This is a genomic window from Anaeromicrobium sp., from assembly GCF_025210435.1.
Lineage (GTDB): Bacteria > Bacillota > Clostridia > Peptostreptococcales > Thermotaleaceae > Anaeromicrobium.
In genome coordinates this window covers 1-44,150 of sequence record NZ_JAOART010000095.1, presented here as the reverse complement: position 1 = coordinate 44,150, position 44,150 = coordinate 1, and the positions used below count along the sequence as shown (strand labels likewise).

At 31.6% G+C, this 44,150-nt stretch carries 47 protein-coding genes and 2 tRNA genes; 1 reads left to right on the top strand and 48 read right to left on the bottom strand.

Going from position 1 to position 44,150, the window contains the following annotated elements:
* Nucleotides 1-196 precede the first annotated feature (196 nt).
* The 47 genes from N4A57_RS11940 to N4A57_RS11710 all read right to left on the bottom strand — a co-directional run bounded on the left by N4A57_RS11940 (nt 197) and on the right by N4A57_RS11710 (nt 43,652).
* Nucleotides 197-655: a DUF3189 family protein gene (locus N4A57_RS11940; RefSeq protein WP_293658221.1), complete on the bottom strand. Its 459-nt coding sequence runs from the start codon at nt 653-655 to the stop codon at nt 197-199.
* A 144-nt stretch (nt 656-799) separates the two neighbouring features.
* The gene (locus tag N4A57_RS11935) at nt 800-2,332 is read right to left on the bottom strand and encodes a YifB family Mg chelatase-like AAA ATPase (RefSeq protein WP_293658220.1); all 1,533 of its coding nucleotides are present in this window, start codon (nt 2,330-2,332) and stop codon (nt 800-802) included.
* A gap of 15 nt (nt 2,333-2,347) precedes the next feature.
* On the bottom strand, nt 2,348-2,695 hold the full coding sequence (locus N4A57_RS11930) for a YraN family protein (protein ID WP_293658219.1): 348 nt from the start codon (nt 2,693-2,695) through the stop codon (nt 2,348-2,350).
* Nucleotides 2,695-2,958 carry an EscU/YscU/HrcU family type III secretion system export apparatus switch protein gene (locus tag N4A57_RS11925; RefSeq protein ID WP_293658218.1) on the bottom strand — a complete coding sequence of 88 codons (264 nt, stop codon included), beginning with the start codon at nt 2,956-2,958 and terminating at the stop codon, nt 2,695-2,697. The genes N4A57_RS11930 and N4A57_RS11925 overlap by 1 nt, the downstream gene beginning before the upstream one ends.
* Nucleotides 2,959-2,963: 5 nt before the next feature.
* A complete protein-coding gene (locus tag N4A57_RS11920) occupies nt 2,964-4,373 on the bottom strand; it encodes a hypothetical protein (protein ID WP_293658217.1) in 1,410 nt (469 codons plus the stop codon).
* The gene (locus N4A57_RS11915) at nt 4,373-5,146 is read right to left on the bottom strand and encodes a ribonuclease HII (RefSeq protein WP_293658216.1); all 774 of its coding nucleotides are present in this window, start codon (nt 5,144-5,146) and stop codon (nt 4,373-4,375) included. The genes N4A57_RS11920 and N4A57_RS11915 overlap by 1 nt, the downstream gene beginning before the upstream one ends.
* 67 nt (nt 5,147-5,213) lie before the next feature.
* Nucleotides 5,214-6,098: a ribosome biogenesis GTPase YlqF gene (gene ylqF / locus N4A57_RS11910; RefSeq protein WP_293658215.1), complete on the bottom strand. Its 885-nt coding sequence runs from the start codon at nt 6,096-6,098 to the stop codon at nt 5,214-5,216.
* Nucleotides 6,099-6,167: 69 nt separating this feature from the next.
* On the bottom strand, nt 6,168-6,509 hold the full coding sequence (gene rplS / locus N4A57_RS11905) for a 50S ribosomal protein L19 (RefSeq protein ID WP_293658214.1): 342 nt from the start codon (nt 6,507-6,509) through the stop codon (nt 6,168-6,170).
* A gap of 113 nt (nt 6,510-6,622) precedes the next feature.
* Complete coding sequence (locus N4A57_RS11900; protein WP_293658213.1) at nt 6,623-8,095, bottom strand: Rne/Rng family ribonuclease; 1,473 nt, start codon at nt 8,093-8,095, stop codon at nt 6,623-6,625.
* 20 nt (nt 8,096-8,115) lie between these two features.
* Nucleotides 8,116-8,829 carry a TIGR03936 family radical SAM-associated protein gene (locus tag N4A57_RS11895; protein ID WP_293658212.1) on the bottom strand — a complete coding sequence of 238 codons (714 nt, stop codon included), beginning with the start codon at nt 8,827-8,829 and terminating at the stop codon, nt 8,116-8,118.
* On the bottom strand, nt 8,817-10,667 hold the full coding sequence (locus tag N4A57_RS11890) for a TIGR03960 family B12-binding radical SAM protein (protein WP_293658211.1): 1,851 nt from the start codon (nt 10,665-10,667) through the stop codon (nt 8,817-8,819). Before N4A57_RS11890 ends, N4A57_RS11895 begins: the two co-directional genes overlap by 13 nt.
* An 83-nt stretch (nt 10,668-10,750) precedes the next feature.
* Complete coding sequence (locus N4A57_RS11885) at nt 10,751-11,596, bottom strand: M50 family metallopeptidase (RefSeq protein ID WP_293658210.1); 846 nt, start codon at nt 11,594-11,596, stop codon at nt 10,751-10,753.
* A 17-nt stretch (nt 11,597-11,613) separates the two neighbouring features.
* Nucleotides 11,614-12,312 (bottom strand): M23 family metallopeptidase, encoded by a 699-nt coding sequence (locus tag N4A57_RS11880; protein WP_293658209.1) that lies wholly within the window; start codon nt 12,310-12,312, stop codon nt 11,614-11,616.
* A 126-nt stretch (nt 12,313-12,438) separates the two neighbouring features.
* On the bottom strand, nt 12,439-12,831 hold the full coding sequence (gene mgsA / locus N4A57_RS11875) for a methylglyoxal synthase (protein ID WP_293658208.1): 393 nt from the start codon (nt 12,829-12,831) through the stop codon (nt 12,439-12,441).
* A 15-nt stretch (nt 12,832-12,846) separates the two neighbouring features.
* Nucleotides 12,847-13,953: a rod shape-determining protein RodA gene (gene rodA / locus N4A57_RS11870; RefSeq protein ID WP_293658207.1), complete on the bottom strand. Its 1,107-nt coding sequence runs from the start codon at nt 13,951-13,953 to the stop codon at nt 12,847-12,849.
* Nucleotides 13,954-14,086: 133 nt separating this feature from the next.
* The gene (minE, locus tag N4A57_RS11865) at nt 14,087-14,362 is read right to left on the bottom strand and encodes a cell division topological specificity factor MinE (protein ID WP_095130719.1); all 276 of its coding nucleotides are present in this window, start codon (nt 14,360-14,362) and stop codon (nt 14,087-14,089) included.
* A gap of 14 nt (nt 14,363-14,376) precedes the next feature.
* Entirely contained in the window at nt 14,377-15,171 is a 795-nt protein-coding gene (minD, locus tag N4A57_RS11860; RefSeq protein ID WP_293658206.1) for a septum site-determining protein MinD, read from the bottom strand.
* Nucleotides 15,172-15,197: 26 nt separating this feature from the next.
* On the bottom strand, nt 15,198-15,800 hold the full coding sequence (gene minC / locus N4A57_RS11855) for a septum site-determining protein MinC (protein WP_293658205.1): 603 nt from the start codon (nt 15,798-15,800) through the stop codon (nt 15,198-15,200).
* A gap of 164 nt (nt 15,801-15,964) precedes the next feature.
* Nucleotides 15,965-18,721 (bottom strand): penicillin-binding transpeptidase domain-containing protein, encoded by a 2,757-nt coding sequence (locus tag N4A57_RS11850; protein WP_293658204.1) that lies wholly within the window; start codon nt 18,719-18,721, stop codon nt 15,965-15,967.
* Between the two features lie 2 nt (nt 18,722-18,723).
* On the bottom strand, nt 18,724-19,227 hold the full coding sequence (gene mreD, locus N4A57_RS11845; RefSeq protein ID WP_293658203.1) for a rod shape-determining protein MreD: 504 nt from the start codon (nt 19,225-19,227) through the stop codon (nt 18,724-18,726).
* A 6-nt stretch (nt 19,228-19,233) separates the two neighbouring features.
* On the bottom strand, nt 19,234-20,088 hold the full coding sequence (mreC, locus tag N4A57_RS11840) for a rod shape-determining protein MreC (RefSeq protein ID WP_293658202.1): 855 nt from the start codon (nt 20,086-20,088) through the stop codon (nt 19,234-19,236).
* 16 nt (nt 20,089-20,104) lie between these two features.
* Nucleotides 20,105-21,139: a rod shape-determining protein gene (locus tag N4A57_RS11835; protein ID WP_293658201.1), complete on the bottom strand. Its 1,035-nt coding sequence runs from the start codon at nt 21,137-21,139 to the stop codon at nt 20,105-20,107.
* A 30-nt stretch (nt 21,140-21,169) separates the two neighbouring features.
* Nucleotides 21,170-21,865 carry a RadC family protein gene (gene radC, locus N4A57_RS11830; RefSeq protein WP_293658200.1) on the bottom strand — a complete coding sequence of 232 codons (696 nt, stop codon included), beginning with the start codon at nt 21,863-21,865 and terminating at the stop codon, nt 21,170-21,172.
* Between the two features lie 9 nt (nt 21,866-21,874).
* On the bottom strand, nt 21,875-22,456 hold the full coding sequence (locus N4A57_RS11825) for a Maf family protein (protein ID WP_293658199.1): 582 nt from the start codon (nt 22,454-22,456) through the stop codon (nt 21,875-21,877).
* Nucleotides 22,457-22,465: 9 nt separating this feature from the next.
* Nucleotides 22,466-22,714, bottom strand: a complete 249-nt coding sequence (locus N4A57_RS11820; protein ID WP_293658198.1) for a DUF4321 domain-containing protein — start codon at nt 22,712-22,714, stop codon at nt 22,466-22,468.
* Nucleotides 22,715-23,132: 418 nt separating this feature from the next.
* Nucleotides 23,133-24,116, bottom strand: coding sequence for an RnfABCDGE type electron transport complex subunit B (locus N4A57_RS11815; RefSeq protein ID WP_293658197.1), 984 nt, complete (start codon nt 24,114-24,116; stop codon nt 23,133-23,135).
* 15 nt (nt 24,117-24,131) lie between these two features.
* A complete protein-coding gene (rsxA, locus tag N4A57_RS11810) occupies nt 24,132-24,713 on the bottom strand; it encodes an electron transport complex subunit RsxA (protein WP_095130743.1) in 582 nt (193 codons plus the stop codon).
* A gap of 3 nt (nt 24,714-24,716) precedes the next feature.
* A complete protein-coding gene (gene rsxE / locus N4A57_RS11805) occupies nt 24,717-25,319 on the bottom strand; it encodes an electron transport complex subunit RsxE (protein WP_095130745.1) in 603 nt (200 codons plus the stop codon).
* A gap of 14 nt (nt 25,320-25,333) precedes the next feature.
* Nucleotides 25,334-25,897, bottom strand: coding sequence for an RnfABCDGE type electron transport complex subunit G (locus tag N4A57_RS11800; protein ID WP_293658196.1), 564 nt, complete (start codon nt 25,895-25,897; stop codon nt 25,334-25,336).
* On the bottom strand, nt 25,898-26,836 hold the full coding sequence (locus N4A57_RS11795) for an RnfABCDGE type electron transport complex subunit D (protein WP_293658195.1): 939 nt from the start codon (nt 26,834-26,836) through the stop codon (nt 25,898-25,900).
* A 17-nt stretch (nt 26,837-26,853) separates the two neighbouring features.
* Complete coding sequence (gene rsxC, locus N4A57_RS11790; protein WP_293658194.1) at nt 26,854-28,176, bottom strand: electron transport complex subunit RsxC; 1,323 nt, start codon at nt 28,174-28,176, stop codon at nt 26,854-26,856.
* 310 nt (nt 28,177-28,486) lie between these two features.
* Nucleotides 28,487-29,029: an ATP-binding protein gene (locus N4A57_RS11785; RefSeq protein ID WP_293658193.1), complete on the bottom strand. Its 543-nt coding sequence runs from the start codon at nt 29,027-29,029 to the stop codon at nt 28,487-28,489.
* A gap of 174 nt (nt 29,030-29,203) precedes the next feature.
* Nucleotides 29,204-29,914 carry a PHP domain-containing protein gene (locus N4A57_RS11780; protein ID WP_293658192.1) on the bottom strand — a complete coding sequence of 237 codons (711 nt, stop codon included), beginning with the start codon at nt 29,912-29,914 and terminating at the stop codon, nt 29,204-29,206.
* Entirely contained in the window at nt 29,915-30,253 is a 339-nt protein-coding gene (locus N4A57_RS11775) for an AraC family transcriptional regulator (RefSeq protein WP_293658191.1), read from the bottom strand.
* A 36-nt stretch (nt 30,254-30,289) separates the two neighbouring features.
* On the bottom strand, nt 30,290-30,721 hold the full coding sequence (locus tag N4A57_RS11770) for an ATP-binding protein (RefSeq protein WP_293658190.1): 432 nt from the start codon (nt 30,719-30,721) through the stop codon (nt 30,290-30,292).
* On the bottom strand, nt 30,718-31,095 hold the full coding sequence (locus N4A57_RS11765) for a DRTGG domain-containing protein (RefSeq protein ID WP_330671510.1): 378 nt from the start codon (nt 31,093-31,095) through the stop codon (nt 30,718-30,720). Before N4A57_RS11765 ends, N4A57_RS11770 begins: the two co-directional genes overlap by 4 nt.
* Nucleotides 31,096-31,111: 16 nt before the next feature.
* Nucleotides 31,112-31,966 (bottom strand): SPOR domain-containing protein, encoded by an 855-nt coding sequence (locus N4A57_RS11760; RefSeq protein WP_293658189.1) that lies wholly within the window; start codon nt 31,964-31,966, stop codon nt 31,112-31,114.
* A gap of 163 nt (nt 31,967-32,129) precedes the next feature.
* Complete coding sequence (locus tag N4A57_RS11755; RefSeq protein WP_293658188.1) at nt 32,130-33,197, bottom strand: C40 family peptidase; 1,068 nt, start codon at nt 33,195-33,197, stop codon at nt 32,130-32,132.
* A 109-nt stretch (nt 33,198-33,306) separates the two neighbouring features.
* Nucleotides 33,307-33,392 (bottom strand) — tRNA-Leu (locus tag N4A57_RS11750).
* A gap of 151 nt (nt 33,393-33,543) precedes the next feature.
* Nucleotides 33,544-35,097 carry an ABC transporter substrate-binding protein gene (locus N4A57_RS11745; protein WP_293658187.1) on the bottom strand — a complete coding sequence of 518 codons (1,554 nt, stop codon included), beginning with the start codon at nt 35,095-35,097 and terminating at the stop codon, nt 33,544-33,546.
* A gap of 21 nt (nt 35,098-35,118) precedes the next feature.
* Nucleotides 35,119-36,150, bottom strand: coding sequence for a nicotinate phosphoribosyltransferase (locus N4A57_RS11740; protein ID WP_293658186.1), 1,032 nt, complete (start codon nt 36,148-36,150; stop codon nt 35,119-35,121).
* A gap of 506 nt (nt 36,151-36,656) precedes the next feature.
* Nucleotides 36,657-37,232 (bottom strand): lytic transglycosylase domain-containing protein, encoded by a 576-nt coding sequence (locus N4A57_RS11735; RefSeq protein ID WP_293658185.1) that lies wholly within the window; start codon nt 37,230-37,232, stop codon nt 36,657-36,659.
* Entirely contained in the window at nt 37,229-37,858 is a 630-nt protein-coding gene (gene coaE, locus N4A57_RS11730; protein WP_293658184.1) for a dephospho-CoA kinase, read from the bottom strand. The genes N4A57_RS11735 and coaE overlap by 4 nt, the downstream gene beginning before the upstream one ends.
* Nucleotides 37,845-40,499: a DNA polymerase I gene (gene polA / locus N4A57_RS11725; protein WP_293658183.1), complete on the bottom strand. Its 2,655-nt coding sequence runs from the start codon at nt 40,497-40,499 to the stop codon at nt 37,845-37,847. The genes coaE and polA overlap by 14 nt, the downstream gene beginning before the upstream one ends.
* Before the next feature lie 140 nt (nt 40,500-40,639).
* Nucleotides 40,640-41,881, bottom strand: a complete 1,242-nt coding sequence (locus N4A57_RS11720) for a DUF4349 domain-containing protein (RefSeq protein WP_293658182.1) — start codon at nt 41,879-41,881, stop codon at nt 40,640-40,642.
* Between the two features lie 22 nt (nt 41,882-41,903).
* A complete protein-coding gene (locus N4A57_RS11715) occupies nt 41,904-42,497 on the bottom strand; it encodes a sigma-70 family RNA polymerase sigma factor (protein WP_330671509.1) in 594 nt (197 codons plus the stop codon).
* Nucleotides 42,498-42,710: 213 nt separating this feature from the next.
* Entirely contained in the window at nt 42,711-43,652 is a 942-nt protein-coding gene (locus N4A57_RS11710) for a metal-dependent hydrolase (RefSeq protein WP_293658181.1), read from the bottom strand.
* A 134-nt stretch (nt 43,653-43,786) separates the two neighbouring features.
* Here N4A57_RS11710 and N4A57_RS11705 point away from each other — a divergent pair.
* A tRNA-Leu gene (locus N4A57_RS11705) sits at nt 43,787-43,873 on the top strand.
* A 179-nt stretch (nt 43,874-44,052) separates the two neighbouring features.
* Here the strand turns inward: N4A57_RS11705 and N4A57_RS11700 are convergent.
* The coding region (locus N4A57_RS11700; protein WP_293656181.1) for an IS3 family transposase at nt 44,053-44,150 on the bottom strand (98 nt) is incomplete at its 5' end.

Genomic DNA, 44,150 nt, shown 5'->3' with positions numbered 1-44,150 from the left:
TAACCTATCCACTCTCCTTTGTTTTGTATTTGGTCGGCAAACCTAAATACTATTCTAACAAAGGAGTCTTTTATTTTCTGCTCACCGCTGGAAGCTTTTTTGAACCACCCGCACAGCAGGTGGTTTTCACTTATACAAAAAGAAAAGTTATATGATTAACTCTTCTTTCCATGAAAAATTAAATTTTAATAAAAACCTAACTTGATATTTGCTTTTTAACATTTGATACAAGACTAGAGATATTATCATAGGCTTTTAATGTTCCATGAGTCACTATAGGACGTCCAAATGATACTAACCCTAGATATCTAGAAAAAAAACCACCGATTTTCATCCATATATTAACTGTATGCTTGGTATTAATGGTGTATAATCCATCTAGTGATCCATGTGTAATTTTATACATATCTTCTACTGCTTTAATTACTAATTTAGGTTTAAATTCGCAAGCTACCGTATATACTTTACATCCTAATTCATCCTCCCCTATGTAAATCAAATTACCATGTTGACTCTTATTCACCTTGTCAAACGTAGGAAGGGATAACAACTCTTCCCTATTGGGAATTCTATCTATTGGTAATTTGTTCACATGGATATGGGCAGCCGTTGCAGAGGAATGAGTACCGCCAAAATCATTATATATAACTATCATATATTAAACCCTCCTTTTCATGTCATCTACTACTATTATCTTTTAATAAGGTGTTACATATTCTTCATAAATATTAATTTTTTAATTTTTTTAGATTTTCTTCAATTCCACATAAAAAACTCCCTTATCATTAAGACAAAGGAGCTAATTCATATTCCAGTAATTCTTATCTAATTTTCTATATTGTATAGCTTCAGCAACATGACTTGATAATATAATCTCTTCATCATCTAAATCAGCTATAGTTCTGCCTAATTTAACCAACTTAGTATATGCCCTTGCACTAAATCCTAATTTATCAAAGGCATTTTTAAGCAAATATTTTGCATCATCTTCCATATTGCAATACTTATCCATAAGCTTTGTACTCAACTGAGAATTATATAGGATATTATGATTTTTATACCTCTTTAGTTGTATCTGTCTAGCCTTTTCTATATTTACTCTCATATCACTAGAGCTTTTATTCTTTGAATAGTCATTTAATTCATCATATTCAACAGGATATATTTGTATATGCATATCCACCCGATCTAATATGGGTCCTGATACTTTAGATAAATATTTTCTAACCTCATTAGGTGTACAACTACACTTTCCATTATCCACTCCAAAATACCCACATTTACAGGGATTTAGAGCCAATATTAAATTTACAGAAGCCGGATAGGTCACAGTGCCACTAGCTCTAGATATGGTTATTATCTCATCCTCTATAGGTTGCCTTAATACATCTATGGCACTTTTCTTAAATTCTGGGAATTCATCTAAAAATAGTACTCCATAATGGGCTAGAGATACTTCTCCTGGCCTTAAATTACTTCCTCCTCCAACAAGTCCCACATTGGATATGGTATGATGAGGTGCCCTAAAGGGGCGTTCCATCATTATGGGAGATTCATCTGACAAAAGGCCTGCCACACTGTATATTTTAGTAATTTCTAAGCATTCTTCATAGGTTGGTCTTGGTAAAATAGTTGAGAATCTTTTAGCCATCATGGATTTTCCAGCTCCAGGGGGTCCTATCATCATAATATTATGTCCACCAGCAGCTCCTATCTCCATGGCCCTTTTCACATATTCTTGTCCGCAAACCTCATTAAAGTCCACATCGTATATTCTTGGCTTATCCAAATCTATTAGAGGTCTTTCATCCTTATAGTCCAGTTCCCCGTTCAAAAATCTTATAACTTCATGTAAAGTATTAAAGGCATATACCTTCATATCCTTTACCATGGCCAACTCCATTAAATTACCCTTTGGAACTATTATTTCTTTTATATTATTTTTTCTAAGCTCTAAGGCTAAGGGTAATGCACCCCTTATGGGGTTTAGATTGCCATTTAAGGATAATTCACCTATAAAAGCCATATTGTCTAGGGGAATTTGATTTATGGCTCCCATGGCCTGTAATATGCCTACTGCTATGGGCATATCATAATGAGATCCTGCCTTTTTAATACTTGCAGGAGCTAAATTCACAGTTATTCTATCATCTGGAAATTCTATTCCTGAGTTTTTAATCGCAGACCTTATTCTGTCTTTTGATTCCTTAACAGACATATCTGCTAGGCCTACCACTGTAATACCTGGAATCCCATTATATAGATCTATCTCTACCTTTGTTAATTGTCCATTTAAACCTAGTAGTGTGCATGAATTTATTCTAGATAACATATACTTACCCCTTAATTAAGAAATACTTTTTATGTGATTTACTCTTATATCTTCCTCATAATAAATTTCTATAATATCAAATCTCATGGGAGGTGTTTTTATTTTTTTATTTTGTATATAGTGTTTAGATACTTTATATATCCGTTGTAATTTTTTGTAGTTTACAGCCTGTGCTGGAGTACCATAGGATTTATTTTTTCTAGTTTTTACTTCCACAAAAACATATCTATTTTTATCCATGGCTATTATATCTATCTCACCACATTTACAACGATAGTTAGTATCTAATATTTTGTATTTTTTATCCTTTAGATAATTTATAGCTATCTTCTCTCCCATTTTTCCAATTTGTACATTGTTCATCATTTTCCCTCATTCATATCAATTTCAATTATAAAGGACAATATTTGAGCAACCACGTTATATAGTTCCACAGGAATTTCTTCTCCTAAATCCAAGTCATTTAGTTTATAAGCTAGGGCTTCATTTTCATGTATTGGTATGCTAAGTTCCTTAGCTAATGCTTCTATCTTCTCAGCTAAATGACCTTGGCCCTTTCCTATTACCTTAGGAGCATTATCCTTTTCATGATCATATTTTATGGCTACAGCTACCTTCTTATCCATTCACATCACACCTTAATATCCACAAAGTTTATTTCCTTACTTTCTAAGTAAACTAACTCATCCTTTTTCTTTCCCACTAAATATTTTATTAAAATATTTTCAAAATCCATATCTTCTAAATAGGCTTTTAATTTGTCCTCTTTGTCCTTTATTTTATTCATAACTTTATCATTATTCACATGAAATTTTAAATTCATATCTTCGTCATATGCATTTATTTGACAAGTTATATCTCCTAAATTTTTAGTTTCTAAGGTAAATGAGATTCCCCTACTTTCCATGGATTTTTTCTTCCCATTTTTCTTTTCCATATACATTTCTAAGTTTTTTATATGATCATCTATTAGCATGGGCACTTGCATATAGTACATTTCCTTATTTACCTTGTCTAAAAACTTCATAGTATCTAGAAGTTTATCTATTTGTTGCCTTTGGACTGGATTTTTTTCTTCACTTAATTCATCCTTTATATTTTCAAGGAAAGAGTACATCTTTTTCGCATTATCCTTTATTTGTTGTCCTTCATCCACATTAGACCTATTTAGAATAAACTTTTTTATAATATTTTTTATCTTTGGGTCATCTATACTATCTATTAATTCCTTTATGTCATCAGAAATGTTTTCTTCCTTAAAAATGTATTTTGTTTTATCTAGATTCTCTAGATTTACCTTCATATTATTCTTAATCAAAAACAATATTTTATCTGTAGTCTTATCTAGAGATAGATTTTCTATAAGTTTTTTATTAAGTGTTTCTTTCTTAATACCATCTTTATTATTTGTTTTTTCATTAGTATTCTCTGTCTTTTTTTCTAAAGGCTTAATCTCATTATTTTTTTTATTTAAATCATTTTTAGGAATTTCCTTTCCTTCTAGAGAAACACTTCTTTTCTCCAGTTCGTCTTTATGAGTAGATTCTTTTATTGTTCCTTCTTTAAGAATATTCTCTTCTGCCTTCTCATTCATATTATTTTTTTCTAAAGTCTTATCTTTTCCTGATGATTCACTTAAGAGTTCCTTTATTTTTCTTAAAGGAATTTTATCTATTTCTTCTTCATATAATTCTTTAGGAACCTCTGTTCCTTCATTACTTCTTATATCCTTTATTAAGTTATATTTAGCCCTTATATTATTCACCCTCTTAAAAAGTTCCTTATTAAGGGGGATTTCATTCTTTATGATTTTTTTTAACGTATCCATGTTCTCTTTAGAATCATCCACATTCATATCCTTTAGATACTTCACAAGTTTTTCTTTAGTTTCCTTTGGTACCTCTTCACTTTCATTTTTTAGTAACTCCTCAATTAAGGCACTCTTAAGCTGCGCTATTTTTACTTTGCCATTTTGAGATGTGACTTCCCTTTTATTATTACCTTTATCTAGAATTTTATGAAAGTTTATGCCTATTTTCATTAATTAGCCTCCAAAATATTTTTCAAGAAACTCCTTCTATGAATTGGGGTAATTCCATGCTTTTTTATAGCCTCATAATGTTCTTTGGTCCCATATCCCTTATGATTTTTAAATCCATACTCAGGATATTCTTTATCATATCTATCTATGATTCTATCCCTAGTAACTTTAGCCACTATGGATGCTGCTGCTATGGAAGCACTTTTACTATCACCTTTAATTACAGCTTCTTGTCTTATATTTATATCGTCTAAAGTTACTGCATCTATTAACAAATAATCGGGACTTTTTTTCAAACTATTAATAGCCCTTAACATGGCAATTTTCGTAGCATTAAAAATATTCACATTATCTATCACTTCATTGTCTACTATGCCTATGCCTATGTCTAGTGCATTTTTACTTATTATTTCAAATAGTTCATCCCTTTTCTTTGGAGATATTTTTTTAGAATCATTAATTCCTTCTATGAAAATATTTTTTGGTAGCACTACACAAGCTGCCACAACAGGTCCTGCTAGTGGTCCTCGTCCAGCTTCATCTATTCCTCCTATAATATCCACGTTTAATAAATTTTCTATTTTCCAAAGATCCTTTACCCTCTTAATTTCCATTAAATATTTCTTATGTTCCTTTTCTATTTTTTCTAGTACTTTCTTTACTCCACTTCTTTCGTCTAACTTTAAAGAATCTACGTATTTTATCTTTTCCTCTACATGTAACCCTTTAAAAAAATCATTTATCTCTTTTATCTTCATAGATTTAAAATCCATTTAAAACCCTCCCCATGTTCTTCTATTTACATACTAAAAAAGGCACCACATAAAATGGTGCCCTCCATTATTCCTCTGTATCATTCATTGTAATATGTATTTCTTCATTAGGTCTTTCTAAAGATATTCTTCCTATTGTGCTGGCTCTAAACTCATCTAATATAATATTAGCCACCCTAGTGTAATCTATTCTTCCTTTACCTAAAATACAGCCTCTCTTTTTAGCTATATTCTCCATATTATCTAATGGCTCTTCTTCAATAGTATCCAACTTATATCTTTCCTTAATATTGTCAGGATAGTATCTGCATAAATATTCTATCAGTCTTAAAGCTACTGTTTCCACATCTAACACTTCATCCTTTATAGATCCTGTAAATGCTAATTTTAAACCCACGTTTAAGTCTTCAAATTTAGGCCATAAAACTCCTGGCGTATCTAATAATTCTATATTACCTTTTAACCTAACCCATTGCTTACCTTTAGTAACCCCTGGTCTGTCTCCTGTCTTAGCACTTTTTTTACCCGTTAATCTATTTATTATGGAAGATTTACCAACATTAGGAATTCCTACTATCATTGCCCTTATGGCACGTCTATTCATTCCCTTTTCTTCACGGGCCTTCATCTTGTCTTCTACAGCCTCATTAGACATCTTTGTAACCTTATCTAATCCTTTCCCACTTATGGTGTCCACCTCAACTACCTTGTAGCCTTCTTTCTTAAAATACTCTACCCATTCCTTTGATATGGCCGGATTGGCAAGATCACTTTTGTTAAGTACAATAACTTTGGGCTTGTTTTGTACAATTTCATTTATTTGAGGATTTCTACTACTAAGGGGATTTCTTGCGTCTACTAATTCTATTACTACGTCTACTAATTTAAGGTTTTTTTGTATTAATTCCTTAGTTTTTTTCATGTGACCTGGATACCAGTTTATATGTTCCATAGTTTTTCACCACTCATTTATAAAATTATTTTATATAGCAACAAAGGGACTGTATACAGTCCCTTTAGATTACTTCTTTTCTCTGATTTTAGCAGCTTTACCAACTCTATCACGAAGATAGAATAACTTGGCTCTTCTTACTCTACCTTTTCTCACTACTTCGATCTTTTCAATCTTTGGAGAATGAACTGGTAAAGTTCTTTCAACTCCTACTCCGTAAGAAATTCTTCTTACTGTAAAAGTTTCTCTGATTCCGCCATTTTGTCTCTTGATTACATATCCTTCGAACACCTGGACTCTTTCTCTATTTCCCTCTTTAATCTTTAAGTGTACCTTTACAGTATCACCAACGTTAAATGCAGGAATTTCCTTTTTAAGGTTTTCTTGTTCAATTAATCTGATCATATCCATGGTTGTCCCTCCTCTCATCCTAGACGTTCTTGTTAACCATATGGTTAGCAGAGGACCGCCCGTATTACCGTTATTTAGTATAGCATACTTTATTATGTATTACAAGGTACTTTTTAGCTTTTTATTATTTTTTCTACTTCTTCTATTTTTCCCATAGTTTTTACATTAAATTCTTCATCTCTAATAAGAGCTTTTGAAAAAAATATTTTAATACCATATTCATTTTCAATTTTTTCATACTTCTCCCTATGATGCTCATATAAGTGTTCATATACATTCATAGATACTTCAATCAAAACAGCTTGTGCATTTGTATGAATGGATAAACGTCTTATTTTATCCTCAATCTTTTGTAATATGGAATAATCAGATATGGTTCTTCCCGTTCCATTGCACCAATGACATTTTTTTTGTAATACAGAAGATATTCTTCCCCTAACCTTCTTCCTTGTCATTTCCAAAAGGCCTAGATTTGTCATACCAAGTACATTTGTCTTAGTTTTGTCTTTTCTAAGTTCATCCTCAAGTATATTAATTATTTCCCTTTGAGATTTTTCAGTGGCCATATCAATAAAATCAATTATGATGATACCTCCCACGTCTCTTAGTCTAAGTTGTTTTGCTATTTCCTTTGCAGCTTCCTTATTGGTTTTAATTATGGTATCTTCTAAATCTATTGTTCCTACATATTTCCCCGTATTCACGTCAATTACAGTTAAAGCTTCCGTTTGATCTATTATTAAATAACCTCCACTTTTTAACCATATCTTTTTGTTAACGGCGTTATTTATCATTTTTTCAATACCATAAAAATCAAATATATCTATTTCTTCCTTGTATAGTTCTATTTTATCCTTCATATTAAGATCTATTAATTTTACAAATTCTTTAGCTTCTTCATATTTTTGTTCCTTGTTTAATACAAGTCTACTAATTTTTTGTGTAAATCTATCTCTTATTATTTTATGGATACTGTCTAGTTCCTTATATGTTACTTTAGGTGCAAAACCTAAAAGATTTTCTTTTTCCACCTTATTCCAAAGCTTTAAAAGATAATTTAAATCATCCTTTATTTCCTTTGATGATTTGTCTTTTCCAGCAGTTCTTAAAATCACACCCATATTAGGGGGTCTTACTTCATCAATGAGACTTCTAAGTCTATCTCTTTCTTCCTCACTCTTTATTCTTCTAGAGATTCCCACATAATTATTATAGGGCATCAACACACAGTATCGACCTGGAAGACTAACATCTCCCGTAACTCTAGCTCCCTTAGTTCCCATAGGCTCTTTTATAACCTGTACCACAATTTCTTGTCCATTTTTAACTAGTTTTTTTATGGATACATTCACTTTTGGATTTTGTCCTACAATATCTTTCACATATAAAAATGCATTTTTTTCTAATCCTATATCCACAAAGGCAGCTTGCATCCCTGGTAATACATTAGTTATTCTACCCTTATATATGTTTCCTACTATTCGTCTTTTGTCGTCCCTGTCAATATACATTTCCACAAGTTCTTTATTTTCCATTATGGCCACTCTTGTCTGATTTAAACCACAATCTATAATAATTTCATTCATTTATTTGTCCCCCTAAGAAATTATGCAATACTATCATCTAGAGGTGTCACCATTTCGTCTCTTTTATTTGCAGCATATAACTCTAACCTATGTACTCTAACATATTCTTTATTGAAGAAATCCATTTTTTCAAACATTTTATCCATAACTATTTCTGGTTTTATATTTTGTTCACTGCCAGCTGCTAATAGAGCCTTTAACAATAGATTTTCCCTATCCATATTTATTACTTGGATAGATTTTATCATAGGTTTAATGTCAACTTTTCTAGTTTTATTTTTCTTTTTACTATACTTTTCTATTATTATTTCATCTTCTTTTAAAAATTCTTCTATATTTTGCCTTAATTCTTCTTCTGATATTTCCTTATCTAACTTTAAATTAATCACATATGATGAATATTTTATTATAGACATTAAGGATTTAGCTTTCTTATGAATGAACTTACACTGAATCACTTCAATTCCCTCTGGTAGTTCTTTGTTTATTCGCTTAACTAAATTATCTAAATCTACCTTTTCATCAAGTTCCATATCCATATATTCACCATCACTAGAAACACCTAATGCTAATGCTGTTGCAAAAGACATTTTTGCATGGGGATTAAATCCTTGAGAAAAGGAAATAGGCACCCTTGCACGTCTTAAAGTTCTTTCTATTATTCTCATCAAATCCAAATGAGAAGTAAATATCATATATCCATTTTTCTTAAATCTTATTCTTACTTTACACATTTGCAGTCACCACCTATAAAATCATCTGTTATACCACATGCAGCACAAGACATTCTACAATTTGGAGTTATCTTTTCACTTATTGCCCTTTCATTCTCCCTTTGTAGAAAATCCTTTGTAACTCCCACATTTACAAAGTCCCACGGTAGCACTTCTGTGTATTCTCTTTTCCTATTAGCATAAAAATGAGGATCCACATTAGTTGCCTCTAAAGCTTCTAACCACTTATCATATTCAAACATTTCTCCCCATCCATCAAATTTACATCCTAATTCCCAAGCTTTTATTATGGTTTCACAGACTCTCCTATCTCCTCTAGCTACTACAGCCTCTAGGAAACTAGTCTTAGACTCATGATAATTGTATTTAATATTTCTATGCTTTAATTTAGATTTTAAGTAATTTTGCTTTTCAATAAACTCATCCCTATAATCTTGATCATACCACTGAAATGGAGTAAAGGGCTTTGGAACAAAACAAGATGTACTCACAGTTACTTTTAGGCCCTTTCCCCTTTTTTCCTTTGGTATGGAATAATATATGTCAACAACCTTATTTGCTAAATCAACTATTCCATCTAAATCTTCATATGTCTCAGTAGGAAGACCTATCATAAAATAAAGTTTTACAGTAGTCCAACCTAATTGGAAGGCTTCCCTTACAGTTTTAGTTAGGTCCTCTTCTGTTATGCCCTTATTAATAACATCCCTAAGCCTTTGTGTTCCTGCCTCTGGTGCAAATGTTAGACCTGTTTTTCTGACCTTTTGAATTTCTTCAATTATTTCAATAGGAAACTCATCTAATCTAAGGGATGGTAATGATAATCCAATCCTCTCACCAGAATACTTACCCACAAGTATGTTTACTAAGTCCTCTATTTTAGAATAATCACTAGTACTTAAAGATGCTAAGGATAATTCCTCAAAACCAGATGATTTTAGCAGATCACTTGCAATCTTTTCTACTTTCTCTAAGGAACGTTCCCTTACAGGCCTATATATGATTCCAGCCTGACAAAATCTACATCCTCTTATGCAACCTCTAAATATTTCAACCATGGCACGATTATGTACTATATCTATATTAGGAACCATAACAGTATTAGGATAATTTACAGTATCTAGATCATCCACAATGGCCTTAGTAATCCTTTTAGGATATGAATCCTTCTTAGGTGCAAAAGTCTTTATAGTGTTGTCCTCATTATATTTCACATCATATAGAGATGGTACATATACACCCTTTATTTCACATACCATTTCTAAAAACTCACTACGACATTTTCCTTCTTTTTTCCACACCTTGTACAAGTCCATAACTTGAACAATTTGTTCTTCTCCTTCTCCTAGCATAAAAAAGTCTATTACTTCAGCTAGTGGTTCTGGATTGTATGCACAAGGGCCTCCTGCCACTACAAATGGATCTTCTTTTGTTCTATCTTTACTTCTTATTGGTATATTGCCAAGTTCTATCATATTTAATATATTTGTATAACTTAATTCATATTGAAGAGTAAAACTTAAAAAATCAAGTTCTTTAACTGGACTATGAGTTTCTAGGGTAAATAAGGGTATATTATTCTTTCTCATTTCCTCTTCCATATCAACCCAAGGGGCAAATATTCTCTCACAATATACATCCTTTTCTGAATTCAAAATATGATATAAAATATGCATACCTAAGTGAGACATACCTACTTCATATACATCAGGAAATGCGAAACCAAATCTAACATTTACTTCTTCTAAATTTTTTTTAGCAGAATTCACTTCATTCCCTATATATCTTGCGGGTTTTTCTACTTTATATAAGATATCTTTCAAATCTATACTTTTCATCTTTTGTCCTCCCGTTGTTATTTACATATCCTTAGTATTTCTTTTATTCCCGTGTAATATTATGCATTTACTATTCTATCATTTTACCCATACCTTAACAACTTTTCTAGGGAAACATTTATTCCGTATTTTATAGCTCCGTCTAAAATTTCATTTTCTGTTAAATTTCCTACCACATTATACTCTTCATCCACCACCATAATCATATGATACTTACCTACCAAAAATGAATCTATAATCTCTTTGAGACTCACATCTTTCTTTGCGATAATATTCTTTACTGTTAATATTTTCTTATTTCTAATGGATCTTTTTTTATGGGCAAACTCCTTTATAAACATATATCTTGACATGTTAATCTCCTTATTAACTGCCATATATAAAAATATAGATAACAAAAGAACAAATATATTAGAATAGTCTTCCTTTATCATAGATAAACCAAATGTAGCCATTATTATTATTATGCATTTAGATATTATACTTATTATCTTGGTTCCCTTTTTAATTCCATAATTTAAGGATAAATAAGCCCTTATAACTCGACCTCCATCTAAGGGTAATATGGGTATTAGGTTAAAAATTCCTATTCCTAAATTAGAATATATAAAGAATTCATTTATAATAATTTTATAATTTACACCAATAAAAACTATTATTAAATTAATTAAAGGACCTGATATGGCCACTAGTATTTCATCCCTTGGTTCTAATGCTAGAGTTTCCTTTAATTTTGTAACTCCTCCGAAGGGAAAAATTTCTATACTTTCTATACTATATCCTAATAATAAAGCTGTCATAGTATGGAATAATTCATGTACAAAAACGGCTATAAAAGACAATATAATTTCTTCAAAATACCCAAAAACAAAAAAAATTAATAGCATTAAAATAAAGGCCATATTTATTTTAACACCAAAAAACTTCATACGTATTATTTTCCTCTCTATATAATATTCTTAAATTTGATGTATTCTGTAGGATCTACCACATTTCCATTTACCCATAATTCAAAGTGAAAGTGTTCCTTATTAATATTTTTTCTAAATATACCGATCCTATCACCCTTTCGAATTTCATCTCCCTTTTTAATTTTCACTTCTGTACAATTACTATATATGGCAAAAACGTCTTTGCCATGACTTATTTTAATATACTTGCCAAGATTTTCACTTTCACCAACTTCTGCTATAATTCCGTCATCAATTCCTCTAATATATGTATCTTTGAAACTAATCATATCTATTCCTCGTTGGAAACTTTTAGTATTTAAAATAGGATCTATACTATCTCCATAGGAGGATACGATTTCTCCTTCCATAGGCGGAACATATTTTTTACTCAATCTATTATTAGATATATTTCCAAAAACCGCCATAGTCTTGTTGTGAAAATCAGGTACTTCATCAAAGGCCTTTTTTATATGATATGCAGTCTTTTTCACATCCATATCCCTATTTATATTCTCTTTTAATAGACCTAATCCATCATTTGTAACTGACATATTCATGGCCTTTATTATTATAACCATAACTACAATGACAATGGCCCACAGTATCTGTTTTATAAGCTTTCCCCTATAGCTAGTATTAATTTTTCTATCTGTAGGCTTTCTTACTCTTACTCTCTTGTATGGATAACTCATTTTTCTCCTCCTTTATTATTTTTTTATATTCTAAATATATTTTCACTAACATATTTTTATTCCAAATAAAATAGGATGATTGTGAATTCACAATCATCCTATTAGGGCATATTCAAAAAATATTCTTTACTTATATAATCTCCAATTAAAGGCCCCTCTTTCTAGTGCTTTTACAAGAAGTTCTCCCGTAGCAATATTTGTAGCTACTGGAATTTTGTAAACATCACACAACCTTATTAATGCTTGTATATCCGGCTCATGGGGTTGTGCAGTTAGTGGGTCTCTCAAAAATATTACTAAATCTAAATCATCTTGTGCAATTAAAGATCCTATTTGTTGGTCTCCACCAAGGGGCCCTGATTTTACCTTATTAATACTTAACTCTGTAGCTGCTTCTATTCTTTTACCTGTTGTTCCAGTAGAAAATAAAACGTGGTCTTTTAGTATGCCTTCATAGGCTATACAAAAATTTACCATAGTATCCTTTAACTCATCATGCGCTATTAATGCTATTTTCATATTTATTTCCCCTTATCAGAAATTTATTTTTTGCCTTCGCATGCCCACATTAAGAACAATGCCTATGGCAACCATATTCGTTAATATAGAACTTCCACCATAACTTATAAATGGTAAGGTAACTCCAGTAACGGGCATAACCCCCATAGTCATCCCTATATTTTCAAATATTTGAAATGCAAACATTGATGTGATTCCAACTACCACTAAGGAACCATATTTATCCTTGGCATCCTTAGTTATTTTTATCATTTTATACAAAAACATGAAATATAAGGCTATTACTATTATACCACCTATTAATCCAAATTCTTCACCAATCACAGCGAATATAAAATCTGATTCTTGAACTGGTAAAAAGTTATTATTATTTTGTGTTCCATTATAGAGACCTTTCCCTATTAATTGTCCAGACCCTATGGCTATTTTAGATTGCATTACTTGATAATTTCCAGGTAAGCTTAAATCAGAAGGATTTAAAAAAGCATCAATTCTAACCTTTTGATGAGGAGCCATGAGCTTATATGCTATTGGCGTACACACAGCACCTAGTAATGTACCCCTGGTTATAAACTTATAGTTTAATCCAGACGCAAAAGTCATTCCTATCATTATAACTACAAATACTAATGCATTTCCTAAGTCAGGCTCTTTTAATACTAGCAATATGGGAGGTGCCGCATATAAAAAAACAGGTATTAACTCTTTTAGAGTATCTAATTTATTTTCTCTTTTTTCTAAAAAACTAGCAAAGGATAAGATAAATCCTATTTTTACTATTTCAGAAGGTTGTATGTCTACTGGCCCCAAATTTATCCAACTTCTGGCTCCATATTGCGCCTTTCCCAATCCAGGTACATATACACACAAAAGAAGTATTATACTACCTATATAGATTGGCCTTGCAAAACTTGAAAAAGTATTATAGTCTATGATAAGTATAGTCATGACTACTATAACTCCAAGAAAAAAGGCTATAACTTGCATTTCAACTTTTCTAGTAATTCCATATTTAGTCACATGGGTAGCACTACTTATCATAACTACACTTATGACAAATAATAAAATTACTATTATTATTAGTCCCACATCTATATGCTTGACCAATTTTTTGTTTAGCATGTATTCACCTCTCTAAGTAAACCTATATGGATTATACCATATAATATTTAATTCTAACAAGATTAAAGATTATATATTCATGGATTATATTTTTATAAAAATAAAGGACTAGCCGATGCTAGCCTTTTATTTATCATTTTGATTTCACTTTCTTAATAGGTATATTAGCAACTAAAGCTGGTACCATTGCATCATCACTACTTCTTTTAGTCTTAGTAATTCTAATATCTAGACCCTTTTCATCTATTTCAATATAATCTGAAATTACATTAATTATATCTCCTCTAACCATTTCTAAAAAATTAGGCGAACAATTGGTTCTATCGTGAACTAAAACTAATTTTAATCTCTCTTTTGCCACACTTTTACTTGAGGAGTTATCTTTACCAAAAAAACGTGAAAAATCCATATCCTATCTCCCCCTTAGCTTAAACCAAATATTTTTTTAACCTTTGTCATGAAAGACTCTTCTCCATGTAAATCTATCAAAGGAACTTCTTCTCCTAATATTCTCCTAGATATGTTTCTATAGGCTTCTCCTGCCATAGATTTGTTGTCTACCACAGCCGGTTCTCCCTTATTAGTTGATACTACTATAGATTCATCATCAGGCACTACTCCTAGTAAATTTATAGCAAGAATATCTATCATATCTTCAATATTCATCATATCTCCTCTTTTTACCATATCTATTCTAATTCTATTTATTATAAGTTCTGGATCTCTTATGTCAGAAGCTTCAAGGAGACCTATTATTCTATCTGCATCCCTAACAGAAGAAATTTCAGGGGTACTTATTACGATTGCCCTATCTGCCCCTGCTACGGCATTTTTAAATCCTTGCTCAATCCCAGCAGGACAATCTACTATTACGTAATCATATTGTTCCTTCAACTGGTTACATAAATCTCTCATTTGCTCAGGATTAACGGCAGTTTTATCCTTAGTTTGAGCTGCCGGTAGTAAATATAATCCATCATATCTTTTGTCCTTTATAAGGGCTTGTCTTAATCTACATACTCCCTCTACCACATCTACAATATCATACACAATTCTGTTTTCAAGTCCCATAACCACGTCTAAATTTCTAAGACCTATATCAGCATCAATAACAACAACTTTTTTTCCTTGCAATGCTAAACCTGTTCCTATATTGGCTGTAGTTGTAGTCTTACCAACTCCACCTTTACCAGAAGTTATTACAATCACTTCACCCATAGTTCTTCCCTCCATCATAGCTTAATTTACTTTTTTGGTAAGTAAGGTTCAATTATAAGTTTTCCGTCCTTTATGGTAGCAATCTCCGGTATATTTGTCTTTACCTGTTTAGAATCTGGAGCCCTAGCAATCACATCACCTATTCGAAGTTGAGTAGGTTGTAAATTAAATGCAACCACAAAGGCTTGTCCATTCCCAAATGAACCTGCATGAGCTACACCTCTTAAAGAACCCATTATAACAATGTTTCCTCCGGCTATTATTTCAGCCCCTGGATTAACATCTCCTATAACAACAACATTTCCTTTTTCTTCTAGCCTTTGACCAGATCTTACAGTACTCCTAATAAATTTAGTATCATTGAAAAATTTTTTTTCATTTTCTATTTTATTTTCAATCATAGTCATTCCACACTTTGAATGTATAATTTTCTTTATTTCTTCCTGTTGCTCATACGTTAGTTTTTTACCTCTAAACCCCTTTACTTTTGCATCTTTAAAAAATACCATAGCTGAGTCTAACTTAGCTATCAATTCTTTTTTTAAAACATGAAATTCAAAATTTTTATTTAGATATATAAATAGTCCATCCTTACTTCCTTTAAATACTACATAATTTTTTTTATACATTCATTGACTACCTCCAAAATTTCTTAAAAGGTTTACCATTTTAATTATTCTTCACATGTTTTTTAATTCCTTCTTTATTAAGACAATTTCTTAATTTGAAGACTTTTTTCCTATTTATAAAGATATTTTATATTAAATTAAGACTTAGTAAAAAATGCACCTACCTATTTGGTAAATGCATTCTTAAATTGAAATTTGTCATTTTCCCTATCTAACCCAAAATACTCCGCATATATATCCCTAGCTATTGGAGATGCATATCCTCCATGTCCACCTTGAAACACTAAGGCAACTACAACTATTTCTGGCTTCTGTGCTGGAGCATATGATACAAACCATGCAAAGTTATCATAGTCCTCTTTGAACCTATCTATACTCTCACTAGTAACCCTACCACCAGATAAATCCATAAGAGCTCTTCTCATGGCTTGGCCTTCATTTGGATATTCATTTCTATACTCTTTTACTTTTTCTTTTAAAGTTTCAAAACTTATATATGGAGCAATTCTATTTAAATATTTCTTAATATAGTCAACCTCATCCTTAGGTTGTATTTTACCTGATTTTTGAGCTGTTCCTGTCTTTGCTCCTACTTTTATAGGAAAGTGCTTAAAAACTGTTCTTCCAGTTCCCTGCTCCCCTTGGGTAGCCTGTAACATTCCCTTCTTTATTTCATCTAAATTTTTCTTATTTTTAAGATCTATTTCTTGCTTTTCCTTTTCTTCAGTTTCTTCATCACCTAATCTTCTTATTAAGGTAACATTGTTTTTATACCCCCCATTTACTAATCCAGACATATATCTAGCCATTTGTATAGGAGTATAAGCATGTTGACCTTGTCCTATAGATAGGTTAAAGGTATCCCCTTTAGTCCATTTTCCTTGATTAAAATAACTATATTTTATAGTATCTACAAGTTTTTCTTCTTTTCCTTCTATTAAATTTAGTTCTCCAACCATTCTAAGTAACTTACCTCTAGATGGATTTTCCTCTATCCAATTTACGATAGTTTCTATTTGGCTTTTTAGAAGTTCTTGATTACCTAGTAGTTCATCAGAAAAGAAATCTTTCTTTCTTCTATTTAACATTCTTCTTAAACTATTCTTTGTAGTTTCCATCTTTTGTCTAGGATTAGGTACTCCATAAGCTAATTCTGATATTTCAATTCCCGTCTTTTCTCCTAAACCAAATAATTCAGCATATCTCAACACTTCATTTACATCTACTCCTATAGGCAAAGGTCTATTTTTATAATAGTCCCAAGAGGTTGAGATATCATAGAAATAATAGTTACAAGATACTTCTAAGGCCTTATATAAGTCTACCCAACCATGGCTTCTCTTATAGTCATTCCACAACCAACATCCATAACTTTTATTTCCTAATTTTATGAATCCTCCATCATAAAGCTTATAGGAAGGATCTAACCCATCTTCTATGGCAGCTAGCCCTGTAAGCATCTTAAAAATAGAACCAGGCTGTACAGCCGTTCTTGTGGCTATATTATATAAGGGCACTGGAGATAGGGGATCTCTAGGGTTTTGATCCTGTAATTTACTCCAGTCCTTTTGTAAAATTCCCGTAGTAAACAAATTAGGATTATAGGAAGGATAATTAGCTAGGGCTAATACTTCTCCCGTTTTAGCATCGAGGGCAACCACTGCTCCTGATGTGGCATTTCTAAAAGCATCTCTATACTTGTAATCTCCAAATTCACTTTTAAAAGTTCCTCCCACTTGGATTTGTTCTAATGCTTTTTTCAAAGATTTTTCCGCTACCATCTGAAGATCCTTATCAATGGTTAAATATACATCTTTTCCCTTTTGTGGACTCTGAACCCTTAGAGTATCTACAAGCCTTCCATAAACATCTACCTCTACATATTTGGCTCCATCTACACCCTTTAGCTCCTTTTCAAATTTTCTCTCAATACCACTTTTACCAATTAAATCTGTCGTCTTGTATCCCGTCTTTTTATTGTACTTTGCCCTATCTGCATCGGATATTTTACTTAAATAACCTAATATGTGGGCTCCCAAATTATCACTAGGATAATATCTTATAGGTTCAACTTCTATATTAACTCCCGGCAAATCCATACTATGTTCTTCAATCTCAACTATGGTTTCTTGCTTTACATTAACTGCCATCTCTACAGGCTGATATTGTCTGTAGCCTTGATCCTTTAGCTCATTTCTAACTATTAAAATTTTTCTTGTATCATCTATAGAGTATTCCTTTGGTATTTTAAACTTTTCTTTTAATTTATTAAAAGCATCCTTTGCATTTAAATCTTCTTCTAAAGTATACTTTTGTAAAAATTGTTCTTTTTTCATAGTTTGTATAAATTTCATATTCCTAACGGATATGGGTGGATATACATTATAATCACTTTGCATTATCCTTTGAGATTCATATGGATCTAGCTCCCCATCTATACCTAAGTTAAGCTTTATAGCTTCAAAAACTTCTTTTGCATCTATTTTTTTTGGAATTTCTCCTCCTTCAAATAGATATTTGTTTTTATTTAACCATTCATGTATTTCTTTGTCATAGGTGTAATAAAATTCTCCATTTTCATATATAATAGGCAAATTATCATTATATTTTTCATCATTCTTTTGCAGTATATTCAAAAGTTTAATTGATATGTCATTTATTTGTTCATCAATAAGTTCATTTTTCATTATTTGCACTGTAAAACTGGCTTTATTAGTGGCTAATAATCTACCATATCGGTCTAATATTTCTCCTCTTTTAGCAGATATGGGGATCTTTTTTATTCTTTTCTGATCAGCCTTATTTTTATATTCTTCTCCCTGAACGATTGTAAGTATAAACATTCTACCAATTAATATGACTATGAAAATAGTAAAAAATAACATCATTTGATTATGTCTATCTTTTAACTTATCTATCATTCTTATCTCCTTAATTTAGCATCCATAAAAGGTTTGTTAGTCAAGTTATATATAAATCTATAAATTAACACGGATAATAAAGAATTGTATACAGTTTCTATAAATATTACGTTTCTAAATAATCCAACAAAACTCACATCAATTCCAATGATTACTCCAATTACATAGTAAATCATATAATACAAGAAAGTAGAGACTGTTGCAAATAAAACGGGGGTCAGATAGGAATCTTTAAATAAAATTCGCTGAAAAATCCCCACATTATATCCAATTAACAAATATATAAGCCCATTCATTCCAAGAAATACGCCTCCTAATATGTCTTGCAACAGGCCTACACATACTCCTATTAATGCACCCTTTTTATTTCCCCATATGAGTGCAAAACTAATTACAATCAAAAGGGATGTATTGGGTATTATTCCAAACAACCTAAAATGTTGGAGTAAGGTTGACTGTAGCACAATATTTATTACAACTATTAAACTAGTAACATAAAAAGCCATTTTCAATTACTCCTCCATGGTATTTTGGGATAAAATTATGAAAACCTTATCTATTTTTTTAAAATTTACAGCAGGTTTAACTTTAACAGTTTTTAAAAGTTCATCTTCATTTTTAATAACTTCCTTAACTTCACCTATTAAAATTCCTTTAGAATACATACTAAGTCCAGAAGTAATTAATTTATCTCCAACTAATATTTCCACATCTGGTTCTACTCCACCAATCATATATTCAAATCCTTCAGTCATACTTTCAGAAACAGTTCCCCTTACTACCCCTAAATATTGGTTATTTCTAAGGACTTGATAACTTACAGAACTTTTATTATTGATTATACTAATCACCTTTGAATAGCTATCTCCAACTTCAAATACTCTTCCTATAAGTCCTTCTGAGTTTAATAGGGTACTATCCTTTACTACTCCTTCATTTCTGCCTGCATCAATGGTAAATGTATTAAACCAGTTCCCTGTACCCTTAGAAATCACGCTAGCACTAATATAGTCGTATTCGTTTTTGGGCTTAATGTAGTTAAGTACATTATGGAGTTTTCTCAATTCTTTCAATTCGTTTTTTGTAAGTGTCTCTTCTATTAATTGTTTATTTAATTTATTAACTTCATCCCTTAGTTGTTCATTTTCTTTCTTTATTTTCCTAAAGGCCACTAAGGATTCCATAAAATCCCCTGTAGCACTGCCAACCTTGTAAAAAGTCTTTTGTATAGGGTTTATGACCTTATTTAAGATATTTTCTGCTGTGGATGTTCTAGCTCTTCCCCCTGCAGATATTCCTATTGTAATAATGAGAATGATAGTAACAATTGTTACTATCATCATTGTCCATTTCTTCAAAGAATTCATTTTATACCACCAACTTCTACCTTAATGTTTTAGAAGTAATTAGTACTTTTTTTAGTGTTTCTATTTCTTCAACAGTTTTTCCCGTTCCTAATGCCACACAATCTAATGGATCTTCTGCTATATGGACTGGCATTCCCGTTTCTTTGCCAACTAATGTGTTTAAGCCATCTAATAGGGCTCCTCCTCCAGTTAACACTATACCTTGTTCCATAATGTCAGCTGCTAATTCTGGTGGAGTTTTTTCTAATGTATATTTTATTGCCTCTACTATAGAATTTATTGGTTCATGTAATGCTTCTAATATTTCAGTAGCACTTATAGTTATAGTCTTTGGAAGTCCTGATACTAAATCTCTTCCTCTTATCTGCATATTTTGTTCCTTTGTTTTAGGGTATGCAGAACCAATAGTAATTTTTACTTCCTCTGCAGTTCTCTCTCCTATCATTAGGCTTTTTTCCTTTTTAACATATTGAACTATGGATTCGTCTAATTCATCTCCACCAACCCTAACTGATTTACTAGTTACAACTCCACCTAAAGATATTATGGCTATTTCTGTGGTTCCTCCACCAATATCTACTACCATACTACCTGTTGGTTCTTCCACAGGAAGACCTGCTCCAATAGCTGCAGCCATTGGTTCTTCTATAAGATATGCCTCTTTTGCCCCTGCTTGAATAGCAGCTTCTTCAACAGACCTTCTTTCTACTTCTGTTACCCCTGAAGGTACTCCGACCACAACTCGAGGTCCTGCGATTAGTGATTTTTTAGGATGAGCTCTTCTTATAAAATATTTAAGCATACTTTGAGTAATATCAAAATCTGCAATTACTCCATCTCTTAATGGTCTAATTGCCACTATGTTACCTGGTGTTCTACCTATCATTTTTTTTGCTTCTAATCCAACTGCAAGGACCTCTTTTGTATCTTCCTTTATAGCAACTACCGAAGGTTCACTTACAACTATCCCTTTTCCTCTTACGTATACTAATGTATTTGCTGTCCCTAAATCTATTCCCATATCTTTTGAAAAAAACTTAAAAAATGCCATTACTTGTGCTCCTTCCTGAAACCGCCTTATTTATATTATTAAACTCTCCTTAAAGCTATAATAAGATCCATCTCCAATTATTATATGGTCTAAAATTTCTATGCCTACTATACGACTTACTTCTATTAATCTTTTAGTTATGCTAATATCCTCTTTACTAGGACTCACATCTCCACTAGGGTGGTTATGCATAAGTATCATACTAGAAGCACTTCTTCTAATAGCTTGTACAAACACTTCCCTTGGATGTACTAATGAGCTGTTTAAGGTCCCTATGGAAATAACCTCCGTGGATATTATTTTGTTTTTAGTATTTAATAAAACTGTCTTAAAGTATTCTTTATTATAAGAACGCATTTCTTCCATATACATACTAGCTATGTCCTTAGGAGATTTAATATTTAGATTTACTTTATTAACGCTCCTAGCTAGTCTTTTACCTAATTCTATTGAAGATAGAATCTGACAAGCTTTAGTTTTTCCTATCCCCTTAATTTTAGAAAGTTCTTCTATGGTACAATTTTGTAAATATCCAATGCCCCTTTTATCTATTGCTAGTATTCTTTGAGCCAAGTCTAGGGCAGACAATTCCTTTGTCCCTGTTCTTATTATAACAGCTAAAAGTTCTGCATTGGAAAGGGAATTTACCCCCATGTTTACAATTTTTTCCCTAGGTCTTTCTTCCTTATTCATATCCTTTATAGTGAGATATCTTTTTTCATTCATCCATATCACCTAAATTAATTTAATGTTAAATTCCCTTCTTAAAATATTGCCCAACTTACAAATGGGCAATCCTACCACATTAAAATAATCACCTTTAATAGATTCCACTAGAGCTGATCCAATACCTTGTATTCCATAGGATCCAGCTTTATCCCACACCTCATTAGTGTTTATATAATTGGAAATATCATCATCACTTAGATTTTTTATTTTCACCCTAGTTTTTTCATAAAACACAACTTTTTTATATGTATTAGCCCTAATTACAGACACACCTGTAATTACATGATGATATGTGCCAGATAACTTCTTTAAAGTATTAAATGCATCATCATAATCAAGAGGCTTACCTAAAATATGATCATCCTTCACCACTATAGTATCTGCACCTATAACAATACTTTCATCATCACATCTACTTGCCACGTCTAAAGTCTTTTCAAAGGCTAAAGCCATGGCCACTTGCTCTGGCATATCACCTTCATTTACTTTTTCATCTACTGATGACTTCTCTATTTTTAAATTAATATTAAACTTACCTAATATCTCTTTTCTCCGTGGGGAATTTGAAGCTAAAATAATATTCTCCACATTTATCACCTACAATCTAAAAAATATTACCATTCCTATTATTCCACCTAGGACACTTGCTAAATTCATATATAATTCTAATCCTAATGTAAATTTAATAGCTAATAGGTCTGTAGTACATGGTTTAAATCCTATATGTTTGCCATGTTTTAGTATCTCAAAAGTATCCTTAAATAAGTCTCCTATAACTCCACCTACTACTATACCAACTATCATTAGTAAAATAAGCATAGAAACTCCCTTTGATTTACTATTCATACAACCTCTCCTTACCTATTATTTTATTTAGATGTTTTCATATATGATTAGACGAAAGGCCAATAAAAGATCCTGTAAACAAACTCGTTAGGATCATACCTAGTCCACTATTATAAAAAGTATTAAGAATTTATCCCATTTTGTCATAATAACCAGCACTTACCTCTATACTAGTATTTTTTCCAAAATCATCTTTATAATCCATATATTTTTTCTTTTTTCAGGTCCTAATACCTATACATACTCCATATGCATACTATGGACATTCTAAGTTTAACATTTTGGCATAAACATGACAAGTACTACATAGAAAGTCTTTTCTTAAAAGATATTTAAGATAATTAACTTTTTTAGATTGTTGAAGTTTTTAGGAATTAAAAAGAACATATGAAAAATCATATGTTCTTTTTAATGTAAATTATTTCATTGTTATGCATTTCTTAGGACACTTAGCTTCACAAGCTCCACATCCTATACATTTATCTTCAATGATCTTGTGCTTTTCCTTTAACTCACCTTCAATTGCGTCTACTGGACATTGTCTCTTACATAGAGTACATCCTACACAATTATCTTCTTCTATATGAGCTTTTTTTCTATTTTCTAAATTGCCATAGATTGCTTTAGTTGGACATTTTTCCACACAAACCATACAATTTGTACATTTTTCATAATCTATTGTAGCTAAATTATTTTCAAATGTAATAGCTTCAAATGGACATGATTTAACACAAATCTGACATCCAATACATCCTACAGAACAATTGTCTTTAACTATCTTTCCGCGTTCCTTATTGTTACACTCAATAACAACTTCTTGTTCGTAAGGAACCATATCTATTACATTCTTTGGACATACATCTAGACATTTTCCACAAGCTACACACTTATCTGGGTTAATTCTAGCCACACCGTCCTCTGTAATTTCTATAGCATCAAATCCACACGCTTTAACACAAGTTCCAAGACCTAGGCATGCATAAGAACAAGATTTAGCTCCTCCACCTAACATGGCTGCAGCCTTACAATCTTCTATGCCTGAATAATCATATTTTTCTTTACAATTAGCACTTGTTCCATTACAGATTACACGAGCTACCTTTTTAACTCCACCACCAGCAGAGATGCCCATGATTTCTCCAATCTTCTCAGCACATTCAGAACCTCCAACAGGACATCCATTTACAGGTGCTTTTCCTTCTACTACAGCCGTTGCAAATCCTCCACATCCTGGGTATCCACAACCACCGCAATTAGCACCTGGAAGTGCTTCTCCAATTGCTGTTATTCTTGGATCTACTTCTACAGCAAATTTTTGTGATGCGAAGGCTAAGCCAGCACCAAAAAGTAGTCCCATACCACCTAAACTAGCTACTGGAACTAACATAGTTGATAAATCCATGTTTCCCCCTCCTATCTATACAAGACCTGCAAAACCTAAGAATGCAATTGCCATTAAACTTGCAGTAATAAGGGCAATTGGAAATCCTCTAAACACTGCTGGTACATCTGAAATTTCAAGTTTTTCTCTAATTCCTGCAAATAATACTATAGCTAAAGTAAAACCTACTGATGCAGCAATAGCATTAAAAATTGTTTCTATTAAGTTAAAGTTAGATTGAATATTTAATATAGTTAATCCTAAAACTGCACAGTTAGTAGTTATAAGAGGTAAGAAAACCCCTAGTGCTTGATACAATGTTGGACTTGTCTTTTGAACAACCATCTCAACAAATTGTACAAGTGATGCTATAACTAATATAAAGGCAATAGTCTGTAAGTATCCTAGTCCAAAAGCATCTAATATAAAGTGTTGTATAAAATAAGTTATAATAGAGGCTAATGTCATAACGAAAGTTACGGCCATACCCATACCACTTGCAGTTTCCACTTGTTTAGATACACCAAGGAATGGACAAATTCCTAAGAATCTTGACAATACAAAGTTATTTACTAATATCCCACTAACTAATATAACAAATAATCCAGTTACTGACATATCCTATACCTCCTTTGTCTTCTTCATTACAACGTAGTTGTAAACAGCTAATAATAATCCTAATGCTAAGAAAGCGCCAGGAGGTAGTATCATAATTAATGCAGGTTGGAATGAAGCTCCAAATAAAGCCTTACCAAATAATGTCCCTGCTCCTAATATTTCACGTACACTACCTAATACAGTTAATGATATGGTAAATCCAAGTCCCATACCAATTCCATCAACAGCAGATGCAATTACATTGTTCTTAGATGCGAATGCTTCTGCTCTACCTAGTATTAAACAGTTAACAACTATTAATGGAATAAATAAACCTAATTGCTTATCAAGTGCTGGTAGATAAGCCTTCATAGCAAGACCTACAACCGTAACGAATGTAGCTATTACAACTATGAATATTGGTATACGTATTTTACTTGGAACAACATTCTTCATTGCTGATATTACTATATTTGCACATATTAAAACTGCCGTCGTAGCAAGTCCCATTGCTAACCCATTCATAGCGGATGTAGTTACGGCCAATGTAGGACACATACCTAACATCTGTATAAATATCGGGTTTTCAAATAAAATACCCGCCATAAATATTTTATCTAATCTCATATCTTCACCCCCGATTATTTTAACTGCTCATTGTATATTTTAATTGCTAAATTAACACCATCAGTAACAGCGCTTGATGTTATGGTAGCCCCTGATATTGAAAGTACTTCATTATCCTTAGGCTCTCCTGACTTAATTACTTTAATCTCTTTATCTGTACTCTTTTGGTTATATTGATCCTTAAATTCTCCAGAAGCCTTAGCTCCAAGTCCTGGAGTTTCTTGATGGGTACCTATGTTAACACCACTTATAGTGCTATCATTACTAATACCTATCATAACTTCAATGGCTCCACCATAACCACTTTGAGGTAAAGTTTTAATAGTATACCCTATAACTTCTCCATCTTTTTTTCCAGCATATACTTCTAAAACATTTTCATAACCACTGTATTTATCACTAGACACTTCTTCAAAATCCTGAGCATCTGGTAATACAATTTGTCTTGCTTCTATATTTGCTTGTACTAATTGTTCTTCTATAGGTCCCTTTGTAACATCATAAGTATATGCAAGTATGGAAGCTGCAATAGCAGCTATAGCAAATAATATTATTCCTAATTTAGTAATCTCTCGCATTTACTTCACCTCCCCAAAAACTCTAGGTCTAGTATACTTTTCAATAAGAGGTGTAGCCACGTTCATTAAAAGAATAGAGTAAGAAACACCTTCTGGGTATCCACCATATATTCTTATAATAGCTGTTAAGAAACCACATCCTACTGCAAATATAATTTGTCCTTTTTCTGTTACTGGAGATGATGCATAGTCAGTTGCCATATAGATAGCTCCTAACATTAATCCACCTGCAAAAACTTGATATACCATGAAACTAACATCAAATCCACCTAGTAGGAAACTCATAACTGCAACTGTAGCTATATAAACCACAGGAATTCTAGGAGTGATAACTCCCCTATATACAAGATATATTCCACCTATAATTAATAATATTGCTGAAGTTTCTCCTATACATCCACCAACATTTCCAATTATTAAATCCATAAAAGATGGTAATGCTTGTCCTGATCCTTCTCCACCAATTATAGCAAGAGGTGTTGCTGTACTTACTGCATCTGTTCCCGGTTTTACCCAAGCAGTCATTTGTACTGGCCAAGATGCTAAAAGCATTGCACGAGCAGCCAATGCTGGGTTCATAAAGTTATGTCCAATACCTCCAAATACCTGTTTTACTATGAATATAGCAAATACAGAACCAATAGCTGGTATCCACCATGGTGCTGATGCTGGAATATTAAATGCAAGTAATAATCCTGTTACTACAGCACTCCAATCATTTATTGTTACTGGTTTATTAGAAATCTTTTGTATGGCTGCCTCTGTTAATACTGCAGCAATTACTGCTGATAATATTACTTTAACAGCTCCCATTCTAAAGTAATATACACCTGCTAAAGTAGCTGGTAATAATGCTATTACCACATCTCTCATTATCTTACTTATGGATTCATTCGCCCTTAGATGGGGAGATGATGATACTATAAACTTATTTTCCATATTTATTCCCCTCCAATTTATTTACTTTTTTTCTTCTTTGCTATAATCTCTTTTTTTGCAACTCTAATTGAATGTAGCAAAGGTCTCTTTGAAGGACAGATAAATGAACAAGAACCACACTCAATACAATCAAGGGCACGATATTCTTCTGCCTTATCATACATATCTTTTAATCCATATGCACTAATATATACTGGCTGTAAAAATGCTGGACAAATTTCCACACACTTTCCACATTTGATACATTGTTCTGGTTTTGGAAGTCTAGCTTCTTCTGGTGATAATACTAGGATACCAGATGTTCCTTTGATGGCTGGCACCTGATCTGTATGCTGTGCAAGACCCATCATAGGTCCACCCATTATTACTTTTCCAGGTGTACCATTGTATCCACCACATTGTTCTACTATTTCACTAAATAAAGTTCCCACTTTTATTAACAAGTTCTTAGGTTCCTTTATTCCACTTCCTGTAATTGTGGCAATTCTTTCAATTAAAGGCATTCCTGTTTTTATAACAGTTGCCACAGCAGCTGCCGTTCCCACGTTATTAACTATAACGCCTACATCCATTGGCAATCCACCTGATGGTACTTCTTTTTGTGTACAGGCATATATTAACTGTTTCTCAGCACCCTGTGGATACTTTGTTTTTAAAGAAACTATGCTTATACCTTCTTCATTTTTAGCGCACTCAAGCATTTTTTCTATGGCATCCCTTTTATTATCTTCGATACCAATATAGGCTTTCTTCACATTTACAATTTTCATCATGGCCTTAAGTCCATATACGATACTTTCTGGATCTTCTAACATTAATCTGTGGTCTGCTGTTAGATATGGTTCACATTCTGCTCCGTTTAAAATTATTGTGTCAATAGTTTTTTCTGGTGGCGGTGAAAATTTCACGTGTGTTGGGAAGGCCGCTCCACCTAGTCCAACGATTCCTGCATCCTTAATGATCTCTAAAATTTCTTTTCCTGATAGATCTTTGATATCTCCCTTTGGCAAAACGCTTTCATGTACTGTATTTAGTCCGTCAGATTCTATAACAATACACGTAGCTTCACCTGTAGGAGTCTTCATTTTTCCTACCTTTTTTACCTTTCCAGAAACACTACTGTGGATAGGCGCTGATACAAATGCCTTCGCCTCTCCTATTTTTTGCCCTACCTTAACTTCATCTCCAACTTTAACTAGAGCCTCACAAGGAGCTCCTATATGTTGCTGAAGTGGTATATAAACAACCTTAGGCTCATTAGCTTTTATCACAGCTAATTTTTCTGTAGCCTTTTTACGATGTGGAGGATGTACTCCTCCTCTGAAAGATAATAGCTTCATTAACTACTCACCCCTTATACTAAAATAAACTGTCTTAACCACAGATATCTTAAAATTGCAGTGACAATATTGTATACAATGTACTTACCCATAGAAAAAAGGTAACATTTCATACAATATTTACCTTAATTTTTACTTGATATACATCTTGTACCAATTATATATTAACTTCATTAATGTAAAAAGTCAATGAAAGTATAAGTAATATAATTTTAAAATACATAGTCATAAAATACTGAAATATTTGAAAATACTACGTTTTACTACTTAATTATTTTTTTAACAAAATAAAAGTGCAATTTTTGCACTTTTATTTATAGATTTCCTCTATACCCTCTTTTATGTAATTTTTGATCCACATAAGTACATCATAATCTGATAGAGAAACCCCATCTAATATTTTCTTTATTTCTTTTGTATCTAATTTAAAGTTTTTATTTCCATATGCATGGGTGTACAAATAGTTTACCCTATCATTACCCATTAGTAACGTTACCATGGTTTCTTCTATTTTGCCAAGGGGGGCCCTATCAATATGATTTCTAACAAAATTTGCTTTAAGCCTAGTTCCTTGCCCTTCCCTTGATTCCAATAAAAGATTTCCATCACATGTTTCTGCTGCCATTTTAAAAAGAGAGATTCCAAGGCCAACTTTTCTTGTAGTTCTTGTGGTATAAAATGGATCTATAGCCCTTTTAACCCTTTCTTCATCCATCCCTTTTCCATCATCAATTATTTCCACATAAAATATATTCTTTTCATTATCTTCACAAATATTTATTTTAATATTCTTAGAACCTGCACTAATACTATTTTGTACTATGTCTAGTATATGAAGAGACAACTCCTTCATCTATTTCCTCCTACATTTAATTTTTATTTTTTTTAAGGCATATGAAAGAAATAAACTAGTCAGTTCTCTGAGGTATTTGGATTATTTTCAAGGCATGGTGAGCGAGCATATTAAACATATGTAAGCGATTCCATAACGAAGAAAATAATTCAAATAACCAGTGAAATGACTAATTTATTTTTTGAATATGCCTAATATGGACTTAATGCTTTTTTCCTCAACCTCTAGAAAATTCTCTTTCTCTAAGATGTCTCCCAAAAAATGTGCGTCGGAATTCTTTATAAAATTATACTTACTTAAATATTTATGTTTCTTTAAAAAAGAATTCTTATCACATTTCCTTGAAATTTCTAATGTCTTTATATCCATATCTGTTGGGATAAAACCCAAGTTTGCAATAATACTAAAGGCCCTTTTGTCCACATGGGCAGGAATCATAACCCCATTTAGTTTTTCAATTATTTTATATGCTTCATTACAACTCATACTTACTGAATTGATTAAAAGCCTTTCATTTTCCCCTATAATATTATCATCCCTATCATATATCCACTGATTACCGAAAAACTTAGGGTCATTTTTCCTATTTGGCAATTTATCATATACTATATCTTTAAAATTATGGGCATCTTTAATATATTCAAAGAGACACACAAAGTGGGCCTCTTCCTTTGTTTGCAATTCCATACCTGGTATTACTAACAATCCCTTTTCTTTCCCTAGGGTCATACAGACTTCACAATTTTCCGTGGCATTGTGGTCTGTTATGGCTATGGCATCTAATCCCTTTAGTAAACTCATATTTATAATATTATTAGGTGTCATATTTTCACTTGAGCAGGGAGACAAACTAGTGTGTATATGTAAATCAACAAATATTTCCATTTACTTTATTCCCAATTCATACAATTTTTTGAATATTTCATATGCAGGAAGACTTGTACTCAAAATGGATATATTTTCTTCATTAGCCTTTTTTATAGTTTCTTCTTCAACTTCTATATTCTCCGGAACAATTATGCAGCTAAGTTCTAGTAAGCTTGCAACGGCAATTATATTCATATGGGTCTGAACAGTTATCCATACATTATTAATTTTTCCATTTGACATTACCCAACTAAGCAAATCACAGCAATATACACCTTCAATAATCTTGTTTGCCGTCTCTTTATTAGTTATGAGCTTAAACATCTCATCCTTAATTAATTCCTTGACCTTCATCATTTAAACCTCCTTCTAATCCATGTTTTTACCACTATTTCAAAGTAATATCTCCATATCTAATTTAGTATATTCTCCTTCTTTACTATCTATTTTTAAATTATCTACACACCTTTTAATATTAGGAAGGCCCATACCTGCTCCAAACCCCAGTTCCCTTACCTTGTTAGATGCAGTAGAGTACCCTTCTTCCATGGCTAAACCTACATCTTTAATCCCTGGTCCCCTGTCATGAGCTCCTATTTTTATTTTATCTTCACTGATGGAAAATATTATTTTTCCACCATTAGAATGTATTACTATATTCATTTCTGCCTCATAGGTTGCTATGGCAGTTTTCCGTATTTTAGTAGAATCAATTCCCAGTTGTCTTAAAATTTTTTTGATATTGCTAGATGCTTCTCCTGCTCTTGCAAAATCATTTTTTACAATATCATATTCTTGACTTATTATCATGTGGTTTTCTTTCATATATTTTGTTCTTCCTCTCTTCTTGGCACTCCTTTTAGACCCTTTTCATACAATATGCCACAGGCAGTATATAGTATATGCTTTGTACTTAATAATATCATATTATTATTTTTAGCTAAATCAACCACCTCTTTAGTGGGTTTTTTACCTCTTACAAAGATTATTACACTTATATCCATCATTTCTGCCGTTCTTATTACTTGATTATTAGTAAGACCTGTTAGCAATAAGGTTTTATCCGTGTCAAAGGCCAATACATCGCTCATTAGATCACAACCAAAGGCCTTATAAACTTCCCTGTCTAAATCCTCTTTCCCCAAATAGCATTGGCAATCTAACATTTCTAGTATTTCCTGCACCTTCACCTTTATCATACCTCCTATTTCTTCATTAGTTATTTGTATGAAGTTTAGAGTATTTATCTAAAAATTCTATCATCCCTGTTTCCACATTAACTGAGCTAATTTCATTAGATAAGCCTTTTATTAATTCTCCCACCATACTTGTGTATTCTTCTTTAAATTCCTTTCCCCTGTTATTTATGTTTATATCCTTTAATTCCTTTTCTAATCCCTTTATTTCTTTTATATTCTTCTCTATTTCACTACTACTTATTTCAACTTGTTTTTCTTTAGATTGGATTATATATTTTTCTATCTTTTCCATTTCTTCAAATATCTTTTCATTTACTTGGTTTAATTTTGTAACATATTCTTTATCATTATTTTCAACCATTATATCTTTCTCTTTTATGTATTGTTCAAAGACAAAGGCTTCTTTGAAGTGTTCTTTAACCAAAGGTATGGCCTTTTGTATAGTTTCTCTCTCAAATCCAAATCCTACTATAACTTTATAATTATTCCTTTCTACAATTCTTCCTATAATATTCTTCTCTTTTAATTCCTTTAGTTGAATTTTAGCATTGTCTAAGCTAGTAAAGCTCCCTATTTGAATCCCATATATGGTAATCCCCTTCATTGTGTATTTCATTTCCTTTGACTGACTTGGTGATTTTTCCACTTTTCTTGTTTCATCTGTATTCTCTACCTTTTTCTCTTGTGTATCATCCACTACCACTTCTTTATTAATATCCTCTTCATACATTATGGCTGGAAGTATTACATATCGGGAAGCATAAAACCCTCCATATATGGCTATAGCAGGAAGAAGTATGCAAAATATCAATAGAAATAAAAATTTTTTATACTTACTTTCTTTTCTAAAACCTCTCCTATTTCTTCTCATTTAAATGCCCCCTTTTATCTTTATATCATTTAATCTCTATGGAAGAAATTCTTTGCCTTTATATATTAGTATATTATGAACTAGTCCCACTTTAGAATGTTTTTATGAAAAAACTCTACTTAATTATATAAGTAGAGTTAAAATGAACTTGTGTAAGGAAAATTTATAACACTCGCCTTGCCTTCACATATCTTCTTTTGTAAGATCCTTTATTTAAATTAGATACTATTACTTTCATGGCTGTCTTTCCAGAGGAACAATGTATAAAGTCCCCACCGCCTAAATATATACCTACGTGATTTATTGTACCTGAACCACCTTTAAAAAATACTAAATCTCCAGGAAGTAATTGTCCCTTTGATACAGGTGTTCCTACAGTAGCCTGGGATCTAGATACTCTAGGTAATTTAATACCTACTTGCTTGTACACATAGGCGGTAAAACCAGAACAATCAAATGTATTAGGCCCTGTGGCTCCCCATACATATCTTTTTCCCCTTTTACTTTTAGCTACATTAATCACATTTAAAGCTCTGCTGCTTGTCCCTCCTCTAGAGGTAGCTGTTTTGCTAACAACGTCAATTAATCCCTTGTGAATCCATCCTTCACTTCCATTGGCAAGTACTATATTATACCAATCATTTTCATATCCTTTAATTAATACTTCCTGAGAGCTTACCTTCTTAATTACATTAGCCTCTTTATTAGAATTTTGTCTAATGTTAACATTCTCCCCTTTTATAAAACCTTTAGGGTAATTAGGTTGTACTTTCACGTATTCTTTATTTAACCAACCTTGTGTCTTATCCAACTCTACCTTTAACCATTCTTCTTTCGATTCTAAAATCAAAACCTTAGTGTTTTTTTTGATGGTTTTTATAATAGGTCCATTTGTACTTGGTTCTTGTCTAAAGTTAACATTAGATGTGGCCAAACCATTTTTATACTTATCACCTAAACTCTCCACAACTATATAATCACCAAATATCCATCCTGTCTTATCATTTGTTTGAACTTTATACCAATCCTTATTATTTTCTAAAACATCCACATAAGAGCCTAATTTTATTGTACTTACAACTTGAGAATTCAAATCTGTAGCACTTCTTATATTTACATTATCTCCTATGATTATACCTTTATCTAATCCTTCCACAGTAACGGGTACTAAAACAATAGATGCTGCAACAAAGGTTACTATGGCCTTTTTACACTTTTTTAATATATACACTTATTTTGTCCTCCTAACAGTTTATCAACTGATTCATTTTCACAAAAAAGCATCCTTCTCTTTTATTACAACTTAGACTACTCTAAAAGAGTAGTCCATATTCAATTTTTGGTGCGGATGGCGGGATTTGAACCCGCACGCCCTACGAGCACTGCCCCCTCAAGACAGCGTGTCTGCCTGTTCCACCACATCCGCATATTAAATTTTATTCCATTTTCATTATATAATTTTTAATTTTTCATGTCAATATATTAACTATTGAAATATAATTTACACCACATTAATTTATAATAAGATATATAGGAGTTTTCCTATATATCTTATTATTTATATTTCCTATAGGATACTAATGCTGTATATGCCAACTGTTAATATTGTTGTATATGTTAAATAAATTTGGAAATACACTGCCCTTTACCTTTTTGGAGCTAATTATAGCTTTATTTCTTATAAAAAGGCTCACATAAGACATATCATTCATATATATATCTGTTATTTCTTTTTTTATAACTTCACGGTCAAGGTCATTTGCCACACTAGGTAACCTACTTATAAGTAAATTTAAATCTTCATTCTTATAAGAGAAAAATGGATTTTGGTTAGAGTTTAAAAGAAATTCAGTACTTAAACTTTCTTTTAAATCTACTCCCATTAAAACCATATCATATTTTGACCTTTCTATTCTTTTCATGTATTCATCCCAATTAACCACTTGAATATTAAGATCAATACCTAGTTGTGCCAGATCCTCTACTATATATTTTGCAGATTTCACTCTTTCTTCACTATCATTAACCAATAAATTTAACTTTATTCTATCATTAGTATCCATATTAGATAAATACTTAAAGGCCTCCACCCTATCCTTAGGATCCTTCTTATTATTTCCCAGGTCATAATTTATAAATGGATAGTTAAGAACGGTTCCATGACCTAAATATATGTCATCAATTATTTTACTTCTATCAATGGCATAGTAAATTGCCTTTCTTAAATTCACGTCCTTTAATTTCTCATTATTTAAATTTATATTAATGAATTCAAGCTCTAGAGTAGAAAATTCATGAATAATAAGATTCTCATCTTCCTTATATTTATCCCAATCATAATAATCAGCTTCTACCACATGTACTTCACCTGATTGAAGCAATGACAATGCAGCCGACTCTGTGGGCACATATATTCCTTCTATAAAATCAATATAAGGTTTTCCATTCCAATAATCTTCCCTAGCCTTAAGTAATATTTTCTTACGTTTTTCATAAGATTGAACTTCATAAGGCCCCGTTCCTACTGGAATTATGTCCATACTAGCATATACATTTCCTATAGTATTAAATTTATGTTTAGGTATTATTGGAAAGATTAATTTCCTTTCATACTCATAATCAGGCTTATTTAATTTAATCTCTACAGAATAAGCTCCTCTAGTATTTATACTTTTAATATTTTCGACTAAATAGGTATAGGTTGACATTTCATTTCCATATATGTTTTTCTTAAGTGCATCCACTGTAAATTTCACATCATACGAATTAAAGTCATATCCATCTTGCCATTTTATATTATTTTTCAAAGTCACTACAATAGTAGTATCATCTATATAATCAATATCCTCTGCTAACAATGGATTTATTTTCAAACCTTCGTCTATTTCAAATAAACTCTCATATATTAATTTGTTAAAATAATACATGGATCTGCTATTATCTAACAAGGGATTTAGAGTTTTATATTGTACTACTGGAATTTTTAATGTTCCACCATATTTTGAAGTGACTTTTTCCTCTTCTACAATCTTTGTTTCTTCCTTTTCAACTTCCTTTTCTTCACATCCTTGAAATAAGCAAAGACTAATTATAAATATTATTAGAAATATACTCTTATTAAACTTAGGCATTAATATACCTCCAAAATCTAATTAAAAGATCCTTTTTAACTTGTCATTTTCTATGATTCCAGGAATTCTTCCTCTTTTTGCCACAGGTTGTCCATTTACTTCTTTTATATCCATAGTCATGTCTATGGCTGAAGCACCAGATATATAGCTTCCTACTCCAAAGGAATCTGCACCTGCTTCTGATAATAACTTGATTTTATCTGGCTTTAATCCACCTGATACAAATATTTTAACATTTTCAAATCCATTTATATCTAATTTCGATCTAACTTCCCTTACTAAATTAGGAGTAACCCCTCCCCTTTCACTAGGAGTATCCAATCTTATGGCATATAATTTATCCCCAAGTTCTTTGGCTATTCTTATACTCTCTTCTACTTCATCCTTAAAAGTATCTACTAGTACAATTCTTTTATGATCCTCTGGTGATACTTCATTATATGCTTTTGCCACGTCTAATGTATCTCCTCCTATCAACATGGCTGCATGGGGTAATGTTCCCGTAGGATTTATTCCTATCATACTTCCTGCTAACACACAACTTACTCCATTAGCTCCACCTATTACAGCCGCCCTTTCCATTACTGGAGCCACAGCAGGATGAACATGTCTAGCACCAAAACATAAAAATGACTTTCCACCACAAGCTTCCTTCACTTCCCTAGATGCACTAGCCCAACCACTAGCACTAGCTAAACTTCCAAGCATGGCTGTTTCAAATACTCCAAACTCACTATATGGTCCCTTGATTCTAATTAGGGTTTCCTTAGGTTCAAAAGACTCCCCTTCATCTACAGCCCATACTTCAATATCCTTTCCCTTTAACATGGCCTTTACTTCTTCTATACCTGCAAATATACCAGGTTTTCTAGCAAATATTTCTGCTGTAACTATGGAATTTTCCAATTTCATACTTCCTAATATATCAAGGGTTCTCAAAAAATATACATCCGTAGTAAGGCCTTTTAATATATCATCATGAGTTGCCGAATGAATTTCTCTATCTATATTACTTATTCCTTCAATGTCCTTTAAGCTCTTTACCTGTTTCATATGCCTCTTTCCTTTCTACTTTTTCATAAATGCATCTACTATGCCGATTAAACACTATGGGATTCCTGACCCTATAAGAGGACCAATTGGATAACCTTTAAAAACAACGATTCCTAATATGGATAATACTCAAAGTACTAATAAGGACAAATTTCCTATGTATGGTTGACTTATAACTGTTCTCCTATCCTTATTCGTTCAAAGGTAACATATTAATTATAAATTACTTACCAATTTAATTCAATATGGTAAGCTAATAGAATTGAATTTATTGTATAATTATTAAGGCATATGAAAAAAATAAACTAGTCAGTTCTCTGAGGAATTTGGATCATTTTCAAGGCATGGTAAGCGAGCATATTAAACATATGTAAGCGATTCCATAACGAGGAAAATAATTCAAATAGCCAGTGAAATGGCTATTTTATTTTTTGAATATGCCTAAGTTAGCCAAAAGAATTTTGTCATTTTTCACCTTTTGGCCAACTTAATATTAAATCTATCTATTATGTATTCTTTTCATATATTATTTTGTATACCTTATATCCTGTTAAAACTTTCACCGTATATTTCCTAGTTTCTTCAAAGGGTATTTGTACTAACTCTCCATTTTGTGAGTAGGTGTTATCACTTAGCCACTTTTTTACATTTCCACTACCTGCATTATATGCAGCTATAATATTTCTAAGGTTTCCATCAAACTCCTTTTTCAAAGTGCTTAAATACCAACATCCCATTCTAATGTTTGTTTCTGGTACATAAAGCATATCTTCATTATAATTCTCTATTTTTAATACATCTGCAGCCCATCTACCTGTTATGGGTGCTATTTGCATAAGGCCCTTAGCATCCTTTTTTGAGGTGGCCTCTTCTTTAAATTTACTTTCAGCCTTTATTATTGAAAAAACTAAATAGGGATCCAAATCGTATTCATAAGCATATTTATATACAATTTCATTATAGTCCGTTGGATATATTACCTTTAGAACCCAGTTTATACTCATAAGGCTACTAGTGGCAATAATAATTACAGTGGCTACGAGAATTAAGATTTTATGTTTTCTCAAGTCAATTAAAATCAATTTAAACCTCCCATAAGATTTTTAAGTATGTACTCCACCTGCTTTTCTAACTGGGATATATTATTATTATTGTCAATGATTATATGGGCATATTCTTTCTTTTCTTCTAAACTCATTTGAGATTTTATTCTTTTTATGGCTTCCTCCCTAGACAAATGATTTCTCTTCATTAACCTATCTGTTTGAACCTGCTCATCTACCATAACTAGCCAAACTTCATCTACCAAATCTGTCATTTTGGCCTCTAGTAAAAGGGGCGCATCTACTATAATTAGTTTATTTTTCCCTTTTAGTTCTTCTATTTTCCCTACTATTTCTTCCCTTATTTTTTTATGGGTTATTTCATTTAGTTTCTCTAATTTACATTTGTCAGAAAAAACTATACTCCCAAGTTTCTCTCGATTTAAAGTGCCATCTTCCCTTAGTATATGTTCACCAAAGACTTTAGCAATCTCATAAAGAGTAGAACTTCCTGGCTCTACAATCTGCCTACTTATTAAATCCGCATCAATTATAGGTATATTTTCCTTCTTTAATATATTAGATACTGTACTTTTTCCTGATGCAATACCTCCCGTTAATCCAACTACTTTAGTCATCCTGCCATCATCCTTACTTAGTTTCATACCAGCTTACACCTTCATTCATATCTATATCTAGTGGTACTTGTAGGCTAACTGCATTTTCCATTTCTTCTTTCAATATATTTTTAACCATATCCATTTCATCCTTATGTACCTCTATTATCAACTCATCATGTACCTGAAGTATTAATCTGGATTTTAAATTATTTTCTTTTAGTCTCTCATATACTTTTACCATGGCTATTTTAATAATGTCTGCTGCAGTCCCTTGTATAGGCGTATTCATGGCAGTTCTTTCTCCAAATGATCTTAAGTTGAAGTTTTTAGCTTTAAGCTCTGGTATATATCTTCTTCTATTTAAAAGGGTTGTAACATATCCATGTTCTTTCCCTTCTTTCACTATGTTTTCCATATATTCCTTAACACCATGGTATTTATTTAGATATTCATCTATGTATTTTTTAGCTTCCTTCTTAGTTATATGTAAGTTTTCAGAAAGTCCATAATCACTTATGCCATATACTATTCCAAAGTTTACAGCCTTAGCCTTACTTCTTTGTATGGAAGTAACACTATCCATAGGTACATCAAATACTTTAGATGCTGTTGTCTTATGAATATCTTGCCCTTTTCTGAAAGCCTCAATCAGATTTTCATCATCACATATGTGGGCTAATACCCTTAATTCTATTTGGGAATAATCCGCATCTAATAAAGTATATTCATCACTAGTAGGTACAAATACCTTTCTTATGTTTCTTCCCATTTCCAATTTTATAGGTATATTTTGTAAATTAGGTTCTGTACTACTTATTCTTCCCGTTGCCGTTACCATTTGATTGAAACTTGAGTGTATTTTTCCAGTTTTTTCACTTATAACAGACTCTAGACCATCTACGTATGTGGATTTTAATTTTACCAATTGTCTATACTCTATAATCCTAGGTATTATGTCATGTTTATCATATAGTTTTTCTAATACCTCCGCATTAGTTGAATATCCTGTTTTAGTCTTCTTCACCGGTGGAAGATCTAATTTATCAAATAATATAACTCCTAATTGTTTTGTAGAATTAATATTAAATTCTTCATCTGCATATGCATATATTTGAGCAGTCAAACTAATTATTTTCTCATCTAGTTCTTTTCCAATTTCCTTTAATTTTTCCCTATCCACTTTAAAACCTATATATTCCATACTACCTAGTACCTTAATAAGAGGAAGTTCCACATCCATGTATAACTCATACAAATCGTCTTCTTTCATTCTTTCCTCTATAGGTCCACCTAACTTAGATACAGCAGTAACTAAATTTCCTCCATAAGACATTAGCTTTTCTTCCTCTAGCTGAGAGTAGTTTAACTTACCCTTTCCTTTTCCTAATAATTCTTCTTCATTTTCTATGTATTCATCTAAAAATTCATCATATATATTGCTTATATGATAATCCTTTTTAGATGGATCTATTAAATATGCTCCTAGCTTCACATCCATAAGGATACCATCAAGTTTAATATCATATTCTTTTAAACTAATCATATCTTGCTTTATCTCATATCCTATTTTTTTAATATGATTATCCTCAAGGACTTTTTTTAACTCTTCTAAAAGATTATCATCCTTAATAAAATATATCTCATTTTGGACTAAAATAAAGGTACCTATTATTTTTTCATCCCTAATATTATTGTGATCACTAAATATTTTTAATACGAACTCTTTATTTTCAATTATCTTTTCATTTAAGGACTTTGCCTTTTCTATAGAATCTATAATATTAACTTCTTTATCAGACTCCACATGTTCTTTCTTTTCCTTTTTAATGTGAAAATCCTTTAATAATTTTTTGAACTCTAATTTATTAAATAATTCTATAACCCTTTCCCTATTAGGCTCTTCCCTTTTGAGTTCATCTAAGGAAACTTCCACAGGAACGTCTACTATGATAGTAGCTAATCTCTTACTAAGAATAGCCTGTTCTGCATTTTCCGTAAGTTTTTCCTTCATCTTCTTTGTAAGACCTTCTAAGTTACCAAGGAGATTTTCTATACTCTTATGCTCCTTAATAAGCTTTATGGCAGTTTTTTCACCTATTCCAGGTACACCTGGTATATTATCTGATTTGTCTCCCATAAGGCCCTTTACATCTATAAATTCAGTAGGAGTTACTCCATACTTATCTAATACTTCATCATATCCATATTCTTCTAAGGTACTTATACCTTTTTTTGTTATTAATACTTTAGTCTTATCTGAAGCCAATTGAAGGGCATCCTTATCTCCAGTAATGATTATTGGTGATACATCTTTATTTTCACAAAACTTAGCCAATGTACCAATCAAATCGTCTGCCTCAAAGCCTTCAAGTTCTACCCTATGTATATTAAATGCGTCTAACACTTCCTTTAATACGGGCATTTGTTCAGCCAATTCCTCTGGCATCTTCTTTCTTCCCGCCTTATACTCTTTAAACTCATTATGCCTAAAAGTAGGCTTTTTCATGTCAAAGGCAACAGTAATATAGTCAGGATTATAGTCCTTATATATTTTATTTAATATATTTACAAATCCATATATGGCATTAGTGTGTAACCCCTCTTTATTTGCCATATGAATAGGGAGTGCATAAAAAGTTCTATTTATTAAACTATTCCCGTCTATAATAACTATTTTTTTATTCAAAATATCCTCTCCTTAAGCTGTTGTATATAAAATATCTCACTATATTAATAATTAACATAATATAATAAACATATTCTAATTACTTCTTCAAAGTCCTTTATTTAATTTCCATGCAAAAAAATGATAATGGTTAACCATTATCATTTTTTAAACCTTCTGTATAATAAATATACACCACCAACTATAGTTCCTACAAGGATTAAGTTAGGAATATTTGAAATTACTTTCACTAAAAGGTATTCTATCTTATTTACAATATTATTTATACTGCCTATGAACCCTTCCTTTGCCCTTTGCCATAGGGTCTTATCTATGGGCTCTATCTTGTTTTCCTTATTCTTCATTTCCCTTACTTCTAAAGTTATGGTAGAATACGCAACTCCATTATCCCAATTTTTAATAGTTCCCTCTAAAGAGTCAATTTCCATCCTAACCCTATTTAGTTCCCTCTCTATTTGTAAAATATCTTCAACCTTTGTGGCCTTTTCCATTATACTTCTTAATCTTTCTTCTTGAACCTTTTTATTTTTAATCTTATTTTCCGTATCATAATACTGATTCGTCACATTTTGAGCATTAGATTCAATATTATTTACCTTACCAAGATTCTTTGTAAACTCTATCATTTCCTCACTATTTGCCTTTGGAATCCTTATGGTAAAGTTTCCTGCCTTTAAATTATCATGAATATCATATATATTACTAAATTCCATATACCCCATTAATTCCTTAGTTTTATTATTAATATTATCATAGACCCCATTAAAATCCGATACGGATATACTCATATAGGTATTTTTAATTATTTTTTGATTTTCTATGGCAACTGGATTAACTCTAGATTGTCCTTCGTGAAGGACACCATAGCTTTTATCATCCATGCCTCTTTCTTTTACCTTCATCTCAGTCTTTGCCATTTCTGGCTCTCCTGCCATCATTAGATTAGGTGCTGATTGGGCCCTATCCATACTCATCTCTGGGACTGACTCAATAGACTCTTCCATCATTTCCCCTTTATCTAGGCTTCCCATATTAGCCATTGAACCTAATAATACTATAAAGAGAGCTGCCACAGAACTATATACTTTCCATCTTCTTTTAAATCTATCTCTTAATTTAATTACTTTACTTTCTTTTACAGGTTCAAAATCCGTTTCTTCTTTAGCTTCCACAAGTTTTTCATATAATTCTTTGTGGAAGTTTTCTGGCAGTTCTATCATAGGTAATTCTTCACACATGTTAACATTAAACTGTAGTGCTTCATATAGTTCCCTACATTCACTGCAAAGATCCATATGTTTTCTAACTTCTTCATTTTGTTTTTCATCTAACATATTATCTATATAAAGAGAAATCATTTCCTCAAATTCTACACACTTCATATTACTCCTCCTTTCTATATTTTTAGACCATGTGATCTTTAAAAAGTTCCCTTTTTTCTTCTAGCAAATTCTTCAAGTTTTTCCTAGCCCTATTTATTTTGGATTTTACAGTTCCCTCAGAGCAACTAAGTATATTCGCTATTTCCTTATAGGAAAATCCATTTATATCCCTTAAAATTATGGCCGTCTTATGACTATCTCCCAAGGAATTTATACATTCATGTAGCTCCTTTTTAATCATTTGTCTCTCAAGGGTTTTTTCCGTATTATTTTTATGATCAACAAACTCCCTTTTTATTGTCCCCTCTTCTGTTTCCTTTGGATTATCATAGGAAAGGGTTTTTCTGTTTTTATTCTTTCTTAATATATCTAAGCACGTATTAGTTACTATCCTATAGAGCCAAGTGGAAAAACTACTATCACCTTTAAATTTATTAATATGCTTATAAACTTTTATAAAAGCTTCTTGAGTTGCATCACTAGCATCTGCTTCATTACCCAACATCCTATAGGCAATATTGAAAGCTCTCTTTTCATAATTCCTTATTAACAATTCAAAACTTTCCACATGACCACTTTGACATTTCTTAATCAAAGACTTTTCACTATCTAGCACACCCATTTCCTCCTTTCTTTCATTTAATATAGACGAAATATTTCTCAATTTGTTCCATATAATCTCAAAAATCGTACTTCCCCTTATTTTTACTTATCCACAGTTTTCAAAATTTATTATTTCCTGTGGCGTAAAAAAATAAAATATAGCTTATAAACTATATTTTACCTTTAACAATTATGATTATATACTTGTATATTTTTAAGTCAATTATTATTCTGCCACTTGTATATTTTTATGGATTTTATAGGGATGGAAAAATGACTTTACTATATTTTCATCCTTATCCAAAACTACAGTGGCATGATGCATAAAATTATTATTCAAATAATATCTTAAATCAGTAGATTTTAAAACCGTATATGGGCCATCTTTTTCTCTTTTTATATGATATATGGGAGTGAAATTGCTAAAATATTTACCCACATTACTTTTTTTGAATAATTCCACATCATATTCAGATTGTCTTTTAAATCTTTTCGTTTCTTCTACCTTATTTTTTATCCAATTAAATTGCCCCACTACATATTCGTCATCTGTTGTAGTAACAAATGCCCATTTATATGGAGCAATCAATGCAGGTAGCATCCTTACATCCTTCACATTATTATCCTTATAGTATCCTAAAACTTTTTTCCTAGAAGACTCTTTTGATATACCTTTAAAGATTAAATATGAACCAAATACAGCAAGAGTACTTCCATAAAAAATCCAAGTTTTATTTTTTATTATCATAAGTAGTATACATAATATACTTATAATAGGATCATACAACATGAGTATACCCTTTTGTTGCTTACTATTACCTACTGGATTTAAAAGCTTTACTCCATAGGAATTTAGCATGTCAAAGAGAGAATGGGATAATGCCCCTAGAAAAGTCCAAAAGAATAACTTTCCAAAGGATACGGCAAAGAACAACTTTAATGCTCCAGCTATGATAGCAGATAAAACTCCTAATCCTGGTATAGTATGTGTCATTCCCCTATGGTGTTTTAAATATAAATAATCATCTTTTATTTTTGCCACTATATCAATATCAGGTATAACAGACCCTATTACGCATCCAATTACTAATGGATTAGTTATATCCATTGTATTTTGAGCAAAAGAGCCTATACCCAACCCTATTATGGCATGAGTTAATGGATCCATTATCATTCCCCTTTCATTATTTTCAAAATTATCATACACTATATTAGTTTACCATAATTACTAATAAGTATCAAATTTCAAAAGATGCCACTTGAATCTTTTTCCTTTTTATGTTATACTACGTTAGTAGACAGGCCGAAATGGTGGAATTGGCAGACGCGATGGACTCAAAATCCATTGAGGGCAACTTCGTGAGGGTTCGAGTCCCTCTTTCGGCACCATTGAAAATGCTAGGGTTGAGTACCCTAGCTTATTTTATTTTCATAAAATTTTGTGCTATTCTTCTACCCTTTTTTCTACCCTCTTGAAACCTTATGGACTGGAACTTTTTATTTATTTAAATAAAAAAAGAACCTTATCTAAAATGGTACCTTTGTCAAGGACAATCTAAAAAAAGAGATTAAGATGCTAAAAGATGATTTCTGTATTGTACAGGAGTCATCTTTTTTAAATTCCATTGATATCTATAATTATTATAATATTTTATATAATTATTTA

Excerpts from the sequence above, each read along its gene's own strand:
- N4A57_RS11940 (WP_293658221.1), bottom strand. The coding sequence starts at position 655 with ATGATAGTTATATATAATGATTTTGGCGGTACTCATTCCTCTGCAACG.
- N4A57_RS11935 (WP_293658220.1), bottom strand. The coding sequence starts at position 2,332 with ATGTTATCTAGAATAAATTCATGCACACTACTAGGTTTAAATGGACAA.
- N4A57_RS11930 (WP_293658219.1), bottom strand. The coding sequence starts at position 2,695 with ATGAACAATGTACAAATTGGAAAAATGGGAGAGAAGATAGCTATAAAT.
- N4A57_RS11925 (WP_293658218.1), bottom strand. The coding sequence starts at position 2,958 with ATGGATAAGAAGGTAGCTGTAGCCATAAAATATGATCATGAAAAGGAT.
- N4A57_RS11920 (WP_293658217.1), bottom strand. The coding sequence starts at position 4,373 with ATGAAAATAGGCATAAACTTTCATAAAATTCTAGATAAAGGTAATAAT.
- N4A57_RS11915 (WP_293658216.1), bottom strand. The coding sequence starts at position 5,146 with ATGGATTTTAAATCTATGAAGATAAAAGAGATAAATGATTTTTTTAAA.
- ylqF (WP_293658215.1), bottom strand. The coding sequence starts at position 6,098 with ATGGAACATATAAACTGGTATCCAGGTCACATGAAAAAAACTAAGGAA.
- rplS (WP_293658214.1), bottom strand. The coding sequence starts at position 6,509 with ATGGATATGATCAGATTAATTGAACAAGAAAACCTTAAAAAGGAAATT.
- N4A57_RS11900 (WP_293658213.1), bottom strand. The coding sequence starts at position 8,095 with ATGAATGAAATTATTATAGATTGTGGTTTAAATCAGACAAGAGTGGCC.
- N4A57_RS11895 (WP_293658212.1), bottom strand. The coding sequence starts at position 8,829 with ATGTGTAAAGTAAGAATAAGATTTAAGAAAAATGGATATATGATATTT.
- N4A57_RS11890 (WP_293658211.1), bottom strand. The coding sequence starts at position 10,667 with ATGAAAAGTATAGATTTGAAAGATATCTTATATAAAGTAGAAAAACCC.
- N4A57_RS11885 (WP_293658210.1), bottom strand. The coding sequence starts at position 11,596 with ATGAAGTTTTTTGGTGTTAAAATAAATATGGCCTTTATTTTAATGCTA.
- N4A57_RS11880 (WP_293658209.1), bottom strand. The coding sequence starts at position 12,312 with ATGAGTTATCCATACAAGAGAGTAAGAGTAAGAAAGCCTACAGATAGA.
- mgsA (WP_293658208.1), bottom strand. The coding sequence starts at position 12,831 with ATGAAAATAGCATTAATAGCGCATGATGAGTTAAAGGATACTATGGTA.
- rodA (WP_293658207.1), bottom strand. The coding sequence starts at position 13,953 with ATGCTAAACAAAAAATTGGTCAAGCATATAGATGTGGGACTAATAATA.
- minE (WP_095130719.1), bottom strand. The coding sequence starts at position 14,362 with ATGGATTTTTCACGTTTTTTTGGTAAAGATAACTCCTCAAGTAAAAGT.
- minD (WP_293658206.1), bottom strand. The coding sequence starts at position 15,171 with ATGGGTGAAGTGATTGTAATAACTTCTGGTAAAGGTGGAGTTGGTAAG.
- minC (WP_293658205.1), bottom strand. The coding sequence starts at position 15,800 with ATGTATAAAAAAAATTATGTAGTATTTAAAGGAAGTAAGGATGGACTA.
- N4A57_RS11850 (WP_293658204.1), bottom strand. The coding sequence starts at position 18,721 with ATGATAGATAAGTTAAAAGATAGACATAATCAAATGATGTTATTTTTT.
- mreD (WP_293658203.1), bottom strand. The coding sequence starts at position 19,227 with ATGGCTTTTTATGTTACTAGTTTAATAGTTGTAATAAATATTGTGCTA.
- mreC (WP_293658202.1), bottom strand. The coding sequence starts at position 20,088 with ATGAATTCTTTGAAGAAATGGACAATGATGATAGTAACAATTGTTACT.
- N4A57_RS11835 (WP_293658201.1), bottom strand. The coding sequence starts at position 21,139 with ATGGCATTTTTTAAGTTTTTTTCAAAAGATATGGGAATAGATTTAGGG.
- radC (WP_293658200.1), bottom strand. The coding sequence starts at position 21,865 with ATGAATGAAAAAAGATATCTCACTATAAAGGATATGAATAAGGAAGAA.
- N4A57_RS11820 (WP_293658198.1), bottom strand. The coding sequence starts at position 22,714 with ATGAATAGTAAATCAAAGGGAGTTTCTATGCTTATTTTACTAATGATA.
- N4A57_RS11815 (WP_293658197.1), bottom strand. The coding sequence starts at position 24,116 with ATGGATTTATCAACTATGTTAGTTCCAGTAGCTAGTTTAGGTGGTATG.
- rsxA (WP_095130743.1), bottom strand. The coding sequence starts at position 24,713 with ATGTCAGTAACTGGATTATTTGTTATATTAGTTAGTGGGATATTAGTA.
- rsxE (WP_095130745.1), bottom strand. The coding sequence starts at position 25,319 with ATGAGATTAGATAAAATATTTATGGCGGGTATTTTATTTGAAAACCCG.
- N4A57_RS11800 (WP_293658196.1), bottom strand. The coding sequence starts at position 25,897 with ATGCGAGAGATTACTAAATTAGGAATAATATTATTTGCTATAGCTGCT.
- N4A57_RS11795 (WP_293658195.1), bottom strand. The coding sequence starts at position 26,836 with ATGGAAAATAAGTTTATAGTATCATCATCTCCCCATCTAAGGGCGAAT.
- rsxC (WP_293658194.1), bottom strand. The coding sequence starts at position 28,176 with ATGAAGCTATTATCTTTCAGAGGAGGAGTACATCCTCCACATCGTAAA.
- N4A57_RS11785 (WP_293658193.1), bottom strand. The coding sequence starts at position 29,029 with ATGAAGGAGTTGTCTCTTCATATACTAGACATAGTACAAAATAGTATT.
- N4A57_RS11780 (WP_293658192.1), bottom strand. The coding sequence starts at position 29,914 with ATGGAAATATTTGTTGATTTACATATACACACTAGTTTGTCTCCCTGC.
- N4A57_RS11775 (WP_293658191.1), bottom strand. The coding sequence starts at position 30,253 with ATGATGAAGGTCAAGGAATTAATTAAGGATGAGATGTTTAAGCTCATA.
- N4A57_RS11770 (WP_293658190.1), bottom strand. The coding sequence starts at position 30,721 with ATGAAAGAAAACCACATGATAATAAGTCAAGAATATGATATTGTAAAA.
- N4A57_RS11765 (WP_330671510.1), bottom strand. The coding sequence starts at position 31,095 with ATGATAAAGGTGAAGGTGCAGGAAATACTAGAAATGTTAGATTGCCAA.
- N4A57_RS11760 (WP_293658189.1), bottom strand. The coding sequence starts at position 31,966 with ATGAGAAGAAATAGGAGAGGTTTTAGAAAAGAAAGTAAGTATAAAAAA.
- N4A57_RS11745 (WP_293658187.1), bottom strand. The coding sequence starts at position 35,097 with ATGCCTAAGTTTAATAAGAGTATATTTCTAATAATATTTATAATTAGT.
- N4A57_RS11740 (WP_293658186.1), bottom strand. The coding sequence starts at position 36,150 with ATGAAACAGGTAAAGAGCTTAAAGGACATTGAAGGAATAAGTAATATA.
- coaE (WP_293658184.1), bottom strand. The coding sequence starts at position 37,858 with ATGAAACTAAGTAAGGATGATGGCAGGATGACTAAAGTAGTTGGATTA.
- N4A57_RS11720 (WP_293658182.1), bottom strand. The coding sequence starts at position 41,881 with ATGAAGTGTGTAGAATTTGAGGAAATGATTTCTCTTTATATAGATAAT.
- N4A57_RS11710 (WP_293658181.1), bottom strand. The coding sequence starts at position 43,652 with ATGGATCCATTAACTCATGCCATAATAGGGTTGGGTATAGGCTCTTTT.